The organism is Paraburkholderia sp. (assembly GCF_047605525.1).
Classification (GTDB): Bacteria; Pseudomonadota; Gammaproteobacteria; order Burkholderiales; family Burkholderiaceae; genus Paraburkholderia.
In genome coordinates this window covers 1-57341 of sequence record NZ_JASGFN010000004.1, presented here as the reverse complement: position 1 = coordinate 57341, position 57341 = coordinate 1, and the positions used below count along the sequence as shown (strand labels likewise).

At 61.4% G+C, this 57341-nt stretch carries 52 protein-coding genes (1 of these 52 running past the window's edge); 29 read left to right on the top strand and 23 right to left on the bottom strand.

Annotation, left to right across the window (positions count from 1 at the left end; translation table 11 throughout):
- The 3 genes from QM685_RS06920 to QM685_RS06910 all read left to right on the top strand — a co-directional run.
- Positions 1–72 carry the end of an NAD-dependent succinate-semialdehyde dehydrogenase gene (locus QM685_RS06920; protein ID WP_415114104.1) on the top strand. It extends 1452 nt beyond the left edge of the window, so only the last 72 of its 1524 coding nucleotides appear in the window; its start codon lies off the left edge, out of view; its stop codon occupies positions 70–72.
- A 52-nt stretch (positions 73–124) separates the two neighbouring features.
- A complete protein-coding gene (locus QM685_RS06915; protein ID WP_415114102.1) occupies positions 125–1522 on the top strand; it encodes an aspartate aminotransferase family protein in 1398 nt (465 codons plus the stop codon).
- A gap of 872 nt (positions 1523–2394) precedes the next feature.
- Positions 2395–4017: a hypothetical protein gene (locus QM685_RS06910; RefSeq protein WP_415114100.1), complete on the top strand. Its 1623-nt coding sequence runs from the start codon at positions 2395–2397 to the stop codon at positions 4015–4017.
- 93 nt (positions 4018–4110) lie between these two features.
- Here the strand turns inward: QM685_RS06910 and QM685_RS06905 are convergent, their stop codons facing one another.
- Both QM685_RS06905 and doeA read right to left on the bottom strand, forming a co-directional pair.
- Complete coding sequence (locus QM685_RS06905; RefSeq protein WP_415114098.1) at positions 4111–5208, bottom strand: alcohol dehydrogenase family protein; 1098 nt, start codon at positions 5206–5208, stop codon at positions 4111–4113.
- A 64-nt stretch (positions 5209–5272) separates the two neighbouring features.
- Positions 5273–6493 (bottom strand): ectoine hydrolase DoeA, encoded by a 1221-nt coding sequence (gene doeA / locus QM685_RS06900; RefSeq protein ID WP_415114096.1) that lies wholly within the window; start codon positions 6491–6493, stop codon positions 5273–5275.
- A gap of 309 nt (positions 6494–6802) precedes the next feature.
- Here doeA and ehuA point away from each other — a divergent pair, with 309 nt between their 5' ends.
- From ehuA to QM685_RS06870, 6 genes are all read left to right on the top strand, one after another.
- Positions 6803–7705 carry an ectoine/hydroxyectoine ABC transporter ATP-binding protein EhuA gene (gene ehuA, locus QM685_RS06895; protein ID WP_415114093.1) on the top strand — a complete coding sequence of 301 codons (903 nt, stop codon included), beginning with the start codon at positions 6803–6805 and terminating at the stop codon, positions 7703–7705.
- Between the two features lie 81 nt (positions 7706–7786).
- Positions 7787–8629 carry an ectoine/hydroxyectoine ABC transporter substrate-binding protein EhuB gene (gene ehuB / locus QM685_RS06890; RefSeq protein WP_415114091.1) on the top strand — a complete coding sequence of 281 codons (843 nt, stop codon included), beginning with the start codon at positions 7787–7789 and terminating at the stop codon, positions 8627–8629.
- Between the two features lie 79 nt (positions 8630–8708).
- Complete coding sequence (gene ehuC, locus QM685_RS06885; protein ID WP_415114089.1) at positions 8709–9368, top strand: ectoine/hydroxyectoine ABC transporter permease subunit EhuC; 660 nt, start codon at positions 8709–8711, stop codon at positions 9366–9368.
- Positions 9369–9372: 4 nt separating this feature from the next.
- On the top strand, positions 9373–10032 hold the full coding sequence (gene ehuD / locus QM685_RS06880) for an ectoine/hydroxyectoine ABC transporter permease subunit EhuD (RefSeq protein ID WP_415114087.1): 660 nt from the start codon (positions 9373–9375) through the stop codon (positions 10030–10032).
- A 3-nt stretch (positions 10033–10035) separates the two neighbouring features.
- Complete coding sequence (eutA, locus tag QM685_RS06875; protein WP_415114085.1) at positions 10036–10812, top strand: ectoine utilization protein EutA; 777 nt, start codon at positions 10036–10038, stop codon at positions 10810–10812.
- A gap of 281 nt (positions 10813–11093) precedes the next feature.
- A complete protein-coding gene (locus QM685_RS06870; protein ID WP_415114083.1) occupies positions 11094–12431 on the top strand; it encodes an MFS transporter in 1338 nt (445 codons plus the stop codon).
- Between the two features lie 134 nt (positions 12432–12565).
- Here the strand turns inward: QM685_RS06870 and QM685_RS06865 are convergent, their stop codons facing one another.
- From QM685_RS06865 to QM685_RS06855, 3 genes are read right to left on the bottom strand one after another with little or no spacing between them, the layout of a single operon-like run.
- Positions 12566–12859, bottom strand: a complete 294-nt coding sequence (locus tag QM685_RS06865; RefSeq protein WP_415114081.1) for a DUF1330 domain-containing protein — start codon at positions 12857–12859, stop codon at positions 12566–12568.
- Between the two features lie 55 nt (positions 12860–12914).
- On the bottom strand, positions 12915–13733 hold the full coding sequence (locus QM685_RS06860; RefSeq protein ID WP_415114079.1) for an NAD(P)H-dependent oxidoreductase: 819 nt from the start codon (positions 13731–13733) through the stop codon (positions 12915–12917).
- Positions 13730–14692 (bottom strand): DMT family transporter, encoded by a 963-nt coding sequence (locus QM685_RS06855; RefSeq protein ID WP_415114077.1) that lies wholly within the window; start codon positions 14690–14692, stop codon positions 13730–13732. Before QM685_RS06855 ends, QM685_RS06860 begins: the two co-directional genes overlap by 4 nt.
- Before the next feature lie 98 nt (positions 14693–14790).
- Here QM685_RS06855 and QM685_RS06850 point away from each other — a divergent pair, with 98 nt between their 5' ends.
- On the top strand, positions 14791–15582 hold the full coding sequence (locus tag QM685_RS06850) for an AraC family transcriptional regulator (protein WP_415114075.1): 792 nt from the start codon (positions 14791–14793) through the stop codon (positions 15580–15582).
- A gap of 172 nt (positions 15583–15754) precedes the next feature.
- On the opposite strand, the gene QM685_RS06845 is transcribed toward QM685_RS06850, so the two are convergent.
- The 7 genes from QM685_RS06845 to coxB form a co-directional block, all read right to left on the bottom strand.
- Entirely contained in the window at positions 15755–17788 is a 2034-nt protein-coding gene (locus QM685_RS06845) for an arabinofuranosidase catalytic domain-containing protein (RefSeq protein ID WP_415114073.1), read from the bottom strand.
- Positions 17789–18265: 477 nt separating this feature from the next.
- Complete coding sequence (locus QM685_RS06840) at positions 18266–18970, bottom strand: hypothetical protein (protein ID WP_415114071.1); 705 nt, start codon at positions 18968–18970, stop codon at positions 18266–18268.
- A 20-nt stretch (positions 18971–18990) separates the two neighbouring features.
- Positions 18991–19758 (bottom strand): tetratricopeptide repeat protein, encoded by a 768-nt coding sequence (locus tag QM685_RS06835; RefSeq protein WP_415114069.1) that lies wholly within the window; start codon positions 19756–19758, stop codon positions 18991–18993.
- Positions 19759–19979: 221 nt separating this feature from the next.
- On the bottom strand, positions 19980–21305 hold the full coding sequence (locus QM685_RS06830) for a ferric reductase-like transmembrane domain-containing protein (protein ID WP_415114067.1): 1326 nt from the start codon (positions 21303–21305) through the stop codon (positions 19980–19982).
- Between the two features lie 147 nt (positions 21306–21452).
- On the bottom strand, positions 21453–21791 hold the full coding sequence (locus tag QM685_RS06825) for a hypothetical protein (RefSeq protein ID WP_415114065.1): 339 nt from the start codon (positions 21789–21791) through the stop codon (positions 21453–21455).
- Positions 21788–24325, bottom strand: a complete 2538-nt coding sequence (gene ctaD, locus QM685_RS06820) for a cytochrome c oxidase subunit I (RefSeq protein ID WP_415114063.1) — start codon at positions 24323–24325, stop codon at positions 21788–21790. Before ctaD ends, QM685_RS06825 begins: the two co-directional genes overlap by 4 nt.
- On the bottom strand, positions 24322–24975 hold the full coding sequence (coxB, locus tag QM685_RS06815; protein WP_415114061.1) for a cytochrome c oxidase subunit II: 654 nt from the start codon (positions 24973–24975) through the stop codon (positions 24322–24324). The genes ctaD and coxB overlap by 4 nt, the downstream gene beginning before the upstream one ends.
- Positions 24976–25059: 84 nt before the next feature.
- On the opposite strand from coxB, the gene QM685_RS06810 reads away from it, so the two are divergent.
- The gene (locus QM685_RS06810; protein ID WP_415114059.1) at positions 25060–25572 is read left to right on the top strand and encodes a DUF2231 domain-containing protein; all 513 of its coding nucleotides are present in this window, start codon (positions 25060–25062) and stop codon (positions 25570–25572) included.
- Here QM685_RS06810 and QM685_RS06805 read toward each other — a convergent pair.
- Together QM685_RS06805 and QM685_RS06800 are read right to left on the bottom strand one after the other, a co-directional pair.
- Positions 25536–26048 carry a CopD family protein gene (locus tag QM685_RS06805; RefSeq protein WP_415114057.1) on the bottom strand — a complete coding sequence of 171 codons (513 nt, stop codon included), beginning with the start codon at positions 26046–26048 and terminating at the stop codon, positions 25536–25538. The genes QM685_RS06810 and QM685_RS06805 overlap by 37 nt on opposite strands.
- Positions 26045–26770: a cytochrome c oxidase assembly protein gene (locus tag QM685_RS06800; RefSeq protein WP_415114055.1), complete on the bottom strand. Its 726-nt coding sequence runs from the start codon at positions 26768–26770 to the stop codon at positions 26045–26047. The genes QM685_RS06805 and QM685_RS06800 overlap by 4 nt, the downstream gene beginning before the upstream one ends.
- Before the next feature lie 328 nt (positions 26771–27098).
- Here QM685_RS06800 and QM685_RS06795 point away from each other — a divergent pair, with 328 nt between their 5' ends.
- Positions 27099–27245, top strand: coding sequence for a hypothetical protein (locus QM685_RS06795; protein WP_415114053.1), 147 nt, complete (start codon positions 27099–27101; stop codon positions 27243–27245).
- 497 nt (positions 27246–27742) lie between these two features.
- Here the strand turns inward: QM685_RS06795 and QM685_RS06790 are convergent, their stop codons facing one another.
- On the bottom strand, positions 27743–28690 hold the full coding sequence (locus tag QM685_RS06790; RefSeq protein ID WP_415114051.1) for a LysR substrate-binding domain-containing protein: 948 nt from the start codon (positions 28688–28690) through the stop codon (positions 27743–27745).
- Positions 28691–28842: 152 nt separating this feature from the next.
- On the opposite strand from QM685_RS06790, the gene QM685_RS06785 reads away from it, so the two are divergent.
- Genes QM685_RS06785 through scpB form a run of 3 tightly spaced genes read left to right on the top strand, consistent with a single transcriptional unit; the run spans position 28843 to position 32269 of the window.
- Positions 28843–30162 (top strand): MFS transporter, encoded by a 1320-nt coding sequence (locus QM685_RS06785; RefSeq protein WP_415114049.1) that lies wholly within the window; start codon positions 28843–28845, stop codon positions 30160–30162.
- Between the two features lie 39 nt (positions 30163–30201).
- Positions 30202–31461: a CaiB/BaiF CoA transferase family protein gene (locus tag QM685_RS06780; protein ID WP_415114047.1), complete on the top strand. Its 1260-nt coding sequence runs from the start codon at positions 30202–30204 to the stop codon at positions 31459–31461.
- Positions 31462–31465: 4 nt separating this feature from the next.
- Positions 31466–32269 (top strand): methylmalonyl-CoA decarboxylase, encoded by an 804-nt coding sequence (gene scpB, locus QM685_RS06775; RefSeq protein WP_415114045.1) that lies wholly within the window; start codon positions 31466–31468, stop codon positions 32267–32269.
- A gap of 81 nt (positions 32270–32350) precedes the next feature.
- Here scpB and QM685_RS06770 read toward each other — a convergent pair whose 3' ends face one another.
- Positions 32351–33301: a LysR substrate-binding domain-containing protein gene (locus QM685_RS06770; RefSeq protein WP_415114043.1), complete on the bottom strand. Its 951-nt coding sequence runs from the start codon at positions 33299–33301 to the stop codon at positions 32351–32353.
- A gap of 205 nt (positions 33302–33506) precedes the next feature.
- On the opposite strand from QM685_RS06770, the gene QM685_RS06765 reads away from it, so the two are divergent.
- Entirely contained in the window at positions 33507–34412 is a 906-nt protein-coding gene (locus QM685_RS06765) for an MBL fold metallo-hydrolase (protein WP_415114041.1), read from the top strand.
- Positions 34413–34504: 92 nt separating this feature from the next.
- Positions 34505–35686, top strand: a complete 1182-nt coding sequence (locus QM685_RS06760; RefSeq protein WP_415114039.1) for a porin — start codon at positions 34505–34507, stop codon at positions 35684–35686.
- Positions 35687–35731: 45 nt separating this feature from the next.
- Here QM685_RS06760 and QM685_RS06755 read toward each other — a convergent pair whose 3' ends face one another.
- Positions 35732–36751, bottom strand: coding sequence for a D-cysteine desulfhydrase family protein (locus tag QM685_RS06755; protein WP_415114037.1), 1020 nt, complete (start codon positions 36749–36751; stop codon positions 35732–35734).
- A 409-nt stretch (positions 36752–37160) separates the two neighbouring features.
- Between QM685_RS06755 and QM685_RS06750 the strand changes: the two genes are divergently transcribed.
- Positions 37161–38543: an HdeD family acid-resistance protein gene (locus QM685_RS06750; RefSeq protein ID WP_415114035.1), complete on the top strand. Its 1383-nt coding sequence runs from the start codon at positions 37161–37163 to the stop codon at positions 38541–38543.
- Positions 38544–38660: 117 nt separating this feature from the next.
- Here QM685_RS06750 and QM685_RS06745 read toward each other — a convergent pair whose 3' ends face one another.
- On the bottom strand, positions 38661–39965 hold the full coding sequence (locus tag QM685_RS06745; protein WP_415114705.1) for a UDP-N-acetylglucosamine 1-carboxyvinyltransferase: 1305 nt from the start codon (positions 39963–39965) through the stop codon (positions 38661–38663).
- Between the two features lie 136 nt (positions 39966–40101).
- Positions 40102–41397 carry an L-fuconate dehydratase gene (locus tag QM685_RS06740; protein WP_415114033.1) on the bottom strand — a complete coding sequence of 432 codons (1296 nt, stop codon included), beginning with the start codon at positions 41395–41397 and terminating at the stop codon, positions 40102–40104.
- A 169-nt stretch (positions 41398–41566) separates the two neighbouring features.
- Between QM685_RS06740 and QM685_RS06735 the strand changes: the two genes are divergently transcribed.
- The 9 genes from QM685_RS06735 to QM685_RS06695 all read left to right on the top strand — a co-directional run bounded on the left by QM685_RS06735 (position 41567) and on the right by QM685_RS06695 (position 51745).
- Positions 41567–42328 carry a GntR family transcriptional regulator gene (locus tag QM685_RS06735; protein ID WP_415114031.1) on the top strand — a complete coding sequence of 254 codons (762 nt, stop codon included), beginning with the start codon at positions 41567–41569 and terminating at the stop codon, positions 42326–42328.
- Between the two features lie 91 nt (positions 42329–42419).
- A complete protein-coding gene (locus QM685_RS06730; RefSeq protein ID WP_415114026.1) occupies positions 42420–43937 on the top strand; it encodes a sugar ABC transporter ATP-binding protein in 1518 nt (505 codons plus the stop codon).
- 13 nt (positions 43938–43950) lie between these two features.
- Entirely contained in the window at positions 43951–44979 is a 1029-nt protein-coding gene (locus tag QM685_RS06725) for an ABC transporter permease (protein WP_415114024.1), read from the top strand.
- A 97-nt stretch (positions 44980–45076) separates the two neighbouring features.
- On the top strand, positions 45077–46018 hold the full coding sequence (locus tag QM685_RS06720; RefSeq protein WP_415114022.1) for an ABC transporter substrate-binding protein: 942 nt from the start codon (positions 45077–45079) through the stop codon (positions 46016–46018).
- A 303-nt stretch (positions 46019–46321) separates the two neighbouring features.
- Positions 46322–48271, top strand: a complete 1950-nt coding sequence (locus QM685_RS06715) for a putative bifunctional diguanylate cyclase/phosphodiesterase (protein ID WP_415114020.1) — start codon at positions 46322–46324, stop codon at positions 48269–48271.
- Between the two features lie 20 nt (positions 48272–48291).
- Positions 48292–48711: a hypothetical protein gene (locus QM685_RS06710; RefSeq protein WP_415114017.1), complete on the top strand. Its 420-nt coding sequence runs from the start codon at positions 48292–48294 to the stop codon at positions 48709–48711.
- A 140-nt stretch (positions 48712–48851) separates the two neighbouring features.
- The gene (locus QM685_RS06705) at positions 48852–49076 is read left to right on the top strand and encodes a hypothetical protein (RefSeq protein WP_415114015.1); all 225 of its coding nucleotides are present in this window, start codon (positions 48852–48854) and stop codon (positions 49074–49076) included.
- 310 nt (positions 49077–49386) lie between these two features.
- The gene (locus tag QM685_RS06700; RefSeq protein ID WP_415114013.1) at positions 49387–51093 is read left to right on the top strand and encodes a fibronectin type III domain-containing protein; all 1707 of its coding nucleotides are present in this window, start codon (positions 49387–49389) and stop codon (positions 51091–51093) included.
- A gap of 211 nt (positions 51094–51304) precedes the next feature.
- Positions 51305–51745: a hypothetical protein gene (locus QM685_RS06695; protein WP_415114010.1), complete on the top strand. Its 441-nt coding sequence runs from the start codon at positions 51305–51307 to the stop codon at positions 51743–51745.
- 121 nt (positions 51746–51866) lie between these two features.
- Here QM685_RS06695 and QM685_RS06690 read toward each other — a convergent pair whose 3' ends face one another.
- Positions 51867–53018, bottom strand: a complete 1152-nt coding sequence (locus tag QM685_RS06690) for a peptidyl-alpha-hydroxyglycine alpha-amidating lyase family protein (RefSeq protein ID WP_415114008.1) — start codon at positions 53016–53018, stop codon at positions 51867–51869.
- 216 nt (positions 53019–53234) lie between these two features.
- Here QM685_RS06690 and QM685_RS06685 point away from each other — a divergent pair, with 216 nt between their 5' ends.
- Complete coding sequence (locus QM685_RS06685) at positions 53235–53528, top strand: DUF1330 domain-containing protein (protein ID WP_415114006.1); 294 nt, start codon at positions 53235–53237, stop codon at positions 53526–53528.
- Between the two features lie 137 nt (positions 53529–53665).
- On the opposite strand, the gene QM685_RS06680 is transcribed toward QM685_RS06685, so the two are convergent.
- The 3 genes from QM685_RS06680 to QM685_RS06670 all read right to left on the bottom strand — a co-directional run bounded on the left by QM685_RS06680 (position 53666) and on the right by QM685_RS06670 (position 56826).
- On the bottom strand, positions 53666–54517 hold the full coding sequence (locus QM685_RS06680; protein WP_415114004.1) for a carbohydrate ABC transporter permease: 852 nt from the start codon (positions 54515–54517) through the stop codon (positions 53666–53668).
- Complete coding sequence (locus QM685_RS06675; RefSeq protein ID WP_415114002.1) at positions 54514–55404, bottom strand: carbohydrate ABC transporter permease; 891 nt, start codon at positions 55402–55404, stop codon at positions 54514–54516. Before QM685_RS06675 ends, QM685_RS06680 begins: the two co-directional genes overlap by 4 nt.
- A 189-nt stretch (positions 55405–55593) precedes the next feature.
- Complete coding sequence (locus QM685_RS06670; protein ID WP_415114001.1) at positions 55594–56826, bottom strand: ABC transporter substrate-binding protein; 1233 nt, start codon at positions 56824–56826, stop codon at positions 55594–55596.
- Between the two features lie 290 nt (positions 56827–57116).
- On the opposite strand from QM685_RS06670, the gene QM685_RS06665 reads away from it, so the two are divergent.
- A partial coding sequence (locus tag QM685_RS06665) for an SDR family NAD(P)-dependent oxidoreductase (protein ID WP_415114000.1) occupies positions 57117–57341 on the top strand: 225 nt, incomplete at its 3' end.

Genomic DNA, 57341 nt, shown 5'->3' with positions numbered 1-57341 from the left:
GGCTTGCCGGTGAGCGACAGTCTGCCCGCTCGTGAGGCGGCAAGTGCAAGCGCGGCGGCCGCAACCGCCTGAACCGATCATTCATCGACCCATATTGACCCATTACACGAAGGAGCGACCTACCATGAAGCAACTCGACCAACTCCTAAGCGCCGACCGCGCGCACTTCATGCATCCGTCGACGCACGCGCACGATCACGCGAGCGGCGCGCTGCCGGGGCGTATCGTGACCGGCGCGAAAGGCATTCGCATCGAGGATCATCAAGGCAAATCCTATATCGATGCTTTCGCCGGACTCTACTGCGTGAACATCGGCTACGGCCGCACCGAAGTCGCCGATGCAATCTACGAGCAGGCGAAGAAGCTCGCCTATTACCACACGTACGTCGGCCACTCGACCGATACGATCATCGAACTGTCGTCGCGCATCATCGACTGGTCGCCGCAGGGTATGAAAAAGGTGTATTACGGGCTGTCCGGCTCGGATGCGAACGAAACGCAGATCAAGCTCGTCTGGTACTACAACAACGTGAAAGGCCGGCCGAACAAGAAGAAGATCATTTCGCGCGAACGCGGCTATCACGGTTCGGGCATCGTGACCGGCAGCCTGACGGGCCTGCCGAGTTTTCATCAGTTCTTCGATCTGCCGATCGAGCGTGTGAAGCACACCGTGTGTCCGCACTGGTATCGCCGCGCGCCGGCCGGCATGAACGAGGCGCAATTCGTCGCGTACTGTGTCGACGAACTTGAAAAGCTGATCGCGCGCGAAGGCGCGGATACGATCGCGGCGTTCATCGCCGAACCGGTAATGGGCACGGGCGGTATTCTTCCGCCGCCGGCCGGCTACTGGCCCGCGATCCAGCAGGTTCTGAAAAAGCACGACATTCTGCTGATCTGCGACGAAGTGGTGTGCGGTTTCGGCCGGCTCGGTTCGAAGATGGGTGCGCAGCACTACGGCATTCAGCCGGATCTGATTACCGTCGCAAAGGGCTTGACGAGTGCGTATGCGCCGCTGTCGGGTGTAATCGTCAGCGAAGGTGTGTGGGACGTGCTCGACAAGGCGTCGCAGGAATCCGGCGCGATGGGGCACGGCTGGACCTACTCGGGCCATCCGATCTGCGCGGCCGCGGCGCTCGCGAACCTCGACATTCTCGAACGCGAAAATCTCACGCGGAACGCCGCGCAAACCGGTGCCTATCTGCTCGAGCAATTGCATGCCGCATTCGACTCGCATCCGCTCGTCGGTGAAGTGCGTGGCGCGGGCATGCTGGCGGCGCTCGAATTCATGGCCGACAAGGACGGCCGTCAACCGTTCGACGCCGCGCTGAAGGTCGGCCCGCGCGTGTCGGCCGCCGCGATGCAGCGCGGATTGATCGCGCGGGCAATGCCGCACGGCGATATTCTCGGTTTTGCACCGCCGCTCGTGACTTCGCGCGGCGACGTGGATGAAATCGTGAAGCTGACGCGTGAAGCGGTGGATGAGGTGGCGTCGCAGGTGTTGGCGAAGACTGCGTCTGTCTGACGAACTGAAGGTGAAGTGATAATGCCCCGGTCGCTGTCATGCAGCGACCGGCGCTTTTTATTGACACGTGAGTAAAGCGCGGCGCAATTGAATGCTTACTCGAGCGCGGCGCCGGTACTCGATGAGTTGCAATTTTGCATTGACGCGTAGGCGTTTCAGTAGCAGGAGAACTTCGCGAAGAAGATACTAACTAAAAGTACTTTGCTGACAATACGAAAGTTATCAGACGTCACTCCCCGCTTCATACTCATTTCATTTATCTATTCGTACACAGGCACTCTTCTGCTTGCAGTACTTTGTGTTCCTGCTTTCCATACAAATACCTTAATTGGGCCCCCCACGCTGTCTTGCTGCTCGCATTTGGTGCGTCATTCGAGTTGTCCGGTACGTTCTATAGAGGGTCGAAGTCCCAAAGTTCGCGCGCGTCCCGCCCTCTGATCATCTTCAGATAATGCGAATTTTTCTTCATCTCAAAATATCAGCAAGATTTGACCTTTTTGCGCCAAAAGTACTGTTTTTTCTAGGACCAAACGATTGTTCAGGGTACGATTTACCCCGGTCGCGGCGTTTTCGGGAATAATTTGCCGATAAACGGTGGTTTATGCCGAGATCGGTAAAAAGGTTCGCGGCGTATGCAGGCGCGAACCGTCACGCACCGACACCTGTCAATCTGGACCCCGCGAGAAACGGTTCGCGGACATCGGTTCAATCGGACATTTCAAAACGTGCGTTCAAAAGCACTTCAGGGCAGTTGTTTTGCAAGGACGTGGCGTTTTTATTCACGTCCTTTTGCATTGCCGGTCCGTCCGAATTTCAGAAAATCCATTCAGTCTTTTTATCGGGAATTTTCCCGACATTGGAAATTACTCGGCATGATAAAACGACGTCAATTCATTGGTGGCCTTACGGCGCTCAGTGCAAGCTATCTTCTGGCCGCATGCGGCGGAGGAGGCTCTGGAGACGGTAGCAGCAGTACTCCGGGTTCTTCTGGGTCCGCCGGTTCTTCGGGTTCTTCAGGCATCGCCAATTCCTCCGGTTCTTCCAACGCCTCCGGCAACGCGACGACACGCGCGAACTCGTCCTCCGCGAGCGGCACGGCCATTCCTCCCGCTTCGTCCATCACGGACAACAACGGTGCCGTGTGGACGCTTTCTCAAGGGTCGGTCTACCAGAACGGCGCGAAAGCACAGGATACCTACAACGTCACGCTCGTACTGTGGTACGGCGGCAGCATTTATCACCAGGGAACGGGTGGCCAGTTTTACCAATGGAATGGCTCGAACTGGGTACCCTGTAATGACCCGCGTCTCGGCGGCACTTCGGCCGATGGCACTACGCTGCCTGACTCGCCCTACATCATCGACAAGGTGGGTGCGATCTGGACGCTCGTGAACGGCGTCATCTACAGGAATGGCTCGACGGTCGGCGATACGTACAACGTGTCACTCGTGTTGTGGTACGGCGGCAAGATCTGGCATTGCGGCACTGGCGGCCAGTATTACGTCAACACGGACGTGGCCGGACAATGGCTGCCTTGCAACGATCCGCGCCCCCCGATCGCACCGCCCGCGGGCATGTTCTATGGAATGAACGGCCACTTCGATTACACGTACACGCCGGACCAGCTCGTTTCGATCCTGAAGGGAATGGGCTGCACGAGCTATCGCGTCGGCTGCACCAACGATCCGAACCAGTTGAATGCGGTGATCAAGATCGCGCAGGCTTTCCAGTCGGCTGGAATGACGCTGCTGGTGCTGATCAATCAGGGTGTCTATGACGCCAACAACAACCTGCTGAATGGCGAATCCGCGGCTTATAGCCAAGGGTACTCGGTGGCCCAGGCGGTGGCCAACGCGCTCAAGCCGTATGGCGTGACGCTATACGAATGCGGCAACGAGCTGACGAGGCAGAACGCCACCGTGGTCGACTTCACCTATGCGGGTACGAAAGCGTCCGACTTCAACAACACGAACTGGCCGGTGATGCGCGGCGTGATGCGCGGGATGATCGACGGCGTGAAATCGGTTCAGCCTTCGGCCAACTGCGGGATCAATTTCTGCGTGGCCGACATCGGCGCGGCGGACGCGTTATGGGACGGCATGCAGCCCGACGGCACCGGCGGTTACCCGACCGTGCGCTGGGACATCACCACGTGGCACAACTACGAGGTGTACGGCGATATTTTCTCCGTCGGCACGGACGGCGCGGGTCCGGGCTTCGATCTGCCGACCTATTGCAAGGCACGGTATGGGGTGCCGTTCATCATCAGCGAATGGAACACCGGACCGGAGCAATCGGAGACTTATCGGGCGAATTACGTTTCGACGCAACTCGGCGAGTTCTATCAGGCGAGGAAGACGCATAACCTCCAGGCCGTGATGTATTACGTACTCGATAGCGGCAACGACACGTACGGCATTATGATCAACGGTACTGCGTTGAATCCGACCTACGGTGCATTTACGAGCTTTACGGCGGCCAATCCGGACAACTGATCCGCGAGCATCTGATCGAATAGCGGCGCCCGCCTCTCCTGCAAGTTACCGCAGGAGAGGCGGGCGCCGCATTTCTTTGGTGCAGACCTGTCTTCAGATCTGTCGAGTTGCCGCGCCGTCGTAATGCCGATCTGGAATCACGACGATATTGCCCACGAAGCGCTTTTCCATGAACCGCGTCTGCGCGTCGTGAAACTTCGATAGCGGATAGGTCGCGGCGAGAACCGGCCTGATCGCGCCGCTCCGGATATAGCCGAGCACGCGTTGGAACGCGCCGCGTGTTCCCTGCGACGATCCATTCAACTGCAACTGCTTCAGATACATCGTGCGCAAGTCGAGCTGCACGACCGGCCCGGCGATCGCCCCCGCGGTCGTGTATCGCCCTTCGGGCCGCAGCACGTTCAACAGCTTGCCGAACAGCGGACCGCCGACCAGATCGGCCACCACGTCGACGGGCCGGCCGTCCATCATCCGCTCGACGTCCGCGACGAAATCGCCGCTGTCGCGCAGCATCACGCCTTGCGCGCCGAGCGCAAGCACCGCTTCCTCCTTGCCCTTGCTGACCACCGCATATGGAATCGCGCCGCGCGCGCGGCAGAGCTGGATGATGGCCGAGCCGACGCCGCCGGAGGCACCGGTAATCAGCACCGCTTCGCCGCGCTTGACGGCGGCGCGCTCGATCATCTGTTCGCCGGTGTGGTACGCGCACCAGAACGTCGCGAGTTCGGCATCGGTATAGGTGGACTCGATGCAATGGGCGTTTTGCGCGGGCACCGCCGCGTATTCGGCGTAACCGCCGTCGCGGCCGTGGCCGATATAGTCGATGTCGGCGAGGCTGTCGTCGTCGCGGTTATAGATCGACGCATCGACGATCACGCGTTCGCCGATGCGCGCATCGCTGACGCCGCGGCCGACCGCGACCACGCGTCCTACGATATCCGCGCCCTGAATGCGCGGGAATGTCAGCGTCGAACGCCCGCGGCGCCATGTCGAGACCGCCTGCGGGTCGTCGTCGGTGCCGTACGCACCCTGGCGAACCCAGACGTCGGTATTGTTGAGCCCGCAGGCGGTCACGTCGATCAGCACCTCCCCCGCGTTGCAGACCGGCACCGGTACGTCGTCGCGATAGGCCAGTTTGTCGAGGCCGCCGTGCGCGGTCAGCACGACGGCTTTCATCGTCTTCGGAAGCATGTTTCCCCTTTGACTGGAGGGGCGCCGTGCGCGGCAGGTTCCCGGCCGCACGACGCCGACGGAATCACGGTTTGACGAACAGTTTGCGCGGCGTCCTGCAGAACGTCTCGACGCCGGACGCGGTAATCAGAATGCTTTCGGTGATTTCGAGTCCCCAGTCGTCGAGCCACAGGCCCGGCATGAAGTGAAACGTCATGCCGGCCTCGAGGACGGTCTTGTCGCCGGGGCGCAGGCTCATCGTGCGCTCGCCCCAGTCCGGCGGATAGCTCGCGCCGATCGGATAACCGCAGCGGCTGTTCTTTTCGATGCCGTATTTGTGCAGCACCGCAAAAAAAGCATTGGCGATGTCTTCGCAGGTATTGCCGGGTTTCGCCGCGGCGAGCCCGGCTTCAATGCCTTCGACCACCGCGCGTTCGCCTTCGATGAAATGCTGCGGCGGCTTGCCGAGATACACGGTGCGCGATTGCGGGCAGTGATAGCGCTTGAAGCAGCCGGCGATTTCGAAGAACGTGCCGGCGTCCTTCGCGAACGGCGTGTCGTCCCAGGTTAGATGCGGCGCGGCGGCGTCGGCGCCGGTCGGCAGCAACGGCACGATCGCCGGATAGTCGCCGCCATGGCCGTTCACGCCGGTAATGCCTGCCGAGTAGATTTCGGCGACGAGGTCATTCTTGCGCATGCCCGGTTCGATTCTTTCGACGATATGCGTATGCATCTTCTCGACGATGCGCGCGGCTACCCGCATGTACTCGATTTCGCGCGGCGACTTCACGGCGCGCTGCCAGTTGACGAGGCCGGTTGCATCCTGCCATTTTGCTTTCGGCAGATGCGTGACGAGCGAGCGATAAGCGGCGGCGCTGAAATAGTAGTTGTCCATTTCCACGCCGATCTTCGCCGCGCCCCAGCCGCGTGCTTCGATCACTTCGCGCGCGAGGTAATCCATCGGATGCCGCGCGGTGGATTGCACGTAGTGATCCGGATAGCCGACGATCTGATCGTGCTGCATGAAGACGGTGCGCTTTGCACCGTTCGCGTCCTGGGCGCGGCCGAACCAGACCGGTTCGCCGTCGAGCGCGAGCAGCACGCACTGATGCACGTAGAACGACCAGCCGTCGTAGCCGGTGAGCCAGGCCATGTTGGTCGGGTCCGACACGATCAATAGCTCGATGCCGGCGGCCTGCATCGCCTTGCGCGTCTTGCGAAGACGCGCGGCATATTCGTCGCGTTCGAACGGCAGGCGCACGACGGGCGCCTCAATTCGCGATTCGTGTTGCGTCGTATCTGACATCTTCCCCTCTCTCTGAGCGTGACGTCGTTGCGGAAAGTGGCGCTCCTGTGCACGCAAATGGGGCGCTCACGGGTATTTCTCGCCGCAGTCTAATGCCGCGAAAAAACGGCTCTTAATGTGCTAGTTCAATCTTCCGGACCGCTTCACGGGCAATTGCGGCGCGGGAAAAAGAATTGTTCTAGAGCAATCGGAACGCAAATATGGCTTTGTATTCTGGGTTGCGTCACCGCTATGCGCGCCGCGCCGCCGCCTTCCATTCAACGCATGCCATTCAACCAGGTCACGCATGACGAACGGGATCGAATCGATATGAAAACCGCGCGAGTTACCGACATGCCGAGTGCTTTGGACTCTCCCCCGGCGAATCTGTCTTCCGCGCGCCCGGCGGCGCCGGCCAGTACCTCGATGCGGCGCGATCAGGTATCGCCGAAGAAGCCGCTGATCCGGATCGACCGGATTACGAAGCGGTACGGTGCGCTGACCGTGCTCGACGAACTGTCGCTCGACGTGATGCCCGGCGAGAAGCTCGCATTGATCGGGCCGTCGGGCTCCGGCAAGACCACGATCCTGCGCATTCTGATGACGCTCGAATCGATCGACGGCGGCCATATCGAAGTGGACGGCGAACAGCTCTTCCATATGCCGCGCGGCGCGCAGATGGTGCCCGCGAACGAACGGCATCTGCAGAAGATGCGCGAGAAGATCGGCATGGTGTTTCAGCACTTCAATCTGTTCCCGCACAAGAGCGTGCTCGATAACGTGACGCTCGCGCCGATGCTGACCAAGGGCGAGAGCCGCGCGTCGGCGGAGAAGCGCGCGCTGGAACTGCTCGAGATGGTGGGGATGGCCGACAAGGCAAAGAGCCGCCCCGCGCAACTGTCGGGTGGGCAGAAGCAGCGCGTGGCGATTGCGCGCGCGCTCGCGCTGGCGCCGAGGATCATGCTGTTCGACGAAGTGACATCGGCGCTCGACCCCGAACTCGTCGAGGAAGTACTGAACGTGATGCAGCGGCTCGCAAGAGAGACCGACATGACGATGCTGCTCGTCACGCATGAAATGGGCTTCGCGCACGACTTCGCGGACCGCGTGCTGTTCTTCGACCACGGCAGGATCGTGGAGGAAGGCAAGCCCGAAGACATCTTCACGCATCCGACGCACGAGCGGACCCAGGCGTTCCTGCGCAAGATCATCGCCGCTGGGCATCGGATCTGAGCGGATCAGAGCGACTTCGTTTATCCAACGTTGCACATACCACGACCACGCCATACCACTACGCCTTAGGAGCCGGAGATCATGAAACTAAAGGGGATGTTGATTGCGGGAGGACTGTCGCTGCTGACACTGGCAGGCCTCGCCCATGCCGCCGACGACAAGCTCGCGCAATTGCGGCAGCAAGGTTTTGCGCGCATCGCGATTGCGAACGAACCGCCGTTCACCGCGGTCGGCGCCGACGGCAAGGTAACGGGCGCCGCGCCCGACGTGGCGCGCGCGGTCTTCAAGAAGCTCGGCGTCAACGACGTGGTCGCGTCGGTGTCCGAGTACGGCGCGATGATTCCGGGTCTCGCGGTCGGACGTCACGACGCGATTGCGGCCGGTCTGTTCATGACGCCGCAGCGCTGTGCCGCGGTCGCCTATTCGCAGCCGGTGCTGTGCGCGGTCGAAGCGTTCGCGGTGAAGAAAGGCAATACGAAGAGCATCAAGACATATGAGGAAATCGCAAAAGATCCGAAGGCGGTGATCGGCGTGGAAGGCGGCACCACCGAGCAGAAGCTTGCGACCGCCGCGAACATTCCGACCGATCGCGTCGTCATCGTGCCGGACGGACAGAGCGGCCTGAAGATGCTGCAGGACGGCCGGATCGACGTGTTCGCATTGCCGCTGCTGTCGATCAGCGATCTGCTCTCGAAGGCGAAAGACGCGAACCTCGAATCGATCGCGCCGGTGCAGAACACGCCGGTGCAATGCGACGGCGTGGCTTTCCGCAAGCAGGACACCGCGCTGCGCGATGCGTTCGACGTCGAACTGAAGAAGATGAAGGAGTCCGGCGAGTTCGCGAAGATCGTCGAGCCTTATGGCTTTTCGGCGAAGGCGGCAATGTCGACGAGCCGCGAAAAACTCTGCGCGGGGAAGAACTGAGCCGGCGCAAAGCCGCCATGCGCTCGCGATGCGTCGGCGCGCATGGTCAACGATATGTCGTGATGCGCGAGGTGAGTGGATGAACGACTGGTCCGGCTACTTGCAGCTAATTCTGAAGGGCGCGCAGACAACCGTCGAGCTGACGCTGATGAGCGCGGTGCTCGCGCTCGTGATGGCATTTGTCGCGGGTCTCGGGCGCCTGTCGCGTTTTTTCGCGGTGCGCGCGCTGGCGACGTCGTATATCGAGTTCTTTCGCGGCACCTCGGTATTCGTGCAACTGTTCTGGGCGTACTTCGTGTTGCCGATGGCCGGCCTCACGCTGACGCCGTTGCAGGCCGGCGTGCTTGCGCTCGGTCTGAACGTGGGCGCGTACGGCGCCGAAGTGGTGCGGGGCGCGGTGGCCGCGATCGGTCACGAGCAGCGCAGCGCATGCATCGCGCTGAATCTGACCGGATATCAGCGGATGCGGCACGTGATCCTGCCACAAGCGTTGCCGTTGATGATGCCGACGTTCGGTAACAACGCGATCGAGCTGCTGAAGGGCACGGCCGTCGTATCGCTGATTTCGCTCGGTGACATGACGTTCCAGGCGCAGGTCGTCCGTTCGCAGACTGGCAATACGTTGATACCGTTTGCGACGATTCTCGCGTTGTACTTCGCGATGGCCTGCGTGATCTCGTTCGGCATGCGCAAGCTGGAAAACCGGATGAGCTTCGGTCTCGACCGGATGAGGAGATAAACGTATGGAATGGGACTGGAGTTTCGTGCGCGACATTCTGCCGATCCTGCTGCAAGGCCTGAAGATCACGGTGCTCGCGACTTTACTCGGCGCGGTGGTGGCGGCCGTGATCGGCCTCGTCATTGCGATTCTGCGGCTCGCGCCGAATCGCGCGGTGTCGCGCGGCACCGCGGCCATCGCGAGTTTTATTCGCGGCACGCCGCTACTGGTGCAGCTTTATTTCGTGTTCTACGTGCTGCCCGACATCGGCATACGCATGCCGGCGCTCGCGGCCGGCGTGCTCGCGATCGGCGTGCATTACGCGACCTATGCGGCGGAGGTCTATCGCGCCGGCATCGAGAGCATTCCGCGTGGGCAATGGGAAGCCGCGAAGGCCTGCAACCTGAGTCCGGCGCAAACATGGCAGCACGTGATCCTGCCCGAAGCGGTTCCGCCGATGCTGCCCGCGCTCGCCAACTATCTGATTTCGATGTTCAAGGAAACGCCGCTGCTGTCGGCCATCACGGTTCTCGAACTGATGAATCAGGCGAAGATCATTGCGAATACGGACTATCGCTATCTCGAACCGATGACACTCGTTGGCGTGCTGTTCCTGGGTATCAGCCTGATCGCGGTCGTCTGTGTACGGCTGCTGGAAAGGCGCTTTCCTGCTCCGGGGCATTGAACGATGTCGATCATATCCATTCATCAATTCGACCGCGCGCCGCGTCTGATCGACCGCGCGTTCGACAAACGCATCGGCCTCGTGATTCTTGCCACCGATCACACAACGGAGCCGGATTTTTCGGCACTCGTCGCGAATGAGCGGATCGGTATTTATGTGAATCGCGTGCCGTATGCGAACCCGGTCACGCCCGCGAATCTGCGCGCGATGCAACCGTCGCTGACGGCGGGGGCGGCGCTGATTCTTCCCGATGAAACGCTCGACGTGGTGATGTATTCGTGCATGTCGGCCTCCGTGATGATCGGCGATGCCCAGATCGAGCAGGCCATTCATGCGGCGAAGCCGTCGGCAAAAGTCGTCACGCCGACCGCCGCCGCGGTCACCGCGCTCCATACACTCGGCGCGCGCCGTATCAGCGTGCTCACGCCTTATACGGCCGAGACGAGTCGACCCATGGCCGGGTACTTTGCCGCGCAAGGTTTCGATATCGACCGTTTCTCGTGCATCGGTCTGACCGACGATCGGGAAATGGCACGGATTTCGCACGACGATATCGTCGCATTCGCCACCGATGCAATGGCGCCGGAATCCGACGCGCTGTTTATCTCCTGCACCGCGGTGCGCGCGGCGGCGATCATCGTGCGAATCGAAGCCGCGCTCGGCAAGCCGGTGGTGAGCAGCAATCTCGCGACAGCATGGATGTGCCTGCGGCTTTGTGATGATGGCACGCCAAAGCCCGAACAGGGCCGCTTGATGACGCTGCCGTTGCTGGTGCGCTGAATTCCTCGAGCAATCGTTGCGTAATTGCGTAATTGAATACGCGAGGAATCCGGAGTTGAGTGCATGCATGGAATGGGCGCACGCACGCGAAGCCTGTTGTTTTTCCCGGCCACGGGAGAGTGCTGTCCCGGCGCGTGTATGGATTACCAGATCCGCCGCGGATTTCATGGAAAACCCCGACGAGCGCATTGTCCTGGAACATGGTTGCACCCGCGCGCGGTCGGTATCGTTGATTCGAGCGACGTTGCCTGTGTCGCACAGCCAGACATCGAGGAGGAAACATGCATTACGTACATTCATGGAGCGGCGAGGGCGCGCAGCCTCAGGCGCGCAGCCTGCTGCGACGCGCGATCGCCGCGTCGGCGCTCGGCAACGCGACCGAATGGTTCGACTATGGCATCTATGCATATGGTCTGAGCTACATATCGGCGGCGCTGTTTCCCGGCAGCACGGCGCAGGCCACGTTATTCGCGCTTGCGACGTTCGCTATTTCGTTTCTCGTGCGTCCGCTCGGCGGCCTGTTCTGGGGCCCGCTCGGTGACCGTCTGGGCCGCAAGTCCGTGCTCGCGTTGACGATCATCATGATGTCGGTCGCGACGCTGCTGGTCGGGCTCGTGCCGACTTACGCGAGCATCGGCTGGTGGGCGCCGACGTTGCTGGTCGTACTGCGGATGATTCAGGGCTTTTCGACGGGCGGCGAATATGGCGGCGCCGCGACTTTCATGGCCGAATATGCACCCGATAAAAAGCGCGGTTTTTGCGGCAGCTTTCTCGAGTTCGCGACGCTCTCGGGATTTTCTCTCGGCGCGTTCCTGATGCTGGGTTGCTCCGTCGTGCTCGGCACTACGGCGATGCATGCATGGGGATGGCGTCTGCCGTTTCTGATCGCGGCGCCGCTCGGCCTGATCGGTTTCTATCTGCGCTCCCGGCTCGAAGACACACCGGTGTTTCGCGAACTCGAACAATCGGCTTACAGGGAGCAGCATAGCCGCGTCACGCTGAAGGAATTGCTGGCCGGCTATTGGAAACCGCTGCTTCTGCTCGGCGGGCTCGTGGTGGCGTTGAATGTCGTCAACTACGTGCTGCTTGCCTATATGCCGACCTTCATGCAAAAGCAGCTCGGTATGAGCGACAACATGTCGTTGCTCGTGCCGCTCATCGGCATGCTCGCGATGATGGTGTTTCTGCCTTTCGCCGGTACGTTCTCGGATCACATCGGACGCAAGAATGTCTGGTGGTTTTCGCTGGCCGGTCTTTTTATCGCCGCGATTCCGATGTTCCATCTGATGAAGCTTGGCGTTGGCGGCGCGCTCATCGGCTTTTCGGTGCTCGGTCTTCTGTACGTGCCGCAACTCGCCAGCATTTCGGCGATGTTCCCCGCGATGTTTCCGACCCAGGTGCGTTACGCGGGGATGGCCATTGCATATAACGTATCGACGTCGATTTTCGGCGGCACGGCGCCGATGGTGAACGAATGGCTCGTCGCGCATACCGGTAATGCAATGGTGCCCGCGTATTACATGATGAGTGCATGCGTGATTGGCGCAGTTGCGCTGATCTTCGTTACGGAGACGAAGGGGTGTTCGCTGCGCGGGCAGGGGATACCGGGGAAGCAGTAGTCATTCCATTGGGCATGATGAATGGAAAAGCCCGACGCCGTCGTCTGACGCGTCGGGCTTTTTTGCGATTTGATTTTTGGGCAGATCCGCTGGCGGATTGGCGACAATCATCCGCCGCGGGTCGCCGATGTCTGTCAGGTCATATCGCCTTCGACGATAACCAGTTCGCGCTTCGACGCGCGCACCGCGAATGACTTCGCTTCCTGATACGCACTGTCTTCGTAGCAGGCTTTGGCCGCTTCCAGCGACGGAAACTCGACCACTACTACGCGGCTCGAACCCTGCGACTCCTTCAGCGCGCTCGCCGTGTCCAGCGCCTTCACCTTGGCCTGATACTTTTCGGCGATCGGCTTCCACAACGCGCTGTATTGCTTCTGCGCGTCCTGATCGGTGACTTCACCGCCAAAGATGATCCAGTAACCCTTCATGCAAGCCTCCAGAGAAAAAATGTTCCCGAGCCGGCTAACGGCTCGTGACCGATCGTCATGCGTCCTGCTGCGTACCGTTATCACCGGGCGATGATAGCCAACTCTTGGCGGCTGTCTCGAACGTCTGCCCTGCACGGGGATTCCATTGCACGCCGGAGCGCGCTTCTACGCCGGGTTTGAGCCGCTGCGTGTCGTCATAGTCGCACCATGGATGAAAGAATAACGGCTCGGCGCGGTCGAGGTTCTGCAAGCGTCGCGCGTATTCGTCGAGATAGGTCGCTCGTATCGTAGCAGGCACTTTGGCAGGCATCCATGCAACGAACGGCGGCAGTACTGTGAAGCCGGTATACGCGAGAATGCCGTTGTGAATAGGCCAGAGCACATGCAGCATGTCGCCGTCGATACCGTTCGGCTCGTACAGCGTGCTCGCGGTGCCGGTCGTGATGGACAGCATCGCACGCTTGCCCTTGAAGTGCCCCAATTCGTACTTTCGTCCGGCCGAATATGCGAAGCCGCGGCTGAATACGCGATCGACCCATCCCTTGAGGATGGCAGGCATCGAGAACCACCAGAACGGAAACTGGAAAATCAGCACGTCGGCCCATGCCACTTTTGCCTGTTCGGCACGGATGGCTTCGCATAGCGAGCCTTCTGCAAAGGCATGCTCCTGTTCGCGAGCGAGGTCGAGATAGTCTGTATCGATGCGTTCGCCTGCGAAGTCGCTTTCGCCGAGTACCGGCGACCACTGCATGGCGTACAGATTGCTCAGCTTCACGTCGTGACCCGCTGACGCCAGCGTATGTACCGCCACGTTCTTGAGCGCACCGTTGAACGAGCGCGGTTCCGGGTGAGCGTAGACAATCAGGACATTCATGGATGAGCCGTTCCGGTTGAGGGGTGTTCGCTACGACGCCACGAGGGCGGCAGCCAGGTTTCGATCCATGTGTCGCCGTTCACGACGATCAGACCCACGCAGACCAGCACCGCGCCCAGCACGAATGCGGCGGTCGGTCGCTCGTTCAGCAGCACCACGCCCCACACCACGCCGAACAGCGGCGTCATGAACGACAGCACGCCGAGGCGCGCGGCGAGATATCGGCGCAACATCGCGAACCAGATCAGGAAACTGGCGAAACAGACGAATACGGTCTGGAAAACGAGGCTCGACCAGAGAAGCAGCGACGCATGAAAGCGCGTCTGGCCGAGCAGCATGGCGGCAGGCAGCAGGATCACGAACGCGCCTGCCAACTGATAGAACAGCGTCTGCGTAGCAGGTGCTTCGCTCATGCGGCTCGTTCGTACCGCGACGGTCGTCATGCCCCACGCCGCGCCGCCGCACAGGCCGAGCAGATCGCCCAGCATCCACGATGCGAGCCGCCCGTGATCCGGTTCGAGCAACGCGGGTACGAGGAAGGCCAGCGCGATGCCGACGAACGCGAGGCTCATCCCGCTCCATTGCAGCCGGCTCAGGCGTTCGTCGGGCAATCGCACGTGCAGGCCGAGCGCTGCAAAAAGCGGCGCCGTATAGAGAAACACCACCATGTGCGAGGCGCTGGTCCAGTTCAGACCTTGCGCCACCAGCAGGAATTCGAGTGCAAAGAGCGAGCCGACCGCAATGGCCGGCGCCAGCATCCTGCCCTTCAGCCAGCGGTCGCGCGCGACGAATCGCGCATGGAAGAACACCATCGCGGCGGCGACGCCGGAGCGCAACGCGAGCTGAAACACGGGCGCCGCGTCGGCTGCCGATGCCTTGACCGCCACCTGCTGCAGACTCCACGTCATGCACAGCGCGACCATGACGAGTGCTGCCCGACCGTCGACCGCCTTCCTCATCTGTCGTATCCCCGAACGAAACGGCTCACAGTATTGACCGAATCATTTAGCGCGATATAGTTCAAAACTGACAATCGATCCAGCGAGGACGTCAGCCTATGAAACGCGGCATACCGGCTCCAACGGCACACGTTCGGCTGCCGCCCTTTACCGACCTGCTGCCGGCGCCGGTGTTCTTTCGCACCGAGCACATGCCGGCCCACGCGACGTATCCGGTGCTGCGTCACACGTGGGGCGAGTTCGTCTATTCGTACAGCGGTGTCACGGAGGTCAAGGCCGGCAATGCGCACTTCATTGCGCCTCCGCACCTCGGCCTGTGGATCGCCCCGGAGGTAGAACACACGGGTTTCAATCATCACGAAGCCGTGCATTGCTCCGTCTATATTCGCCGTGACCTGTGTCACGGCATGCCCGAGGATTCATGCGTGGTGATGGTGACACCGCTGGTTCGTTCGATTCTCGAACATTTGCGTGACCTGCCCGACGCGTCCAGGCACCAGCCTGCCCGCGCGCGGCTGCTGCGCGTGCTGGTCGATCAGCTTTCAATGTGCAGGACGACGGGCAGCTTCGTGCCGCACAGCGACGACGCGGAACTCAACGCGATCCTGCAACTGCTTCGCGACGATCCTGGCGATAACCGCACCATCGCCGAGCTTGCCGCCGTGGTGAATCTGACCGAACGCACGCTGATCCGCCGTTGCCAGGCCGAACTTGGCATGTCGCTGACCGAATGGCGGCAGCGTCTGCGCTTCGTTGCGGCGTTGCCGATGCTCAGGGACGGCCGCAGCGTCGAATCGGTCGCATTCGATCTGGGTTATGCCTCGTCGTCGGCATTCATCGCGATGTTCCGGCGGCTGACGGGATCGAGTCCGAAACGCTTTGTTGCATGAATGAGCTACCTTCCCGCAGCCGGTACTGCACTGGGCTCGAGCCATGAAGAAACCCCCCAAAGGTTGGACGGATGTCCAACCTTTGGGGGGCAGCTCATTACACGCGGAGCTTTCTGGCAGATGTTGCCTGCTGAAAATCCCTGGTCAGCGGCAACATGTCACGCTCCACGCTTTACGTTTTCGGCCCACTCGGAATCGCGAGGCTCGGGCAGTAATGCGTGGCGCTCAGATACGCGGCCTGCTGCGAGCGAACGCCCGCGGCGCTCGACGTAGGCAGATCGATAAAGACCGATGCATTGTTCGATCCCGCCGGCGCGGTCAACGTCATCGTCACCTTCCACCAGTTGCCCGCTTTCACCGCGGTGAGCGAGGTTGCCTGACCCGCGCCCCACGTACCGCGTACGATCGCACCGGTATTGGTGTTGAGCACCCAGCCGAATTCGGTGCCGCTCGGGTCGTCGGTCTGGATCGAGCCGCCGGGGAAAACCGTCGCGTTGCTGGTGGCGAGCACGTAGTCGGTGAACGTGTACGACTGTCCGCCCTGAACGCGGATCACTTCGTGAATGTTCGATACCGCCGAGCCATTCGTGCTCGTGACCGTCGCGGCACCCCGATTTACACCGGAAATATCGGTGGCGGGCACGGCCGTGCCGCCACTCGACTGCGCCCATGCATCCGGCGTCGCGAGGCTCAGCGGCGAGTTGATCAGATTGTTCGCATAGCAGGCTGACGTGGCTTTATCGGCGGGCGGGCCGTAGAAGCTCGCGATGCTGGTCTGGATCGCGTTGTCGGTTGCATCGGAAGTCGCCTTGGTGATGATCGCGCCTTCGAAGAACTGGATCGGCGCGCCGCTGCCGTCGCCACCTTCGCCGAGCGATAGACCACCTTGCCATTGACCATTGAATGCATGACCCGCGTCGTTGCCGAAGTTCAGCGCTTCCGGCGGTGCCTGGTCATACAGCGAAGTGAGTATGCTTTGCGAAGCGGAGCCGCCCTTTACCGCGAAGATATTCGACGCGGTGACGGGCGAGTACTTCGACAGTACCGTGACGAACTTTTCTCTCGGCGGCTGTTGCGGACCATACAGATAAACGCCGGCTTCCGCATCGACGCCCGGCCAGTTGATATCGAGTGCATTGCACACGGGATCTTTGACATTCGACGGCTGGTTCGAGTCGCCGTCGCAATAGCCGAATACCGCTGCGTTGCCGTTCGAGAACGCGAGCGCGAACATTTCGCCTTCTATTTCTCCATGCGTATAGGTGCTGGGGTTCGCGCTGCTTTCCATGTTTCCATAGGTGCCGCAGCAGGTGGACGACTGGCTATAGTGCGCGCCGGCCACCATGTATTCGGCGATTTCGCTGTCGCCGATCGACTGGTTCACCGTGCCGAACCGGTTGCGATACGCCTGTCCCGCCAACGTGCCGAGTGCCGGAATCTGCACGCCGTGCAGCGACATGAAGCCGAGCTTGGCCGGCGTGCCCGGCAGCGCGGGCAGATCGTTGCCGATCGTCAATTGCAGCGTCGGTGCCTGCGCGGTCAGTGCGGTCGGCGGTTGCAGCAGTTGCACGGTCAACGCGCCGGCAGTGCCGGGCAGCGTGATCGTCGCAAAGCCGTTGAGCACCGGCACGGTCGTGGTCTTGTTGTTGCCGTTCGGCACGCTCAGCGATTCGGTGCCGTCCTGATTGAGCGTGAGCGTCGCGGGCACATTGCCGAATGCGCCGCCTTTCAGCGGCGCAACCAGATCGATCTGGTCGTAGATGTCCGTGACGGAGCAGGTCGTGTTGTTGCAGAACGAGTCCACGCTTCTGACGTTGGCCGAGCCGATCAACGTGCGGTCGGCATTGTTCGGCAGCGTGCCCGCGGTGTACGGATAGACGTTCAGCGTCGCGTTATCGGATGCGCGTTGGATCTGGAACAGCGGGCCCTTGTAGCTCTTCGTCAGCAGGCGGGTCACGCTGTGCGCCGCGGAACAGGGCGTGTTGGCCGTCGCGGCGGCGTCGCAGGGAAGGGCGGTCGCCGTCGCGACGTCTTCCACCGGCGCACTGGAATTCGCCTGGGACGCGGCATCGGCCTGCGCCGAATTCGAGCTGGCCACATCCGCCACTGGCGAAGCGGATGGCCCGCTGTTGTCGCCGTTGCATGCGGCAAGTCCGGCGCTCATCGCTAACCAGACAGCAATCAATCCCATTCTTCTCGACATCATGACCTCCTCCTGTAAAGCCCGTGACCGGGCTGGAACACCTGGGTTATGTGCTTCGGGATAAAGAATCGTCGTGGGTCGAACAGGTGCTTCCCAAACGTGTGAAGTAAAACGTTTGCGAGGTAATAATATTAATCAATAATATCGATTTAGCTCGCTGGGGTAATCCCGTAGGCGAGTCTGAAGGAGTGACGATATCGAATGAGAGCAAGCATGCAAGCGGCACACATCGATGTGCTACTTTTCAATTTCATTACTAATATTTGAATTTTATGAATTGCAGTGAATGCTGAAATCATTGCCGGCAGCGGTGAGCGCGGTGTCGGCACGTTCCGGTTCGAGCCGGGTGGAGATGGGAGACGCGAAGCGGCGAACGGCGTGGGATCTTCCAGGAGGGCGGAAGTAGCTGCGAACGAGCGCCGACTACGGGCCGCGTTTCAATTCGCCGATGGTTCTGGCCGGGCGAGTACGTCGAACGATTCAACCACCAGAAAGAACGGTATCCACAACTTCATACCGCTCGTCGCCAATGGAAATCAGATTGGCGCCGGCGCTCTTCTGGGTCAGTGTATTGCCCGGCATCGGGCGATCGTCCGCTTTCGCGCCGGTGCCGATCACCCGGTCATTGGCGCCAAAGAAGATCGCCCGTGTGCGGCCATCGGGCCACGAGATGACGACCGTCGCCGATCGATCGCCGTGACGCACGATGCCGAACCGGCACATCGTCTTGGTCTGTCCGTTGCCGCGTTCGCAGGGCAGCGTGCCGGTCGTGCTGAAAGACGTCGGCTTGATCGGTGCGTGATTGCCGTGATAGCCGGGAGGTGGGCCGCTTTCCGTCGAAATCGAAATCAGCGTCACGCCATCCGCTTCACCCACCACGCGCGCGCGTCGATGATCGAGGATCGCGCGCGCGGCGGCGCTATTGCCCGGTCCCGGACAGCCGACCAGCATCGCCATATGGTCGAGATAGTTCGCGGTGGCGGCCGACTCGCCGAGCCGCCGGCACGCATCGCCCGCGTGCGGATAGCCGTTGCCCAGCACCACGAACGACGAGGGCCACGCGAAATGTTCCACCGCCACCGCGGCGTTGGCGAAAGTACTGCCGCAGTTCACGACGATCGCGATGAACGCCGTTGACGAGGCGGTCGAACGGAGCGAACGAAAGAACTTCGTCACGCATGCCATCGAACTTCTCCTTACGTCGTTTATCGCCGCGTCACACCGCTCGCCAGTGCGGCCTGCGCTCGCTGCAACCACTCGCGGTTGTGCTCGCGCGCGTGGCGCGGCCAGTGTCTGGCGTCCTGCACGATTTCCGTGTACAGGTTCTCCGCGTGCCGGCGGTCCGCGTCGTCCGGCTGCGCGGCGAGCCAATCCGCGAACAGGCAGCGCGGCGCGACGTCGCTCGCGCAGGTGAGCGACTGTTCGAAGGCCGCGCGTGTGCCGGGCGCGCCGAGCGCGGCGAGCGTGCGCGCATACAGCAGTGCCGGCTCGCCCTGGTTGCGCGCCTGCGGATTGACGGTGAACAGATTCGCCAGCGTCGTATCGGCGGACGGGTAGTCGCCTAGTGCGAACTGGGAGCGCGCGAGGCCGAGCAGCAAGGCGGGATCGTTGGCGAACGGACCATTCGCCGCGGCCTGGAAATGCTCGAGCGCTTCACGTGGATTGCCGGCCGCGAGCAATGCATCGCCGAGACGCATACGATGCTGCACGGTCGGCGCGCGATCGAAATCGGCGCGTGCTTCGCGCAACGCGCGATTCGGATCGACGAATTGGGTAATCGCCTGCGTGGCGACGCGCGCGCCGCGCGATTGCCGCAGGCCCGGCAGAAAGATCGCGAAGAAGTACACGATGCTGCCGAGCAGTGGGAAAGCAAACAGAATGAAGAGCCAGTAGATGCCCTGGTTATGGCGTACCGCATGCACGGCAAAGAAAATCGCAACGAGGACGTGAAGACCAATTCCGGAATAAAGCATGTCGATTCAACCTTCGAGCGTAAGGAAACGCTTGCCATCAATGGCCGCGCCGATGTTCGGAGCCAGTGTATTACAGCGCACCCGGTGCGTGCTCCTTACGGCACGGACCCTAGTGCAGTGAATTGACTCGCAGCCACGCGAACAGCAGCGACAGCGCCACCACGATGACGCCCGTCAGAACGACAAGGCGATTAGCCAATAGTCGACGCATCGCAATTCTCCTAGACGAAGCTGTAGCGTTCGGAATGGTAACGGACGGGCGGTACTTTCATTTCGCCGAGTGCTGTTTCGATCGCGTCCATCATCGGGTCCGGTCCGCAGATGAAGTATTCGTGATCCGCATACTCGGGCGGCAGGTGACGCCGGAACATCGCGGCGTCGATGCGCCCGGTTTCTCCGCTCCAGCCATCGGGCGGGTTACTCAGCACATAGACGATCCGCAGATCGAGCCGGGTCTTCAGTGTTTCGAGTTCCTCGCGAAAGGTCAGCGAGTCCCAGCTCTTGCCACCGTACATCAGTACGAGCGGACGCTTGTCGCCGCGGTCGGCGAGCGTGCGGATCATGCTCATCATCGGCGTAATGCCGATGCCGCCCGCGATCAGCACGTGCATATCGGTCGGATGGCCGATCGTGAAAGCGCCGTACGGTCCGTCGAGATAAACGCGCTGTCCGGCCGGGATCGCTTTCACCTGGCTCGTGAAATCTCCGAGATTGCGGATCGTCATTTCGACGCGGCCATTCGCGGCCTCGGCGCTCGACGAGAACGAGAACGGGTGTCCGGTGATCCGGAACGGACTGCCCCACACGTTGAGCCAGCCGAACTGTCCCGGCTTGAAGCGGAAACCCGCATGGCCGTCGGGGTCCATCACGAGCGTCGTGGTGTCGCCGCGCTCGGCGCGCACTTCCGTGATCCGGTACGGACGCCGCAGCATGAAGAGCGGCTTGAAGAGGCGCACGTAGAGCAGCAGCGCGATCCAGAAGATCGTCATGCAGATCCACAGCGTGCGCTTGAACGGATCGGTCAGATAGAAACCCCAGCCGATCATATGCAGCACGCCGCCGAAGATCGCGGTCAGCGCGAGCACGATGTGCGACAGATGCCAGAGTTCGTAAGGGATCTTCAACTGCTTGCGCCACAGCGCGGTAATCACGAGCACGATCACCGCGCCGATCGACAGGAACGCGAACCACGCACCCCACGGAACCTCGAGCAGCGAATCCGGCATCGCGAGCTTGTCGGAGCGGATCGCGAACAGAATCAGCGGATGGATCACGACGAGGCCGACCGCGAGCAGTGAAACCCGCCGGTGGAAGTGATAGATGACGTCCTCGCCCCACGGCTCGGTCACGTGGCGAAAGCGCGCGGTGAGGCCGAATTGCAGGCCCATCATCGCGAGGCCGGAATAGCCGAGCGCCACCGAGAACTCGGTGCCGAAATTGCGCGCGGGCGGCAGCGTGCCGGTCAGCAGCGCGAATAGCGGCGCGAGTATGAACAGCAGATAGATCGCGGACCAGATGGCCTTGCGTGCAAGATCATGAGACTGCATGTCATGCCTCTCCGTATTGCGGGGTTCCGGCAGTGAAACAGGCAAGCGGATCGCGCCCGCGTCGATGCGGGCGCGCGTCAATTCAGGGAGCGCACGTTACTCAATCAGCGCTTCGCAACCAGCGTTCGGTTCCCGCTCGGGTGGCGCTCAAACACACGTGGTGAGCAGCAGCGCGGGCCCGAAAGTAATCACGGTCGCGGCCAGCGCCGCGATCAGCGTCCAGATCACCACGGTATGCATGAACGTGCTGATGCGCTCGGGACCCGGGTCGCGGATCGTGGCAGCGCGGTAGCGCCACAGCCAGCCGAGCGCGATCAGATGCAGCAGCAGCACGAGCGCGAGACTCACGCGCAGCGTCGTGGCCGGCCAGCCGAACGCGCAGCCGATCGCATGCATCGCATAGAGGATCACGAACGCGAGGCACCAGATCGTGAAGCCGACGGCGAGCCACCACAAACGCCGTGGCGAAAGCGGACGTTCGTTCATGGCCGGGCTCCCAGCATTGCGACGAGGCCGGGCAGCGCGAGCACGAGGCCGAGCGCGATGATGCCCGTGGCAAGCGTGTAATCGACCCACAGACGCGTGAGGCGCAGGTCCGTCAGACGTCGCGCGGAAATGAAGCCGGCGCCGAGACGCAGCACGTTGCTGATCAGGAACAGCAACCCGACGCCCGCATGGATCGCGATATACGTGAGCAGCGCCGCGGCCGTCGCGCCGAGCGCATGTTCACGCGGATTCGGCGTGACGCCGTTGATCAGCATCACGTCGGCGGCGAGCGCGACGATCAGCGCGATTGCCGTCAGCGCGATCGTGCCGTGCGGTTTGCGTTCCGCGGCGGCGGCGCGCAGCGAGCCGCGCGTCGTGGCGGCCGCCACCGCGAGGCCGATCACCGTAATGAGCGCAAGCAGGCGGCTTGGTTGCGGCGTGACGGCGGCCGGCCAGTTCGGCGCGGCGATCCACAGATAGAACGTGCCGAAGACGAGCGACGTGAACAGCGTGCCGTTCGCGACCAGCGCGCAGATCAGCGAGAGCCACGACGGCGCGCCGGCCACCTCGGTATGCGGCGGCACGCTCACGCCGCGGCCGACCGGCAGCGCGCCATAATCGCGCGCATGGCCGGCGCTCTGACCCGCGTAGATGAAGAGGCCGAACGTCACGAACGCGAACGCGGCTGAAAACAGATAGAACTTGAACAGCATCGCGAGCACCGCCGCGCAGGTCACGACCGCGGTGACGAGCGGCAGATAGGTCTGGTTCGGCAGCACGATCAGTTGTTCCGGCTCGCCCGAGGTCATGTGCACGCCGAGCGTTTCCTGCCAGCCGTTGCGCGTGAAGCCGAGATAGCCTTCGCCGCGCGCGAGCGAGGTCGCGAGCTGGCCGGGCGGGACCTTTTCGGTTTCGGCATCCATGTGCGGAATCGACGCGAACGCATACGGCGCGGGCGGAATCGGCATCGCCCATTCGAGCGTGGTCGACTCCCACGGATTGCGCCGTACGCGCTGGCCGAAACGCAACTGCACGACGATGTCGATCACGACGAGCGCGAAGCCGATCGTCATCACGAAGCTGCCCACCGACGACAACAGATTGAGCCAGTTCCAGCCTTCGTCGCCGCTATACGTGAAGATGCGTCGCGGCATGCCGAGCAGGCCGGTCAGGTGCATCAGGAAGAACGTCATGTTGAAGCCGATGAACACCAGCCAGAACGCCGGCACCGAGAGCCGGTGCACGGCGGTGCGCCCGGTCAGCAGCGGCAGCCAGTAATAGAACGCCGCGAGCATCGGGAACGCGAGCGCGCCGGCCACCACGTAGTGCATGTGCGCGACGACGAAGTAGGTGTCGTGCGCCTGCCAGTCGAACGGTACCATCGCGAGCATCACGCCGGTCAGTCCGCCCGCCGTGAACACGAAGAAGAAGCCGAAGATGTACAGCATCGGCACGTCCCAGCGCGGCCGCCCATGCGACAGCGTGGCGAGCCACGCGAAGAACTGGATCGCCGTGGGCACCGCGACGATCGCCGAGCCGGCCGAGAAGAACGCGAGCGCGAGATGCGGGATACCCACCGTGAACATGTGGTGGACCCAGATGCCGAAGCTCAGGAACGCGAGCGCGATGATCGCGACGACGATCGTGCGATAGCCGACGAGGCGCCTTCTGGCGAACACCGGGATCATCGTCGACAGCACGCCCGCCATCGGCAGGAAGATGATGTACACGTCCGGGTGGCCGAACAGCCAGAACAGATGCTGCCAGAGCAGCGGATCGCCGCCGCGCGTCGGGTCGAAGAACGGCAGGTTGAACGCGCGCTCCACCTCGAGCAGGATCGAGCCGAGAATCAGCGGTGGAAACGCGACGATCATCATCATCGCGGTCACGAGGATGTACCACGCGAAGATCGGCATGCGGTCGAGCGACATGCCCGGCGCGCGCATCTTCAGGATCGAGACGACGATTTCCATCGCGAGCGAGAGCGCCGAGATCTCGACGAAGGTGATGCCGAGCAGCCACACGTCGGCATTCAGGCCCGGCGTGTAGACGTTCGAGCTCAACGGCGTGTACATGAACCAGCCGCCGTCCGGCGCGCTGCGCAGAATCAGCGAGACGGTCAGAATCGTGCCGCCGAACAGATAGCACCAGTAACCGTAGGCGGTCAGGCGCGGAAACGCGAAGTCGCGCGTGCCGAGAATTTTCGGCGTCAGGTAGACCGCGAAACTTTCCACCATCGGAATCGCGAACAGGAACAGCATCATCGACCCATGCATCGTGAAGACCTGGTTATAGGTCTCGACGTCCATGAAGGCCGCGTGCGGCGTGGCGAGCTGCACGCGCGTGAGCATGCCGAGAATCCCCGCGATCGCGAAGAACACGAACGAGGTGATCATCATGCGCATGCCGAGCACGGTATGGTTGACCGCGGCGAGCCTCTGCACGCCCTTGCCGGTGGCCCAGATCGCGGTGAGCTGGCGATGCAGTCGCAGCGCGTTCACGCCCTGTGATTGCGGCTCGATGGGCACGCTCATTTCTTTACCTCCCCGGTGGCGGCGGCGTTTTTAACTGCGGAGGAAAAATCTTCAGGACGATCGACGATCACGGTGAAGTGCATCTGCGCATGGCCGATGCCGCAAAACTCGTTGCATTGTCCGGCGTACTGGCCGGGCTGATCGGCCTGGATGCGCAGCAGGTTCTCATGTCCCGGCACCGCGTCGATCTTGCCGGCGAAACGCGGAATCCAGAATGCATGCACGACGTCCCGGCTCGTAACGGCGATATCGACCGGCCGGCCCGCCGGCAGATGCAGCACGTTGCCGGTTTCGACGTTGCCTTCGTCCGGATAGCGGAAAGTCCAGCGCCATTGCTGCGCGATCGCCTCGATACGCGCGGGCGCGTGAGCGCGCAGCGGCAACAGCAATTCGCCCGCATACAGCGCATAGCAGATCAGCGGGATCAGGATCACGGCGGGCAGCACGAGGCCGCCGAGCACGATCCAGCGCGCGGGCGAAACGCGCGAGCCCCAGCCCGGACGGAACACCGTCATCAGGAACAGCACGAGCACCATCGCGAACAGGATCGCCGCGCCGGCGAGCATCACCCACCACAACCCGGCGATCGATGCCGCCGCTGGCCCGGACGGTTCGAGCGTCGACAGCGGCCCGGCGCAGCCGGACAGCATCGCGAGCGATCCTGCTTGGACCGCCACACGCAAGAAGCTATGATGGTTTGCAGAATCACTCATTCGACGAGAGGACACTCCACTATGGCAAGCAAAGGCGATTCCGGATCTGAAAGCAGAAGCGAAGTACTGCTGGAACTGCTGCGGCTCGACAAGGGCTCGGTCGTGGCACTCGTCGGCCATCCGATTCACGTGATGATGGTGCACTTCCCGATCGCGTTCGTCGTCGCGACGCTGGGCGTGGACGTGATTTACTGGTGGACGGGCGATCCGTTCTGGGTGCGCGCCGGCCTGTGGGCCGCCGGCTTCGCCTTCTGGAGCGGAGTGGCCGCGAGCGTGGTCGGCACCGCCGAGCTGCTGCTCGTGCGTGGCATCCGTCTCAAGGAAGCAAGCTGGTCGCATGCGGTCGCCGCGATGACGCTCGTCGCGATCGCGGCCGCGAACTGGGGCGTGCGGCTTTTCTATCCCGATCAGATCTTGCCGCATGGGCTCGCATTGTCGGTGCTCGCCTCGGTGATGACGGGCTTCGCCGGCTGGCATGGGGGCAAGCTCGTGTTCGATCATGGCGTGGGCATTCTCGTTTCGCCAAAGGAGTGATGCAGCCACCGGCCAAGTCCGCCGGGCTCGAACAGATGCGGGGCGAACAGGTTCGAGTCGATGTACGGCTTGGCCAGTACGATCCAGATGATCCCGACGATCACGACGATATACGCGAGGGTCAGCACGATCCCCGCGCCGCGGCTGAAACGGCCGTTGGGCAGATACAGATCGTGCAGCACGAGACCGGCCACGACGTGCAGCATCGCCATGATGCCGACCAGCACCATCTTCGCGGTGAACCATTCGACGAACGTGGCCTGCAGGAAGATCAGCGCGGTGCCGCTCGCAATCGCAACGAAAGCCGCGGGCGAGGTCAGCTCCACATAAACGAGCCGCGTGATGCGGTGCAGCCGGTCCAGCTCGGTGCCGGCGGCGAGTCCGCGACGCTGCCAGAACAGGAACGGCAAAACGATCAGGCCGCCCGACCAGATTGCAATTGCGGCCAGATGGATGAATTTCAGAAGGATCGTCACAGGGCAGGCTCTCTGACGTGCAGGCTGGACCACGCGAGCCGGAGTCCCGCCACGAGATAAGGGATCATTGCCAGCACCCACATCAACAGGCCGGCGAGTTGCTGGTCGGCGAGCGGCGTGAGACCCCACGCGGCGGTGGTGGCGAAGTGCGCGACATAGAGCGGCACCGGTGCGAACACGATCAACGCGCCGAGCAGACCCATGTGCCCGATCGTCGCGACGAGCGCCATCAATGCGGCGCCGGTGGGCAGCGATGGCGAGAAGATGCTGCGCCACATCAACCATCCACTGCCGAGCAACGTGAGTTGCATCAGCCAGTAACCGGGCACGGTGGAGAGTCCCCACGCGTACGGACCCGGCGCATGCCACAGCCAGATAAAGACCGCATGCGCGGCGACTACCGGCACGAGCGGCGGATTCCCGAGGCGCGGCACCGGAAACGCGAGGGCGAGCAGCGGCGCGACAGCCGCGATCAGAATGATGTGATGGGTGACCCGCGCCGAGAATAATGCGGAGGACAATGCGCATAACGGCGACACGAACACGACGACCATCAGCGCGAGAGCTGCCCAGCCCGCTCGTGCATGAGCCGAGCGGCCGCTGGCTATCACGATGGCGAGGATTGCGAGCGCCGCGAGCAATAGCGGGTCGGTATTCCAGCGCAGCCAGAGGTTGTCTGGGATAGCGGCGGGACCACAGTAGGCGACCGGAAAATATGGCATGGCGCAATATCTTCAACTAGTCCGGTTCTTCAGTACGCATGTCCAGCATGCGGGAAGAAGCCGCCGGAAAATTGTCGGGATGGCTCACGATCTGTTCGATCGCCAATGTACTGTAGCTCAAATATTCTGTTTAGGGACAGCTATCCGAGAAAGTAGCCTTTTGAACGGCAAAAAATAGCAGTTCATTACGGCTACATGTCAATTGTGAACTCGAGTGAACTTGATTTATGTAATGGCATCGGCTGACGCGCGGGATGGTGCGCCGCAATACCCGCAGGATCTGTCTCCTCAGGCGTAATATGACGAGACGACGTGGCGGAGGTCCATCATGTTTCATGATCCTATTCAGATTCCGGCGATGATCGAATTGACAGTGCTGGCGATCGTGTTGATCGTCGTCAGCATTGCCCGCGCGCGGCAGCAAAGGGAGCGGGCCCGCAATCGCGCGAATGCGGCAAAGGGTGGGGCCAGATAGAGTGCGTGCGGCGTGCGCGCGGATAGTCCGGTACGACACGCCGTGCAATTGTCTTTGTGGCACGGCAATGAATGGATTGCATAGTCGGTTTGATGATTCTCTTTGCATGCGAGATCGACAGCAGAGAATTCGAATGGCAATCGCTTCTCGCACAGCATCACGAAAATAGACATTGCATAGGGACTGGCGAATTAGGCGTCGATATAGAGATGCGGCGGGTGTGGCTGCAGAGTACTTTCCGTGATTGGTTCAATAGCAGCGCTTTCGAAGCATTCGGACTATTTTGCTCACGATGCTTTCTGCTGAAATGCGATGTGTATCAGTTTCCCATGACGGGGGCTTCTAAAAATCTTGAGGGGGAAGTGGCGAAAGCTGTGCGAGTTCGAGTCTCGCCGTCGGCACCATAGTGATGTTCTGGAAGCACGAACTCTCTGAGGACGCTCAACTGAGCCGTTCGTTTCCGTAGAGGCAGGACCCCGAGCAGGCGACAGCAGTTCCTACGTGCGCCTCGAACGCCGCGGGCGCCGCCCGTTTCCAGCCGCCCATTCAGGGCGCGCACTCAGCGTTGCCACCAGCTCGCGCATCGTATCTTTGACCTTGAGGACGGCATTGCTGACGAGCGGCGTGTCTCGCCAGCAAAGAGAAAGCTCGCGTCGAAAGAGGCTGTGGTTCAGCCGCGCGAGCTTCAATTTGCCCTCGTCCAGTTCTACGTGAGCGGCAGTCCAGGGGAGAACGGTCACGCCGAGCTTCGCCATTACCGCGGCGAACAATAATGCCGTTGAACTGGCCTCGAAAAGGATTTTGCATGTCAGCCCCTTCTCGCGGAGGGCCCACTCGACGCGGCTGCGAATGGTGTTCGGCGCACTTGGCAGCACCATCGGCATCGTCGCGAGCGTGCTCAAGGTAATCGGCTCCCGAGGAAGCTCGAACTCTGGCCAGGCAATCAGATACAGGATCTCTGACAGCAGGTGTTCAGCCTGAACGCCGTGGGTCTCGACGGCATCCGCGACGATTGCCAGATCCACGCGTCCTCTTGCAATCAGGTTGTGCAAATCGGCGGTGGGGGCTTCAATGAGTTCGATCACGATTCCCGGATAGCGGTCTCGCACAGCCTCGGCAAGAGGGATGGCGAGAACCCGCGATGTGCTGGAAGGCAGCCCGACCGCAACCTTGCCCTCGGGAGATTCGGCGTCCTGCCGCAGGAGTTCGCCGGTCCGGTCGGCCTGCCGCAGCAGTTCCAATGCGTGACGATGCAGCGTTTTCCCGGACGCGGTCGGTGCAACGCCCTGGGTGCTGCGTTCGAGCAACTGGGTGCCGAGCTCGCTTTCCAGGTTTCGTATCTGTTGGCTGACGGCGGGCTGCGCAACGTGAAGTGCCTCGCTGGCGCGCGTTACATTGCCATATTCCACGACCTTTACGAAGTATCGCAACTGTCTCAGATCCACGCCGATCCTCCTGTCTCGCCATAAGAAATTACGCTCGCGCAAGAGGAATATCATATTTTTCATCGATTGCGCCACTTCTTATACTCGTCTCACATAACCGCCGCCGAACGAAAGCGCTTCACGTTCGGGCGGCAATACAAACGGAGACGACTATGCAGAAAGCCATTGTGACGGCGTCGAATGAAGCGAAGTCGCGGCGTACGCCGCTTTCGCGGGAGCAGATAGGCGGTTTCTGGGCGGTTTACCTCGGTTGGGTTCTTGATGGAGTGGACTCCGTCATCTTTGCGCTGGTGCTTGTCCCGGCGCTCACTGAACTGCTTCCGCTGTCCGGAATCAAGCCGACTCCCGGCAATCTCGGCATGTACGGTTCGATATTGTTTGCGCTGTTTCTTATCGGCTGGGGCATGTCGTTCATCTGGGGGCCCCTCGCCGACCGCTACGGACGAGTCCGTACCCTGGCCGCCAGTATTCTGATCTACTCGATTTTCACCGGTGCGGCGGCTTTCGCGCACAACGTGTGGGAGCTCGGGGCGTTCCGTCTGATTGCGGGCATCGGCGTCGGCGGGGAGTGGGCGTTGGCCGGAACCTACATTGCCGAGAGCTGGCCGGAGGATCGTCGAAAGATGGGGGCGGGTTACCTGCAAACCGGCTACTACCTTGGGTTCTTCATTGCCGCCTGGCTCAACTACACAGTCGGTGCTCAATACGGTTGGCGCGCGATGTTTCTTTGTGGCCTGGCGCCGGCTCTCCTCGCAATCTTCACCGTGCTCAAGGTGAAGGAACCAGGGAAGTGGGACCGGGCAGCGGCGCATCATTCCACGACCGCTGAACACACTGTATCGCCACTGCGTCAGATATTCGCTCCTGAATTCCGGCGGCGCACCATCACCAGCGCGGCGCTCGTCGGCGTGGCAATCGTGGGGCTGTGGGCCGGTTCCGTCTACGAGGCGAGTGCCGTTGTTAGCCTCGCGACCCGTGCCGGACTGAGTAAAGTCGACGCGATTCATCTTGCTTCGGTGGGGGCGGCAATTCTGTCCGTCGGCACCATCATCGGCTGTCTGGTTGCGCCGTATCTCGCGGAGAAAGTGGGGCGCCGGACGGCGCTTGGTCTCTATTTCGCGGGGATGGCCTGCTCCATTGCGCTGGCGTTTGGATGGGCTTTCTACCGGCCTGACGGACTCCCTCTATTCATGGCGGCGCTCGCGTTGCTGGGATTCTTCGGCGGAAACTTTGCGATTTTCTCGCTGTGGCTGCCGGAGCAGTACCCGACGCGGATTCGCGCTACTGCATTTGCGTTCAATGCATCGGTTGGCAGATTCATTGGCGCCGGGGTCAATTTCGTGCTCGCCGCGGCCATCAGTTGGCAAGGCTCGCTCGGTACGCCGGTCGCGTGGACCGCGGCAGCCTTTGGTTTGGGAATTCTCATCCTGCCTTTTGCCACCGAGACACGCCACGCGCGTCTGCCGGAGTAGCCACGGCTGGAACATGAAAGTTGCAACTGGAGACATCGCATGAAAGCTTTGCAGGGAATCAAGGTTATCGACTTGACGCGCGCGCTCTCGGGTCCGTTTTGCGCCATGGTGCTGGCCGATCTCGGTGCGGACGTCATCAAGGTCGAAACCGGTCCTGACGGCGACATGAGCCGCGCGTGGGGACCGTTCGACCGCGGTATCAGTACCTACTATCTGTCGTGCAATCGGAACAAGCGGGGTGTGTGCATCGACATGCGCGACTCGCGCGGACTGGACGCTATCAGGCGCGTCATCGACGGCGCCGACGTCGTGCTCGAGAACTTCAAGCCGGGCACGATGGAGAAAATGGGCCTGGGCTACGACGTCCTGCAAAAGACGAATCCCCGCCTGGTCATGGCCAGCATCAGTGGATTCGGCGACACGGGACCGCTCAGGGATTGGCCGGGATTCGACCAGATTGCTCAAGGCTATTCCGGCCTGATGAGTCTCACCGGATTTCCCGAAGGCGAGCCGACACGTACCGGCACGGCCATCGGGGACTTGAGTTCGGGACTCTGGCTGACCATTGCGGTGATTTCCGCGCTTTTCGAACGCGAGCGGACCGGGCAGGGCCAGCACGTCAGCACCTCGTTGCTTGCGAGCCTTGTCGGGCTTCTGAGCGTGCATGCCCAACGCTATCTGAGCCTCGGCAATGTTCCGGCCCGCACGGGAAACGCTCATTCGGTCATCGCCCCGTATGGTGTGTTCGAGACCGCGGATGGCCCGCTCAACATCGCGCCGATAACCACGGAGATGTGGCGCCGGCTGTGTCAGCTTCTCGACCTTCCACAACTGCCGGGCGACCCGCGTTTTGCGACCAACGAATCTCGTGTAGCCAATCGGGGCGAGTTGAAAGAGATTCTCGAAAGCCGTCTGAAGACCAGAGGCAAACTCGAGTGGACCGCGCTCTTTGTCGGCGCCGGACTGCCTGCCGGGCCAATCAACACGCTCGAGGAAGTGTTCGCGGACCCGCAGGTTCGGCACTGTGAGCTCGTTGAGGAAGTGCATCATCGAATCCTTGGGCAAGTGCGTCAGGTCCCGACTCCCGTGTTCAATGCATCGGAAGACGGCAAGCCGGCTGCCCGTGCGGCGACGCGCCATGCGCCGCCGGCGCTGGGCGAGCACTCCGCCGAGGTACTGCGCGAGAGCGGCTTTAGCGAGTCGGAGATCCATGAGCTAACCTCCACAGGTGTGCTTTATCAAATCCCCAGCGTGCCGGCACAGGAATCCGGGCACGATCTGGCTCAGCATGTGGAGTAACGAAATGAGTACGATTGCACCGGAAGAACCGGTAGAGGTCAGCACCGAACTGATCGACGGCGGCATTGCGAAGGTGATATTTCGCAATGCCGCCAGGCATCATGCGTTGAACGCGGAACTGCTAGGCGCACTTGAAGCCCGGTTGACGACTCTTGCGTCGCAACGGGTGCCCGTTGTGATTTTGACGAGCGGTGCGGGTGAAAAGGTCTGGAGTGCGGGCCACGACCTCGGTGAGCTCGACACCGACCACGACCCGATTGCGTGGGGCAAGCCACTGGAGCGTGTCTTGCGGCAGATCCGCACCTACCCGGGCGTGGTAATCGCGATGGTTTCGGGTTCTGTATGGGGCGGGGCGGTAGACCTCGTGATGAGCTGCGACCTCGTCGTGGCCGACACGACGGTCCGCCTTGCGATGACACCGGCCAACATCGGTCTGCCATACTGCACGAGCGGTCTGCTCCGGTTCATCCATAACCTGCCGATTCATATCCTGAAGGAGATGTTCTTCTGCGCGCGTCCGCTGGAGGCGGACGAGGCTGAGCGCCACGGCGTGCTTAACCGCGTGGTTCAGCCAGCCGATATCGAGGCCGTTGCCTTGCAGATGGCCAGAGACATTGCGACCAAAGCCCCATTGGCAATCGCCGCGGTCAAGGAGCAATTGCGCATCCTCGAAGACGTCGTGCCGGTGCCTGTCGATGCGATGGAAAGAATCGCGGAACTGCGCAGACAGGCTTGTTCCGGGGAGGATATGCATGAAGGGCTGAAAGCATTCGCACAGCGCCGTCCTCCACAATTCAAAGGCCGGTGAGCGGCGCGGCAGTGCGAGCGATGCTCGCGCTGCCCGATGCTTTTCCGGTGATGGCAACGCTGTTTTCCGTGCGTCTGAAAGTCACTTTCGTCGCGACGCGGCAATCTCTTCTCCCGCGCGCCGCACGAGCCGCGCGAAAATCTGCAATGCGGGCGCCTGGCGAGTTTGCGAGCGCGTGACGAGTCCCACCGCGGGCATCGCCCATTCGTTCAGCGCCTCGAGGATGGCCAGCACGCCAAGCTTCCGGTATTCGACCGCGATCACGCGAGGCAGAAACGCGAGCCAGTCGGTCTCCTGCAACACCTGAAGATTCACGAGCACCGAAACGGATTCCACCTTGGGGATCGGCGACGGAATCTGCCTGTCGGCGAAAAAACGGCGGATCGATGCACGCAGCGGTGCGTCCGCACCAGGAAAGATCCACTCGGCGGACGCAAGCATGGCCGGCGTGATCTTCCTGCGCTTTGCGAGCGGATGACTGCTGCGCGCGACGATGCAAACGTCTTCCTCGAATAGCACCTCGCGGCAGAACGGCGCGGCCGCCGTTCCTTCTCCGAGCCTGCCGACGATGCAGTCGAGCTTTCCCTGTGCGAGCCCGGCGAGCATCCAGTCGAGCGCGCCCTCGTGAAACTCGGTGACGACGCGCGGCGCGTCCTTTTCCATCAGTGCGAGCACACGAGTCAGCAGACCGGGGACCGCGACCGGCATGATGCCGACGCGCACTTTTCCCTGCGCGCCATTCGCGAGCAGTTCGAGATCGCCGCCGAGCTTCTGCATTTCGCTCAGCATGATCCGCGCATGGTCGATGACGATCTGCGTCGCCGCGGTGGGCCGCAAGCCATGCGAATGACGCTCGAACAGACGCGTGCCGAACAGTTCTTCCAGTTCGCGCAATGCCTTGCTTGCCGCAGGCTGCGTCATGTGAAGACGTTCGGCCGCCCGATGAATGCTCAGCGTATCCGCGAGCGCCACCAGCAACGCGAAGTGACGCGCTCTCAATCGCGCGAGCAGATGCTGTTCGACGACAGTCATGGAATACCCCGATATCAGTAAGTTATCGCCTCCCGAAAACAAAGCATTACTGCGCGTCGGGAACTTCGTGTCATTTTATCGCCGTGTACCAACCATTCGACGAGTCGATAAAACGGAGACATCTGTGCGCCACGCGTTACGTCAATTTGCCCTTCTGATCGCATTTATCGCGGCATCGAGTTGTGCGCCGACCTTTGCCGCGACGATGAAAGTCACGCTTCTCGGTACGGGTACGCCCATTCTCAACATCAATCGTTTTGGCATTAGCGTGCTCGTCGAGGCGGGGACGCAAAAGCTGCTATTCGACGCCGGACGCGGCGCGGCCATGCGCTTGCATCAGCAACAGATTCCGCTGCGCGATCTCTCGGCGATCTTTATCAGCCTGCTGAATTCCGACCATATCACCGGACTGCCGGACATTTACGCCACCGCGCCGTTGCCGACGGACGATGGACGTCTGCGCAAGCCGTTGCTTCTGTTCGGTCCGGACGGCATCGACAACGTGGCGCGCGGCACCGAACTGCTGTTCAAGGATCAGAACCGCATGCGCATGCTCGAGGGTGAGGTGGTCGAGCCGGCCACGCATATCATCGCAAAACGCGTCGAACCCGGTGTCGTGTATGAAAAGGATGGCGTGAAGGTGATTGCGTTTCTGATCGAGCATGGCCACGTGAAGCCGGATTACGGTTATCGCGTCGAATACGGCGGACATTCCGTGGTCGTCACCGACGACACGACATATTCAGCGAATCTGGTTGCACACGCAAAGGATGCCGATCTGCTCGTGCAGAGCGTTGCAATCGGCAGCCGTGCGCTGGAGAAGGCCGCGCCTGATTATGTGAACCACTTCTATGGTTATCTCGCGAGCCCGGAGAAGGCGGCGCGCATTCTCGTGGAAGCACGGCCGAAGCTCGCGGTCTTCGCACATATCTCGCTGTATAGCCGCCCTGGCATACCGCGCGCGCGCGTCGACGAATTGCGCGAACGGGTTCAGTCGGTCTATGACGGAAAGTTCGTTATCGGCGAAGACCTGATGTCGTTCGACATCGATGAGCACGGTGTCAGGCAGGCCGAATACTCGCCGGAGATCCGGCAAAAAGAACCCGTCTGAGCGCATTCCGGACCATTCATTCAATAAACGCGCGGATCCGAAGCAGGTCCGCGCGGGATAGCCCCTGAGCGGACGAAATGGAGACTGACGCAATGAAGAAGTTACTCGTTGCCACGGCGGCAATGGCTGCTGTTTCAGGTATTGCCCACGCGCAGAGCAGCGTTACGCTGTACGGCATTATCGACGACGGATTGCTGTTCAGCACGAACAGTAAAGGCGGACACCTGTATAGCCTGTCGAGCAGCATTCTGCAGGGAAGCCGGTGGGGACTGCGAGGTTCCGAAGATCTCGGCGGCGGCCTCAAGGCGATCTTCGTACTGGAAAACGGCTTCGATCCGAACACCGGCAAGCTCGCTCAGGGCGGACTCGGATTCGGCCGCCAGGCTTTCGTTGGGCTGGCGGGCAATTATGGTTCGCTGACGTTGGGACGTCAGTACGATCTCGTAGTCGATTACGTGGGCGTATTGGGCGTCGCGCGGCAGTGGGGCGGCATCATCTCCGCGCATCCCGGCGATGTCGATAACTTCAACAACGCTTATCGTGTCAATAACGCGATCAAGTACACGAGCGCGAACTACGGCGGTCTGACGTTTGGTGGCCTTTATAGTCCCGGCGGCGTGGCGGGCGACGTGACCCGCAATCAGATCTATTCGTTCGGTGCAGGCTATACGAATGGTCCGCTGACCTTGGGCGCGGGTTATCTGAATGTCCGTAACCCGAATGTGAGCTTCTTTGGCAATAGCACGTCGGGGACGATCGCGACGAATGTGTCGAACGTCACGTCACCGGTGTACTCGGGATATGGGTCGGCGAACACCTATCAGGTGATTGCGGCGGGCGGCGCGTATACGTTCGGCGCGGCAACGGTCGGCGCGACGTATTCGAACATCAGATTTTTGAATCTCGGTAGCTCATATGCGTCCGCGTTTGCGGGGCAATCCGTCAGGTTCAACAGCGCGGAACTCAATTTCCGTTACCAGTTGACGCCCGCGCTGCTGATCGGCGCCGCCTATCACTATACGAAGGGCGGCGATATCGACGGACAGACGGGCGCTACGTATCACCAGGGGCAATTGGGCGTCGACTATTTTCTGTCGAAACGTACCGACGTGTATCTGATCGGCGTGTATCAGCACGCTTCGGGAAATGCAGTCGAGACGAATAGCAAGGGCGTCGATGTGGTGATGCCCGCGGTGGCGGCGATCAACAATCTGACGCCGTCGTCGAATCAGAATCAGGCGGCGGTGCGTGTCGGGATACGGCATAAGTTCTGAAGCGTGTGACTTTGCCGCGGGTGTCGTATGGAATCAGCTCCTGACTCAGAACTCGCTGCGGTAGGCAAACAGACCGGGAAGTCCGCCGCTCATGACGAATAGAATCTTCTGTCCGGCCGGGTACTTCCCGGTGGTCACGTTTTCGACGAGTCCCGCGAAGGCTTTTCCGCTATATACAGGGTCGAGCAAAAGACCTTCCTTCGATGCCATCAGCCGAACGGCGGCGCGCATGCTGTCGGTCGGCATGCCATAGCCCGGCCCGAGCTGCGCTTCGTCGATCGAAATGGCGTCGCGCTCCACGCGAAGATTCGCGGCGATGAGTTGGACCGTCTGATTCGCTTTATCGAGCGTGGTGGCGTGTGCGTGGCTCGCATTGCCTAGTACGGTGAACGCGTCAATATTCGACGGGTCCAGTCCCATTGCGACAAAACCCGCGACCAGCCCTGCGTGCATGCCGCTGCTTCCGTTCGGCACGACGATCCGATCGAAAGGCAAACCTCGTGCATGCGACTGAGCGACGATTTCGGCCGCGCAGTCAACATAACCGAGGCACCCGGTCGGACTCGAGCCGCCCAGCGGACACACATAGACGTTGCGGCCCTGCGTGCGCAGTTCATTGGCGCGATCTTCGGCGAATTGCAGTGCATTCGCGGAGCCGGGCAGATCATGCACGCGCGCGCCGAACAATGCATCGAGGACGATGTTGCCGTTCTCTATATAGTCGTGGTCGAATCGTGGCACGGTTCTCGTCAGCACCAGCTCGCATTCGAGCCCGATGCGCGCGGCCGCGGCCGCCGTGAGCCGCGCGTGATTCGATTGCCGCGCGCCGACGGTGATGATGGTGTCGGCGCCGCGAGCCAATGCTTCTCCGATCAGGAACTCGAGCTTCCTCAGTTTGTTGCCGCCGCCGCCGAGTCCGGTCACATCGTCCCTTTTGACGTAAATGTCCGCGCCGCCGAGGTGAGCGCTCAGCCGGGGGAGATGCTGGATCGGAGTCGGGCCGTCGAGAAGAGCGCGGCGCGGGAAGGCTGAAAGGTCGAGAGCAGGTGCCAGGGCAGGGTTCATGATGTTGCGAAGTCGGCGAGTTTCCTGAAATCGCGATTGGCTTTCGTCGCGTCCAGGAAGCTGTTGCCCGAATCCCACGGACTGGCGCAAACCGCCACGACATTATGCAGCATGACCGGGGTTACGGTTCCGCGTCACATTGGTGAAATGGCAACGTAACCTGATTAGCCTGATCTCGATTGCGAATGTGCGCAATTTCACATTTCTGAAAGCGCATTGAAAATCGGCCCCGATTGCAATACGATCGCTGACGTCAGGATCGATCGTCTGCACATGCAAACATGATATCGATCATTTGTTGGGCCATATTTACCGGATAACGTCCTGTCTGGAATGATTGCCTTGGCTGATTCCCGGAAGAGGGCGGGCACTGTCAGTCAAGCGAGATTCTGGAAACGAGGGAGTCGTTATGGTTCGGCTGGTATTGCTGTTGCTCGGTGTCGACTATCTCCGCAAGCGTGCGCGCGCCATTTTCGCGATCGGTATCGTATGGCTGGTCGCCGGTATCGTCGTATTCGTGGACGCGCTCGACAATGCGACCTATTTCCCGATCAATTTTTTCGCGTGGCTCTTTCTGCTGGAAGGGCTGGCAACGCTCGCCGTCGCCTGGACCGGCGTTGGCGGCCAACGCGTATTGCGTTATGTGAAGGGATTCGCTGTCGTCGGTGCGTCGATGCTGATTTTTGCGGGGCATCATCACGGCAATTTCGTGCTGTCGATGATCTTCGGTACCTTGTTTCTCGTCGACGGGCTGCTGCAGTGCATCTCCGCCTGGATAGTCCGCTACCGGCGCTGGAAGGTCGCGTTCTCATGGGGCGTCGTCGAAATTCTGCTTGCGGTGTTCTTCTATCAGCCCTATCCGACCCATTATGTTGGCACGCTGCCATACAGCCTCGGGCTGTTTCTGTTCTTCGGCGGTCTCAATCTGATCACGCTTGCCGCGCGCGTGCGGCGTCTTGCAAGGAATCCGGCGCTGAACGCGTCGAGCCAACCTGCGATCCAGTCCGATCGCGGAACACCCGAAGCCGGTCGAGTCTTTGCGGAGAGCGGGTGGGACGGTCCGCCGGCCGACAACGAGCCTGCATTGACCGTGCATGTATGGACGCCCACGGGCTCGTCGAAAGCTCCTGCACAACAGCAACTGATCGTCGATCGCTATATCGCGGCCGTCGACGTCAACGGCGTCATATCGACCGGCCACGCGGCGCTGGAATCGCCCGATGGTATCTACATCAGCCTGTATCCGGGTGTCGAGATCGATCGCTCTCCGGGCGAATTCGGGCGCATCTTGCGCGCGACGAAGGAGAACGACGTACCCGGCCTGTTCCAGCCCGACTATGCGACCGAATCGAAAGCGTGGTGCCCGTCGACGGTGCAGGTGCGAATTCGCAATTACGATCCCGAGAAATTGCGCGCTTTCTGGGACCGATATCGGAAAGACACCACCTACAACCTGACCTATCGTAATTGCTCCAGCACGGTATCGAACGCACTCGAGGCGGCAATTGACGGCGCCGCCGCACGTTTGCGAGGCGGCAAGGCAAACTGGATGAGCTTTCTGCGAATCCTTGCCACGCCGGAGCTTTGGGTGGCGGCACAGATCCGTAAGCGTGCGGTTACGATGGCATGGACACCGGGACTCACGCTCGACTACGCGAGAGCATTGAGCATGCTCGCGGACCCGCGGCCGTTCGTGTGGTGGAAGGTCGCTCGCGGCGCGCTGCACGGAATGACGAAACGCCGAAAAGAGTGGCGCGACCAGGATTCGAACGCGACTGGAACGCGCACCTGACGCCGCACACGGGTATGCCGGTCGGAGCGGCGAGTTTCATCCGTCGGCGCATGTGTTCAATACGCGGATCAGGTGGCGATCTGCTTGCGAACTGCGGGTAAATTTATCGTGGAGCTTCTAAAGCTCACCACTCGTCCATTCCACATTCGCGCCCACCGAGCGCAGATTTTCCACGAAATTCGGATGAGCGCGCCGGATCGGCAGCGCATTGATGATTTCCGAACGTCCCTCGATACTGGCGGCAACCATCAGCAACGCGATGGCCACGCGAATGATGTAAGGGCTTTCGACTTTCGCGGGACTCAACGGAAGCCCGCCGAACGTGATCAGCCGATGCGGATCGGACAGAAACACATGCGCGCCGAACTTCGAAAGCTCGACGGACCAGCCCATCGCACCGTCATAGACCTTGTTCCAGAACATCGCACTGCCTTCGGCTTTCACGCCGAGCGCAATGAAGATCGGCAGAAGATCGACCGGCAGGTACGGCCACGGCGCCGCTTCCACCTTGGTCAGAATGTTCTGCGTGAAAGGCCGGCGCACGCGTAATGCACCGTCCCGAATCGCACGCGACCAGCCATCGCGATGCTCGACCTGCACACCGAACTTCGCAAAGGTCCGATCGATCAGCGGAAACTGTTCGGGCGCGGTATTTCGGACCACGATGTCGCCTCCGGTGATCGCGCCCAGCGCGAGGAACGTCGTGATTTCGTGGAAATCCTCGCTAAAGCGGAATTCTCCGCCGCCGAGCTTCTGGCCGCCCTCGACGCTGACGCGCGACGTGCCGATACCGTCGACCGGCACGCCCAGCATGCCCAGAAAGCGGCAAAACTCCTGCACGTGCGGCTCCGACGCCGCATTGACCAACGTCGACGTGCCGCTGGCCGCGGCGGCGCACAGCACGAAGTTCTCGGTGGTCGTGACCGACGCGTAATCGAGCCAATGATGATTGGCCGTCATCCGGCCCGTTGCGCGCACGATCAGCGAATCGGCCGTCCGTTCGATGTGCGCGCCGAAGCGTTCGAACACCTCGACGTGCGGGTCGATTTCGCGCACGCCTAGCGTGCAGCCCTTGACGTCGTTCTCGAGGCGCGCGACCCCAAAACGCGCGAGCAACGGCGGCACGAGCATGATCGACGAGCGCATTTCCTCGGGCAGGTGGTGCACGGCCGGATCGAATGTGGTTGCGTGGTGGTGCAGATCGAGGACGCCGCTCGCGAAATCCATCGACACATCGCTACCGAGCATGCGGAAGATATCGAGGATCTTCCTGACGTCGGTGATTTCAGGCACGCCGATGAGACGGAGCGGCTGGTCGGTGAGCAGGGTGGCGCAAAGAATGGGTAGAACGGCGTTCTTGTTGGCGGATGGCGCGATCTCGCCGCTTAGCGGGAGACCGCCATGTACGATCAGGTTGGACATGTCTGGAATAGGCGGGCGAGTGAGGAGGCAAGGCCAATATGATGCCACTGGAGAACGAGCGGAAGATAGCCCGAAATTCAGTATCTCCCCCTCGCTGTTTTCTCTCCTGCTGTTTCCCCATTTCGTCCGCCTGCTCTTACCCCTTCCAGGCGTCCCCTTCGGGAAACGAATATTGCTCCAGCGATTCCGCAAAGATCTCGATGCTATACCCCGGTTTTTGCGGCGGCATATAGCGGCCATTGCGGATCACGACCGGATCGACGAAATGCTCGTGCAGATGATCGACGTATTCGAGCACACGATTTTCCAGTGACGCCGACACGCAGATATAGTCGAACAGCGAAATATGCTGCACGTATTCGCACAAACCCACACCGCCCGCATGTGGGCACACCGGCACACCGAACTTTGCCGCCATCAGCAGCACGACGAGAACTTCGTTGAGTCCGCCGAGCCGACAACTGTCGACCTGGCAGAAGTCGATTGCCCGTGCCTGCAACAGCTGCTTGAACATCACGCGATTGTGGCAGTGCTCGCCGGTTGCGACGCCGATCGGGCCGAGCCGCGCACGAATGGCCGCGTGGCCGAGAATGTCGTCGGGACTGGTCGGCTCCTCGATCCACCACGGGTCGAATTCCGCGAGACGGCGCATGTTCGTGATCGCTTCATCGACGTCCCAGACCTGATTCGCGTCCATCATCAGTTTCAGGTTCTCGCCTATCTCCTCGCGCAGGATGCGCGCGCGCCGCACGTCTTCGTCGATGTCGCCGCCGACCTTCTGCTTGAAATGCGTCCAGCCCTGCGCGACGCCTTCGCGCGCGAGACGGCGAATCTTCTCGTCGTCGTAACCGAGCCAGCCGGCGGAAGTCGTATACGCCGGATAGCCGAGCGCGATCATTTCCTGTTCGCGCTCGCCTTTGGTCTTCGCGTGGCGATGCAGTATCGCGAGTGCTTCATGAGGCGTGATCGCATCCGTCACGTAGCGGAAGTCCAGGCAGCGCACGAGTTCTTCCGGACTCATGTCGACCAGCAGCTTCCATACAGGCTTACCAACAGCTTTCGCCCATAAGTCCCATACGGCATTCACGACCGCCGCGGTGGCCAGATGAATCGCGCCCTTGTCGGGGCCGATCCAGCGCAATTGGCTATCCGATGTAAACGCGCGCCAGAACGCCCCCATATTCGCGGCGATATCTTCGAGCTTTTTGCCGACGACAAGCGGTGTCAACGCATTGACGGCCGTCACGCAGATTTCGTTGCCGCGCCCGATCGTAAACGTGAGGCCGTGGCCCGTCAGATCCGGTGAGTCGGTTTCGAGCGTGACGTAAGTGGCGGAGTAGTCCGGCGCGGCATTCATTGCGTCGGAGCCATCCAGTGAACGTGAAGTGGGAAACCGGATGTCCCGAACGGACAGCCTTGTGATCGTAGTCATTTGAGCGCCCTCCGGGGCTATGGCTAGCGGCTTTTCGCCTGCAAACGCAGACGGATCGGTTTCGTACGCACGCGAAGCGCGCATTCCCGTTCGCGTACAGGTGCGCCTGTATTGCCAGATCATTGCCAGGCATTTGTACGCGTTGACAACACGGAATTCGCTTTCTAGCATGCTAGCATGTCTTCTCGAAATCAAGAGCGCCGTGAATTCGTCAGTCGATCTGGAGAGTGCCGCGAGTAATCCGTATGCCGCGCTGCAAAAAGTCAGGGGCGGCGAGCGCGGCAGTTTGACCGACGCGGTCGAAGCGGCATTGAGAGAAGCGATTCTGACGCTGGCGTTGGAACCGGGCTTGATGATCGACAAGATCGCGGTCTGCGAGCGGATGGGCGTATCGCGCTTTCCCGTTTCGTCAGCGTTGGCGAGGCTTGCGCATGCGGGTCTCGTCGAGGTGTTGCCGCAGCGCGGCACGCGCGTCAAACCGATCGCGCTCGACGACATCCGCCAGCATCTGTTTATCCGCAGCGCGCTGGAGGTCGAAACCGTGCGTGGCGTTGCGCTGATGCGCGATCGGGCAACGCTCGATGCATTGGCAAGCAATCTCGACAAGCAGCGCAGTCTGGCTGGAAGCGGCGAGCGTCTTGCGTTTCATGAACTCGATCTGGCGTTTCACGAAATCCTGCTCGACGCGGTAAAACTGCCGCGCGTGAAGGAAATCGTCGCGGTATCGCGCAATGCGCTGGATCGCGCGAGGCAATTGCTGGCAAGTCCCGAACGGCTCGTGCATACGCTCGAGGAACACGAACGCATCTTCAAGGCGCTTGGCGACGGCGACGGCGACGCGGCCGCGAAAGCGATGCACGAACATCTCGAGCAGGTGGTCGCCGAACTGCACCGGTCCGCGAAAGCACGGCCGGATCTTTTCGAGCCATAAATGAAAGTTGCAGGGAAGGCCGTTGTAAAAGCCGTAATGACAGCCGCAGTACAAGCGCTGGAGACATAGGCAGCCGTCGGCAGATCCGCACATGAACCCACTCATTTCCGTCAACAAGCTCTGTAAAAGCTTTCCGGGCGTAAGGGCGCTGCATGACGTCCGCTTCGAACTGATGGCCGGCGAGGTCCATGCGTTGATGGGCGAGAACGGCGCGGGCAAGTCGACGCTGATGAAAATTCTCGCCGGCGTCTATACGCGCGATTCGGGCGAAATTCTTTACGACGGCAAACCGGTCGACTTTCAGGGCCCGCGCGACGCGCAGGCGGTAGGCATCGGCATCATTCATCAGGAACTGCAACTGATGAATCATCTGAGCGTCGCGCAGAACATGTTTATCGGCCGCGAACCGCGCAAGGGTTTCGGTCTTTTTCTCGACGAAGACAAACTCAATGCGCAGGCGCACGAGATCCTCGCCCGCATGCATGTGAAGCTCGATCCGCGCACGATGGTCGGCACGCTGACGGTGGCGAGCCAGCAGATGGTCGAAATCGCCAAGGCCCTGTCTTTCGATTCGCGGGTACTGATCATGGACGAGCCTACGTCCGCGCTCAACGACGTGGAGATCGCCGAGCTGTTTCGCATCATCCGTCAATTGAAAGAGCGCGGCGTCGGCGTCGTTTATATCTCGCACAAGATGGACGAGCTGAAGCAGATTACCGATCGCGTCACCGTGATGCGCGACGGCGAGTATGTGGCCACCATGCCGACCGAGGGCACGAGTGTCGAGACGATCATCGGCATGATGGTCGGACGAACGCTGACCGACGTGACGCCTGTGCAGAGCGCGCCGGCGAGAGGCGATATCGCGCTCGAAGTGAAAAATCTCGTCGCGGGTCCGCTGGTGCGCGACGTCAGCTTCGAATTGCGTCAGGGCGAAATACTCGGTTTTGCGGGCTTGATGGGCGCGGGCCGCACCGAGGTTGCGCGCGCGGTGTTCGGTGCCGATCCGGTCGAATCCGGCGAGATTCTGGTGAAAGGCGTGAAAGCGTCGATTAAAAAGCCGAGCGATGCGGTCAGGCGCGGCATCGGCTATCTGTCGGAAGATCGCAAGCGTTTCGGCCTCGCCACCGGCATGGATGTCGAATCGAATATCGTGATGTCCGATCTCGGCAAGTTCCTGTCGTTCAATATGTTCCTGCGCCGCGCGCAGATACGCAAAAGGGCGCAGCACTTCATCGGTCTTCTCTCGATTCGCACGCCGTCCGCGACGCAGCAGGTGCGGCTTCTGTCGGGCGGTAACCAGCAGAAGATCGTGATCGCGAAATGGCTCGAGCGCGACTGCGACGTGCTGTTCTTCGACGAACCGACACGCGGCATCGACGTCGGCGCGAAAAGCGAAATCTACAAGCTGCTGCGCTCGCTGGCGGCCCAGGGTAAGGCGATCGTGATGATCTCGTCGGAGCTGCCGGAAATCCTGCGCATGAGCGATCGCATCGTCGTGATGTGCGAAGGCCGCATTACCGGCGAGCTCTCCGCCAGTGAAGCGACACAGGAACGCATCATGCATCTCGCGACGCAGCGCGAAACCCTGAAAACGGCTCAAGCCTGAAGAGGTTCCCGACATGACATTGCAAACGGATACGGCGGCGCTGGATAACGAAAGACGAATTTCCAGCCTGAGAGCCCGCATCTTCGCGCCGACCGCGCTGCAAAAAATGCTCGCGTTCGCGAGCCTGATTCTGCTGTTGATCTTTTTCAGTTTCGCGTCGCCCGCTTTCATGCAGATGGACAACATCCTCGGCATTCTGCAGGCGACCGCGGTGAACGGCGTACTCGCGATCGCCTGCACGTTCGTAATCATCACCGGCGGCATCGATCTGTCGGTCGGCACGTTGATGACGTTCACCGCCGTTATTTGCGGCGTGTTTCTCACCTTCTGGCATTTGCCGATGTGGGCGGGCGTTCTTGCGGCAATTGCAACGGGCGCGGTTTGCGGAACGGTGTCGGGGACGCTCGTCGCCAAAATGAAGATTCCGCCGTTCATCGCCACGCTCGGCATGATGATGCTGTTGAAGGGACTTTCGCTCGTCGTGTCGGCGGACAAGCCGATCTACTTCACCGATACCGAGAACTTCTACCGGATCTCGCAAGATTCACTGATCGGTTATGCGCTGCCGGGCATGCCGATTCCGAATGCGGTACTGATCCTGTTCTTCCTCGCGATCGTGAGTTCGATCGCGCTCAATCGCACGGCACTCGGCCGCTATACGTTCGCACTCGGCAGCAATGAAGAAGCGGTGCGGCTTTCGGGCGTCAACGTCGACCGCTGGAAGATTGCGATTTACGGCGTAGGCGGCGCGATTTGCGGCGTCGCGGGTTTGCTGATCGCGTCGCGTCTGAATTCGGCGCAACCGGCGCTCGGCCAGGGTTACGAGCTCGATGCGATCGCCGCGGTCGTGATCGGCGGCACGTCGCTGAGCGGCGGCTCGGGAACGATTCTCGGCACCATCATCGGTGCTTTCATCATGAGCGTGCTGACCAACGGACTGCGCATCATGTCGGTTGCGCAGGAGTGGCAGATCGTGGTGACCGGTCTCATCATCATTCTGGCGGTTTACGCGGACATCCTGCGGCGCAGCCGGAGGGGATGACGCGGAAAGAGAAGAACGAAAACGCAGGAGCAGGAGAAAGGGGAGCACCCGGAGGCTCCCTCAATGGCTTGATAGCCCATCCTTAGGAGGAGGCCCCATGTTGAAGAGAAGACTCATCGGTATCGTGGTCGGTGTCGGCGCGCTCGTCGGCGGAAGCTGTCTCGCGTATGCGGACGAGCCTTATATTCCGCTTATTTCGAAGGGCTTCCAGCATCAGTTCTGGCAAGCCGTCAAATCGGGCGCGGAGCAGTCCGCGAAAGCGAACAACGTCAGGATCACGTTCGAGGGACCGGAAACGGAGGCCATGGTCGATAAGCAGATCGACATGCTGTCAGCCGCGCTCGCGAAGAAGCCGCAGGCGCTCGGTATCGCGGCGCTCGACAGCAAGGCGGCCATTCCGCTGCTCAGGCGCGCGCAGAACGACAAGATCCCGGTGATCGCATTCGACTCGGGTGTCGATAGCGACATTCCGCTCACCACCTGCGCGACCGACAACATCGCGGCCGCCGCGCTCGCCGCCGACAAGATGGCCGAGCTGATCGGCAACTCGGGAGAAGTCGGCGTGATCGTGCATGACCAGACGAGCCGTACCGGTGTCGATCGCCGCGACGGTTTCGTGAATCAGATCAAGTCGAAGCATCCGAACATCAAGATCGTCTCCGTGCAATACGGCGCCGGCGATCACCTGAAATCGGCGGAAATCGCCAAGGCGATGATTCAGGCGAATCCGAATCTGAAAGGCATCTTCGGTGCGAATGAAGGCTCGGCGGAGGGGGCCGCGATCGGCGTGAAGGAATCGGGCAAGAAACTCGTGCTGATCGGCTTCGACTCCGGCAAGGAACAGAAAGAGAACATCATGTCGGGGCTGATGGCCGGTGCGATTACGCAGAACCCGGTGGGCATCGGCAAGTGCGTGGTCGATTCGGCGGTCAAGGCGCTGCACGGCGAAAAGCTGCCGAAGAAAGTCGATACGGGCTTTTTCTGGTACGACAAAACCAATATGAACGATCCGAAGATAGCGGCCGTGCTGTACGACTAAAGCGGCACCGTCGGGAAGCCGTTAAAGAGGAAGAGCGTTGCTCTTCCTCTTTTTATTTGTTGCTTACCTTGTCGCCGGCAACGTCCGAAGTCCGCTTATACGATTGCGCCCGCTGCGCTGCACAACGAGCCGGGCGAACCGCCGCGCCGGTCAGCTAATGGTGAGGCGCTTTAAATGTGTGTGTGCGTTAGTCATTTCCCGCCATTGTACGAATTAATCTGATATTTTACGTTTGTTAAATGGTTGCGCCGCACGTCCATTCGCACTTCGATTCAGACCCACTAACCGTCAAATGCGCAGGTCATGGCTTTTACCGAACCAAGGTCTCCATTTTTCAAGTGGGTCGTGTCTTCCGCTCAAAACCTGAGCCCAGACAACCGGCAGATTCTGCTCGCCAATCTGTTTACGCGAACTGCTTCGATCATATTCGCGTCGATCTGCGAAATCAGCGTTTGCGTTACCGCGTACTACCTGTATCCGATTCCTCTTTACGCCACCTGGGGCATTGCCGTTGTCGCATTGCTGATCGCGCGGCTCGTGCTGATCTGGCTGTGCCGCACGCGTGGCGCGCAGGGCCGGCCCACGCCGACTTCCGCATTTCTGTTCGCGAGCCTGCTGTGGAGCGTGCTGTTCGGCATTGGCACATTGTTGTGCAATATCAGCGGAAATCCGACGCTTTTTCTGCTCGGCAACGTTTGCGCGGTTGGTGTGATCGGCGGATTGGCCGGACGTAACGCGAGCACGCCACGACTCGCGCTGTTGCAGATCCTCTTCATTCTCGGCTTCCTGAGCGTTGGCGCGGCATTGTCGCCGGGCAACGGCAAGCTCGTGCTGCTGTTCCAGGCGCCGTTTTGCGCGGCCGGCTTTTTCACGATCGCATTGCGCAGCAATCGCGATACCGTCGCATTACTGCTCGCGCGCGAAAACAGTCATCGCCTTGCGCGCCAGGATAGTCTCACCGGTTTGCCGAATCGCGCGCGTATCAGCGAGCTGCTGCTCGAGCGCACCGACAGGGGGGCCGCGCGTCAGGACCGGCCGTTCGCCGTTCTGCTGATCGATCTGGACGGCTTCAAGGCGATCAACGACAGTCTGGGTCATGCCGCGGGCGATCAGATTCTGCAGGAAGCGGCGACCCGTCTGCGCGATCTGCTGCCGGACGACGACCAGGTCGGCCGGCTCGCGGGCGACGAGTTTGTCGCGATTCTCGACGGTGCCGCGCAGCTTCGCGACGTGCAAGTCCTGGCCGACCGTATCGTCAGAACGCTGGCGCGGCCGTTCGCGCTGAGCGACGCGCTCGTGCATATCGGCGCGAGCGTCGGCATTGCGATCTATCCGGAGCACGCAAAAACGGGCCCGCAATTGCTGATTTGCGCCGACCGCGCGTTGTATGCGGTCAAGCGCAGCGGCAAGAGCGCATTCGCGATCTTCGACAGGGACAGGCATATTTCCGACGAAAGCTTGAGCCTGTTGCGCAGCGATCTCGAAGGCGCGCTGAAGTCGTTCAACGGCTTGCGCATGGAGTACCAGCCGATCGTCGATCTCAGCAACGGTGCGGTGTCCGGCCGCGAGGCGCTGATTCGCTGGACGCATCCGACGCGCGGCGAGCTGTCTCCGTCGGCCTTTATTCCAACGGCCGAACGCACCGGGCTGATCCTCGCCTTGGGCGAATGGGTGCTGCTGCAATCGTGCGCGGAAGCGGCGACGTGGCGCGACAAGGTGATCGTCGCGGTCAATGTGTCGCCGGTGCAGTTGCGGGAGGAATCGTTTGCGGCGACCGTCTCCGCGATACTTCGGAAAACGAGGCTGCCGCCGACCCGGCTCAATCTCGAGGTCACGGAAACGGCGCTTCTGAACGACGACGAGGTGACCCGGCGCAACATCGCGAGGCTGCGCACGTTGGGCATCGGGCTCGCGCTCGACGACTTCGGCACCGGCTTTTCGACGATGTCGACGCTGGTGCGCTTTTCATTCGACAAGCTGAAGATCGACAGCTCGTTCGTCAAGGAGGCCGTGCATAGGCGCGAATCGGCGGCGGTGGTGCGCGGCATCGTCGCGCTCGCGCGCGAAATCGGTATGCCGACCACCGCCGAAGGCGTCGAAACCCAGCAACAGCTCGATTTCGTACGCATGTGCGGCTGCACGCACGCGCAGGGCTATCTGTTGGGCAAGCCGGTGCGCGGCGACGCAATCGAGCGCAGCGAAGCGGTGCTCGACGAACCGGTCGCCGACAAGATCGAGCGCGCCGGCTCGTGAAATCCGCCAGCGAGGACGACATGTCTTCTCCACTGCAATTCCAGCTAAGAATCACCGCATCGCGCGAACTCGCCGACACGCTGCGCGCGGACCCGTCCTGCGCGTCGTATATCGCGCTGCGTGATCTTCTGCGCATGCATGACGCCACGTTGAAATGTCAGTTCGACGCATTCGCGGACTATGTGAGCGAAGCGGAAAGAATGGGCACGCAGAACTATCCGCTCTATCAATGGACACGGCAAACCATTGGGAACCCGGAGAAGAAGGCGAAGTATCTGCAATCGTTCACGATCCATGTGAGCGGCGCTGAAGTCTATGACAAGGATGTCGCGGATGCATTGGAAGCCGGACTGTCGAAGCTCGGCGATGTGCACGGAATCCTGCGGGTTTCGCGGTTCGATACGAATCCCGCGAACAATCCGCAACCGCCCGCACGCTAGCAGCTTTCAATTACCTTGACTGCGTGATCGTGCTCACGAGCCTGACAGTAAGCTCGATGGTAAAAATGTTTGACATTTGACGACACGGCGCGAAGTTCGTGAGACGATCCCATTTCACTTATTTTTTGTGGGAGTGCGACATGGGACTTCTGGACGAAGTGGGCAAGATTGCAGGCGCGGTTGCCGCCGTCGAGGCAGCGGAGAAAGTCGATCCGGAAGCGGGTCTTCTGACGAAGGGCGTCGCCGCTGTCGCCGGTTTTGAAGGCGCCGGCAAGGTGGAATCGATGCTTGAAAAGAAAGAAGAAGACAAGCAGGACGACGCCGACAACGCTCAAGCCGCTGACGACACGAGCTCGCAGACCTGAGTGGACGCACGCGGAGTTGCCGGTTGCATGCGAGGGGTTCAGCCGCGCAATGCACCGGCAACCGGCAACCCGGCATTGAAGCCCGGCGGTTTGCCACGAGCCGCTTCGTTTTTACGATTTTTTCAAAACCCCTTCACTTCGATCGGAACGAGCCTTCGTTTCGGTATCTAGTCTTTCCGTTCATTCCATCCGATGTTTTCATCGGGCTGTCATCGCCGTCCGGCTACGATCGTTCGTCACTTCCGTCCGCGCTCGCACCGCGGTGCGTTGTTTTGCGCTGGCGTCCTTCCACCTCGACAACAACACGGACATGTCGAACAGAAAAATCGTTAACCCCACGCCGGCCGAAGAGCACGGCGCATCCATCGTCTCGCGTCGAGGTTTCCTGAAGTTTGCCGGCGCATCGAGTCTCGCGACGGCGGCAGGCGCATTGTCGTCGAGCGCGCGCGGCGCGAGTGGCGGCACACCCGACGGCACGCCTGAACAGATTCATCTGACCTGGGGCAATGATCCGACGAGCGAGGTCACGGTGTCGTGGTCATCGCCCGCGGCCGCGGTCAATCCGCAGGTGCGCGTGAGCGGCTTCAATGGCGGAGAGAGGGAAAGGCACACGGTGCACGCGGTGCAAAGCACCTATACCGACGGCATCAATGGCGAGGTCGTGTTCAACTATCACGCGCGCTTGCGCGACCTGAAGGCCGATACGAACTACCAGTACGAAGTGACGGCCGACAACGACAGCAACGCGTCGCAGCCTTTCACCGCGAGTTTTCGCACCGCGCCGCGCGGCCGTACGCCGTTTCGCTGGACCAGCTATGGCGACCTCGCGACGCCGAATACGAACTGGGTGCTGTCGTCGCCGCAAAGCCGCTTCGCGGTGCAGGCGGTCGAACGCTTTCAGCCGCTGTTTCATCTGCTCAACGGCGATCTCTGCTACGCGAACCTGAATCCGACGCAGCAGCCGGAGGTGTGGCGCGACTTCGGCAACAACGCGCAGACGTCCGCATCGAAACGGCCGTGGATGCCGTGTCCCGGCAATCACGAACTCGAATTCAACAACGGCGAGCAGGGGCTTGCGTCGTATCTGTCGCGCTATACGCTGCCGGACAATCACACGCGTTTTCCGGGACGCTGGTATAGCTTCCGCGTCGGCGCTGTGCTGTTCGTCTCGCTCGATGCGGATGACGTCGTCTATCAGGACGCCGCCGCGTTCGTCGCCGGTCCCGCACCGCTGACGCCGGTGGCGAGCACCGGCAATCCGCCGATTGCGCCGGGCACCTCGCTCTACGTGCGCGGCTATAGCAATGGCGAGCAGACGCGCTGGCTCGAGAAGGTACTGCAGCACGCGTCGCACGATAACGACGTGGACTGGATCATCGTGCAGATGCATCAGGATGCGTTGAGTTCGTCGAAGACCGGCAACGGTTCGGACAAGGGCATTCGCGAGGCGTGGCTGCCGCTGTTCGATCGCTATGGCGTGGACCTCGTGCTGTGCGGTCACGATCACGACTACGAGCGCAGCTATCCGGTGCGCGGTTGCAATCACAACAAAGGCACGGACATCGCGACGGGCCGCCCCGTCGATACGTTGCAGCCGAAGCCGGTCATGTCGGCGGTGTCGTCCGGCGCATCGACGTTCGACACGAGCCACGGCACGATCCACCTGATTCTCGGCGGCGGCGGCACCAGTGCGCCGCTCGACGTCTACGGTGTCGATGCGGGCACGGGCCTGCCGCAAGCGCGCATTTTCACGCGCCCCAACCGTCCGGTTCCGTCGACGACGGCGGGGACGTTCGTGCGCGCCAATGCCGATGCGCTCGAAGATGCGATCTGGTCGGCGCAGCGCGACACCGGCACCGGCTACGGCATTGCGGTGTTCGATTACGATCCGGGGCAGCACGGCGGCGAAACGACGATCACGATGAATTACTATCACGCTCCCGGCGCGGATCAAACGCCGACGCCGGACTACGAGTTATTCGAAACGATCGAGCTGAAAAAGAAACGGCGTGGATAAACACGCGAATGCGCGGCCGTTTCTGAAGACCGTCATGCAAGCGAGGGCCGTTCATAACAGGCGGCCCTCGCTTTTTCACACTTGCCGTTTCTCTTCATCACCACCACTTCATTTTGTTACACGTCTTACCGGCGTGGACCTCGGTGGTTACAAAAACCTTTCGAAAGCCTCGCTATACTCGGCGCCATCTCAATAAAACCAAAGAGCCGTTATGTCGAAGAAGATCATCCAGATGGTTGCCGTGGCTGCGCTGACCGCCGCGGCGTCGTTGCCGGCGCTGGCCGGCGATATGAACAACATGCTCGGCGGCGCGCTGGGCGGTGTGGCCGGCGCGGCGCTCGGCGGCGCGGTGGGCGGCAGCACGGGAGCGGTGATTGGCGGCGCGGTCGGCGGCGGCGCGGGTGGCGCGGTCACGTCGAATCGCCGGGAACGCACGGGCGCGATCGTCGGCGGCGCGCTCGGCGGCGGTGCGGGCACCGCGGCCGGCAATGCAATGGGCGGCCGCACCGGCGGCCTGATCGGCGCGGCAGTGGGCGGCGGCGCGGGTTCGGCGCTCGGCGGCAACATCTCGCGCTCGAACTCCTACACGAACGATTACTCGCGCGGCTATCACTCGCGCAAGCGTCATTACAGGCATCGTCACTACGATTGATCAGTGGCTCGGGACGAACCGCGCGGCGTGTCGAATTAAAACGGAACGGTCCGCCGCCATGTTGCGGCGGACCGTTTTGCGTGAATGGCGCGAGCAATGCCCCGAACGTTAACGCGGCCTGTCACGCATGCAGAACCAGCTTCTGAATACGCCAGTTCAGCAATTCCGCGACGAACAACACGTTTTCCGCCGGACACGCCATCTGATGAATCCAGCCGAATTGCTTCGGCTGCTTGCCTGATTTGCCGAGCACGCCGAGTACCTTGCCGTCGAGCGATAACCTGTAGATGCGGCCCGGAAATGCATCGGCGCTATAGAGCACCTGATTCGGTCCCGGCGAAATGCAGATCGCCCAGGGCGAGCCCGGCGCGAAAGTGCCGGCCGCAATATCCGCCTCGCTCGGCATGTTGCCGATCGCGGGGCGCGCGTCCGGCGGAACCGGCACGTCGATCGTGAATTGCCGCAGGAAATTGCCCTCGGTATCGAACACCTGGATGCGCCGGTTGCTGCGATCCGCGACATAGACGTTGTCGTGCGCATCGACCGCAATGCTATGTGGCGTATGAAATTGTCCCGGACCCGTGCCGCGATCGCCCCACGACTTGAGCCAGTTGCCGTCGCGATCCACCTTCGCGACGCGCGAGTTGATGTACCCGTCGCTGATGTATGTGTTGCCCGCCTTGTCCCACGCGACGTCGGTTACCTGACGGAAGCGACCCGGCTCCGAAGGCAGCGGCGGATTCGGATGCTTGAGCGGCGCGGTGTCTTCGTCCGATGCTTCCTGCTTGCGGCCGAACACCATCGCGACGCGTCCTTCCGGCGTGAACTTGATCACCATGTCGGAGCCTTTGTCCGTCACCCAGATGTTGTCGTGCCGGTCCACCTTGACCGTATGCGCGAACGACCACGCATACAGGTTGTGGCCGATCTCGCGCACGAAGCGTCCGTCGGGCGCGAACTCGAGCAGTTGTGCCGCGGCCGCGCCATAGGCGGGGCCGGTGCTATTGCCGCGCGACAGCACGAAGATGTGTCCGTGCGAATTGAGCGCGACGCCCGAGCATTCGCCGAAGTACATGTCGTTCGGCAAACGTACGGGGTTGGCAATCGAGTCGTAAGCAATCGACGGCACGTTTGGCGAATCCGCCGCGAATACGGATGGCATGGCGAGTCCGGCGGCGCTGCCCGCAATCAGACTCATGAAAGTTCGGCGGCTCATTGCCCGATGTTCCGCGCTGCCGCAGCAGGGACAAAACGACCCGTATTGCTCGCTCATTCGCTGTCTCCTTGTAGTCCGTCAGGTTATTACCGACTCGCACCCGGAATGTGCAAAGGCAATCGTAGTGCACAAAACGCCTGATAGCTAACGCGTGTTCCGGTTGCGGGAAGCCGGCACGCAACGGCAATCCGCGCGGGTCGCAACGCATGACGATGCCGCTTTGCTACTATGTAAGGCCGCGATTGCTTTGAACCATTACACAAGGAGATTCGAATGAGCAAAGGTTATTGGGTGACGTCGTACCGCAAGACGAACGACGCGCAGAAACTGGCTGCCTATGCGCAACTGGCCGCGCCGGCGGTGGCGGCAGCGGGCGGCAAGTTCATCGTGCGTGGCGTGGCGGACGAGACGCGCGAGCAGGGCTTGAAGGAGCGCACGGTCGTGATCGAGTTTCCGACTTACGAGCAGGCCGTCGCCGCATACGAGAGCGAAGCGTACAGGAAGGCGCTGGCCGCGTTGGGCGACGGCGTCGAGCGCGATTTGCGCATTGTGCGCGGCACGGAATAACGCGCGGCTTATTGCACGAAGAACGACCCGCGCGCATTGCCTGCAATGAAGCGGAAGATCCGCGCGGCATGATCGGTACCGGCAGTATCAGCGGTATCGATTCGCATCACCGCCGCGCCGCGCGGAACGACCTCGAATCACTTCACCGCCCCCAGCGCCAGCCCCTTCACCATATAGCGCTGCAACCACGCGAACACCACGGACACCGGCAACGTCGCGCACAGTGTCGCGGCCATCACCAGATGCCATTCGACCACGTACTTGCCCGCGACCATATCGGTCACCTGTACCGTGAGCGTCTTGTTCTCCGGTGAACGGATCAGCGTATAGACGACCGCGAACTCATTCCACGCATTGATGAACGTGAAGATCGCGGTCACGACGATGGCCGGCACCGCGAGCGGCAGAAACACCTTGAACACGGCCCGGGTGCGGCTGCAACCTTCGAGCCATGCCGATTCCTCGAGATCTTGCGGCACGGTCTGAAAGTACGACGACAGCATCCACACCGCGAACGCGATATTGAACGCCGCATACGACACGATCACGCCGATCTTCGAATCGACCAGATTGCCGTCGCCCCACGGAATCATTGCGGCGAGCCGGAACAGGCCGACCACCAGCAGGATCGGCGACAGCATCTGCGTGACGAGCAGAAACTGCCGGTACAGCCCGCGTCCGCGAAACGGAAAGCGCGCGAGCGCATAAGCGGCTGGCAGGCTCACCGCGAGCGCGAGCAGCGTCGACAGCGTGCTGATGATCGCGCTGTTGCGCAATGCGACGCCGAAGTTGGCTGCTTCCCACATGTCGACGAAATTGCGCCACTGCCAGTGCATCGGCAGCCAGCGCGCCGGATAAACGAAGATCTCGGACGCCGGTTTCACCGCGGTGAAGAACATCACCGCGAACGGAAACAGCACGACGATCACGAGCGGCGCCAGCGCGAGCCAGCACCACAGCGAACGTTTCGTCTTCGCGCCGAGACTCATGACGGCACTCCTTCTTTCGTGCGTTGCAGACGCAGATAGGCGATCGAGAACACGAACAGCATCACGAGCATGATGAGCGATACGGCCGCGGCTTCGCCGGGGCGTCCGAGCCGGAAGCCGAGTTCGTACAGATAGGTGACGAGAATATGCGTGCCGTTGTCGGGGCCGCCCTGCGTCATCACCCAGATGATCGGAAACGAGTTGAACACGTAGATCACGTTCAGCAGGATCGCCATGTTGATGAACGGGCGCAACAGCGGCATCGTCAATTGACGGAACTGCTGCCATGCGCTCGCGCCGTCGATGCGCGCCGCTTCGTAGATATCGCTGGGTACCGACGAAAGGCCGCCGAGGAAAATCGTCACGGTAAACGGAATCGACACGAGTATGCCGACCGCGATTTCGACCGGGAACGCGAGTTCGGGTGTCGCGAGCCAATGAATCGGGCCGCCGATCAAACCGAGCCGCTGCAACGTGACGTTGACCATGCCGTAGTCGTCGTTGAACGCCCAGCGCCACACGACGGCGGTCATCGTCAGCGAAACGGACCACGGCAGCATCACGATCGTGCGCGCGATGCCGCGGCCATGAAAGTCCTGATTCAGGATCAGCGCGACAGGTACCGAAATTGCCACCGTGCCGCCCACCACGCACACGGTCCAGACGATCGTGCGTCGCGTGGACGCGAGAAACACCGGATCCTGAAACACGTTGATGAAATTCTGCAGACCGGTGAAATCGCGAATCGCGCCGAAGCGCGACACCTCGTGCAGCGATTGCCACACGATGTTGAAAATCGGATAGCTGATGATGAACAACGCGAGAACGAGGCTCGGCGCAATCAGCAACCAGGGCGCGCGCGGGCGCGAAGAAACGGAACGGCTCATGCGTGCTCGATCGTAAGACGCGCCCGCGTCAAGCGGCGGGCGCGACGGAATGGGCCGGAGAGTGCATCGACTGATGTAGCCGGTGGCCGACGAAGCGGAACGCGCACCGCCGTCACAACGGCGGCACGCATTCCTTACCCGGCCAGTCGCCGTGAAACTTCCACGGAAAAAGCGGCGAAAAACCGCGTATCAGTGACCGAGCGACTTGTTCGCCTGCGCGGCCGCCGTGTTCAGCGCGTCCGCCGGTTGCGCCTTGCCGAGGTAGATCGCCTGCATCGCATCGGTCACGGCCTTCGCGGTGTCTTCCCAGCCCGTCACGGTCGGCGCGAAGTGCGCCGTGGGCAGCAGCGCGATGAATGCCTTGACGTCCGGATCGTTGAACGCCGGGTCGGACGCTTCGGCCTTCGTGGTCGGCAGGAAGCCCTCGGTCGTCGTGAACTCGACGCGCGGTTCCTTCGTGAACAGATAGTCGAGGAACTTCCATGCGGTCTTCTTCACCTTCGAGTTCTTGAACATCACGATCGAATCGGTGACCGCGTACGTGGCGTGTGTCGTGCCCATCGGCACCGGATCGATGCCGTACTTCAGGTTCGGCGCTTCCTTCTTGATCTGCTTCGCGAGGAACGGCGCCGAGATCACCATCGCGACGCGGCCCTGCTTGAAAAGGTTCTGCACGTCTTCGCGGCTGTAGCCGGTCACGCCTGGTTGCGTGAGGCCCTGGTCGATCATCTGCTTGTACATCGTCGCGGCCTTCACGCCCGCCGGCGAATTGAACGCGGCCTTGCCGTCCTTGCCGACCACGTCGCCGCCCATCGTCCACAGCGCGTAGTAATAGTAGACGTCGGTTTCGATTTCCTTGCCTTGCAGACCAAAGCCGGCGATGCCCTGGGCCTTCAGTTTCTTCGACGCGTCGATCACGTCGTTCCATGTCTTCGGACCGTCGGGATAGCCGACCTTCGCGAGCAGATCCTTGTTGTAGTAGAGCGCGCGCGCGGACGCGGCGATCGGCAGGCCGTAGGTCTTGCCGTTGATCTGGCCGGGCGCGAGGAACGGACCGATGAAGCGCGCCTTGAAGTTCGCGTCCATGTAGCCGTCGAGCGGCTCGGCGACGTCGTCCTTCACGAAGTCGAGCAGCCAGCGCGTGCCGACGATCGCGAGGTCGGCGTTGGCGCCGCCGGAAATGTCCGTTTGCAGTTTCTGTTGCAGCGTGTCCCAGTTCACGTCCTCGATCTTGATCGTCGTGCCGGGATTGGCCTTCTCGAAGTTGCGCGCCATTTTCTCGAAGTAGGGCGCGGTGGCGTCGCTGTAGTGCGCGACGGTGACGCGGACCGTGTCGGCGTGGGCCGCCACGGCGATACCTGCAAACGCGAGCGCCACGGCGACTTTGCCTAGCGCGAGGGAAGCACGGGCATGCAACGACATTTCTCTCTCCTGTGGGTGGTGTGCCGCCGTCGCCGGCCGCCTTGGGTTGATTGTTTGAAAAAATCCTACATGACGCAAAATTGCTTGTCACGTAGGGTCTGCGATATTTTTTCTCCGCCGGTTTTATGCATAAGATGCTGTAAAGCATGGGATATTCCGCATCGCACGATGGCGCGAAAACCCATTCTTCGGGATTGGTGGCATTCGGCGAGTAGCAGTTTTGTAGGAAATTTACAGGCTGAATTGCAGGCTGGCGGGACGGCGCGGGCAGGTGGATTAGCGAGGCTCACATGAATCGTGTGGTGTTGGTAACGGGCGCGTGCGGCGGCATCGGCAGCGTGTTGTGCAGGCGTTTCGTGGACGAGGGCGACACGGTGCTCGCGCTCGACATCGACGCGGCCGCGTTGCACACGCTGAGCGCGCAACTGGGCGCGGCGCAGCTCACACCGGTCGCGGTCGATCTCGGCGACGCCGCCGCGGTGCGGCAGGCGGTGGCCGCGGCGGTCGCGGCGCGC

Excerpts from the sequence above, each read along its gene's own strand:
- QM685_RS06755 (WP_415114037.1), bottom strand. The coding sequence starts at position 36,751 with ATGAACCCTGCCCTGGCACCTGCTCTCGACCTTTCAGCCTTCCCGCGC.
- QM685_RS06710 (WP_415114017.1), top strand. The coding sequence starts at position 48,292 with ATGTCTTCTCCACTGCAATTCCAGCTAAGAATCACCGCATCGCGCGAA.
- QM685_RS06715 (WP_415114020.1), top strand. The coding sequence starts at position 46,322 with ATGGCTTTTACCGAACCAAGGTCTCCATTTTTCAAGTGGGTCGTGTCT.
- QM685_RS06705 (WP_415114015.1), top strand. The coding sequence starts at position 48,852 with ATGGGACTTCTGGACGAAGTGGGCAAGATTGCAGGCGCGGTTGCCGCC.
- QM685_RS06730 (WP_415114026.1), top strand. The coding sequence starts at position 42,420 with ATGAACCCACTCATTTCCGTCAACAAGCTCTGTAAAAGCTTTCCGGGC.
- QM685_RS06915 (WP_415114102.1), top strand. The coding sequence starts at position 125 with ATGAAGCAACTCGACCAACTCCTAAGCGCCGACCGCGCGCACTTCATG.
- QM685_RS06795 (WP_415114053.1), top strand. The coding sequence starts at position 27,099 with ATGTTTCATGATCCTATTCAGATTCCGGCGATGATCGAATTGACAGTG.
- eutA (WP_415114085.1), top strand. The coding sequence starts at position 10,036 with ATGTCGATCATATCCATTCATCAATTCGACCGCGCGCCGCGTCTGATC.
- QM685_RS06910 (WP_415114100.1), top strand. The coding sequence starts at position 2,395 with ATGATAAAACGACGTCAATTCATTGGTGGCCTTACGGCGCTCAGTGCA.
- QM685_RS06870 (WP_415114083.1), top strand. The coding sequence starts at position 11,094 with ATGCATTACGTACATTCATGGAGCGGCGAGGGCGCGCAGCCTCAGGCG.
- ctaD (WP_415114063.1), bottom strand. The coding sequence starts at position 24,325 with ATGAGCGTGCCCATCGAGCCGCAATCACAGGGCGTGAACGCGCTGCGA.
- QM685_RS06810 (WP_415114059.1), top strand. The coding sequence starts at position 25,060 with ATGGCAAGCAAAGGCGATTCCGGATCTGAAAGCAGAAGCGAAGTACTG.
- QM685_RS06695 (WP_415114010.1), top strand. The coding sequence starts at position 51,305 with ATGTCGAAGAAGATCATCCAGATGGTTGCCGTGGCTGCGCTGACCGCC.
- QM685_RS06800 (WP_415114055.1), bottom strand. The coding sequence starts at position 26,770 with ATGCCATATTTTCCGGTCGCCTACTGTGGTCCCGCCGCTATCCCAGAC.
- ehuD (WP_415114087.1), top strand. The coding sequence starts at position 9,373 with ATGGAATGGGACTGGAGTTTCGTGCGCGACATTCTGCCGATCCTGCTG.
- QM685_RS06850 (WP_415114075.1), top strand. The coding sequence starts at position 14,791 with ATGAAACGCGGCATACCGGCTCCAACGGCACACGTTCGGCTGCCGCCC.
- ehuB (WP_415114091.1), top strand. The coding sequence starts at position 7,787 with ATGAAACTAAAGGGGATGTTGATTGCGGGAGGACTGTCGCTGCTGACA.
- QM685_RS06690 (WP_415114008.1), bottom strand. The coding sequence starts at position 53,018 with ATGAGCGAGCAATACGGGTCGTTTTGTCCCTGCTGCGGCAGCGCGGAA.
- QM685_RS06825 (WP_415114065.1), bottom strand. The coding sequence starts at position 21,791 with ATGAACGAACGTCCGCTTTCGCCACGGCGTTTGTGGTGGCTCGCCGTC.
- QM685_RS06675 (WP_415114002.1), bottom strand. The coding sequence starts at position 55,404 with ATGAGCCGTTCCGTTTCTTCGCGCCCGCGCGCGCCCTGGTTGCTGATT.
- QM685_RS06760 (WP_415114039.1), top strand. The coding sequence starts at position 34,505 with ATGAAGAAGTTACTCGTTGCCACGGCGGCAATGGCTGCTGTTTCAGGT.
- QM685_RS06700 (WP_415114013.1), top strand. The coding sequence starts at position 49,387 with ATGTCGAACAGAAAAATCGTTAACCCCACGCCGGCCGAAGAGCACGGC.
- scpB (WP_415114045.1), top strand. The coding sequence starts at position 31,466 with ATGAGTACGATTGCACCGGAAGAACCGGTAGAGGTCAGCACCGAACTG.
- ehuA (WP_415114093.1), top strand. The coding sequence starts at position 6,803 with ATGAAAACCGCGCGAGTTACCGACATGCCGAGTGCTTTGGACTCTCCC.
- QM685_RS06780 (WP_415114047.1), top strand. The coding sequence starts at position 30,202 with ATGAAAGCTTTGCAGGGAATCAAGGTTATCGACTTGACGCGCGCGCTC.
- QM685_RS06740 (WP_415114033.1), bottom strand. The coding sequence starts at position 41,397 with ATGACTACGATCACAAGGCTGTCCGTTCGGGACATCCGGTTTCCCACT.
- QM685_RS06845 (WP_415114073.1), bottom strand. The coding sequence starts at position 17,788 with ATGATGTCGAGAAGAATGGGATTGATTGCTGTCTGGTTAGCGATGAGC.
- QM685_RS06765 (WP_415114041.1), top strand. The coding sequence starts at position 33,507 with ATGAAAGTCACGCTTCTCGGTACGGGTACGCCCATTCTCAACATCAAT.
- QM685_RS06685 (WP_415114006.1), top strand. The coding sequence starts at position 53,235 with ATGAGCAAAGGTTATTGGGTGACGTCGTACCGCAAGACGAACGACGCG.
- QM685_RS06840 (WP_415114071.1), bottom strand. The coding sequence starts at position 18,970 with ATGGCATGCGTGACGAAGTTCTTTCGTTCGCTCCGTTCGACCGCCTCG.
- QM685_RS06750 (WP_415114035.1), top strand. The coding sequence starts at position 37,161 with ATGGTTCGGCTGGTATTGCTGTTGCTCGGTGTCGACTATCTCCGCAAG.
- QM685_RS06735 (WP_415114031.1), top strand. The coding sequence starts at position 41,567 with ATGCTAGCATGTCTTCTCGAAATCAAGAGCGCCGTGAATTCGTCAGTC.
- QM685_RS06785 (WP_415114049.1), top strand. The coding sequence starts at position 28,843 with ATGCAGAAAGCCATTGTGACGGCGTCGAATGAAGCGAAGTCGCGGCGT.
- ehuC (WP_415114089.1), top strand. The coding sequence starts at position 8,709 with ATGAACGACTGGTCCGGCTACTTGCAGCTAATTCTGAAGGGCGCGCAG.
- coxB (WP_415114061.1), bottom strand. The coding sequence starts at position 24,975 with ATGCTGTCCGGCTGCGCCGGGCCGCTGTCGACGCTCGAACCGTCCGGG.
- QM685_RS06670 (WP_415114001.1), bottom strand. The coding sequence starts at position 56,826 with ATGTCGTTGCATGCCCGTGCTTCCCTCGCGCTAGGCAAAGTCGCCGTG.
- QM685_RS06770 (WP_415114043.1), bottom strand. The coding sequence starts at position 33,301 with ATGACTGTCGTCGAACAGCATCTGCTCGCGCGATTGAGAGCGCGTCAC.
- QM685_RS06720 (WP_415114022.1), top strand. The coding sequence starts at position 45,077 with ATGTTGAAGAGAAGACTCATCGGTATCGTGGTCGGTGTCGGCGCGCTC.
- QM685_RS06725 (WP_415114024.1), top strand. The coding sequence starts at position 43,951 with ATGACATTGCAAACGGATACGGCGGCGCTGGATAACGAAAGACGAATT.
- QM685_RS06855 (WP_415114077.1), bottom strand. The coding sequence starts at position 14,692 with ATGAGGAAGGCGGTCGACGGTCGGGCAGCACTCGTCATGGTCGCGCTG.
- QM685_RS06905 (WP_415114098.1), bottom strand. The coding sequence starts at position 5,208 with ATGCTTCCGAAGACGATGAAAGCCGTCGTGCTGACCGCGCACGGCGGC.
- QM685_RS06745 (WP_415114705.1), bottom strand. The coding sequence starts at position 39,965 with ATGTCCAACCTGATCGTACATGGCGGTCTCCCGCTAAGCGGCGAGATC.
- QM685_RS06835 (WP_415114069.1), bottom strand. The coding sequence starts at position 19,758 with ATGCTTTATTCCGGAATTGGTCTTCACGTCCTCGTTGCGATTTTCTTT.
- QM685_RS06830 (WP_415114067.1), bottom strand. The coding sequence starts at position 21,305 with ATGCAGTCTCATGATCTTGCACGCAAGGCCATCTGGTCCGCGATCTAT.
- QM685_RS06680 (WP_415114004.1), bottom strand. The coding sequence starts at position 54,517 with ATGAGTCTCGGCGCGAAGACGAAACGTTCGCTGTGGTGCTGGCTCGCG.
- doeA (WP_415114096.1), bottom strand. The coding sequence starts at position 6,493 with ATGTCAGATACGACGCAACACGAATCGCGAATTGAGGCGCCCGTCGTG.
- QM685_RS06860 (WP_415114079.1), bottom strand. The coding sequence starts at position 13,733 with ATGAATGTCCTGATTGTCTACGCTCACCCGGAACCGCGCTCGTTCAAC.
- QM685_RS06865 (WP_415114081.1), bottom strand. The coding sequence starts at position 12,859 with ATGAAGGGTTACTGGATCATCTTTGGCGGTGAAGTCACCGATCAGGAC.